Genomic DNA, 53471 nt, shown 5'->3' with positions numbered 1-53471 from the left:
GCCTTCGCCTTGCCGCCTCGTCGCTTCTTATCGTGAGGCGTGGCGACATAACCTTTATCGGCTTTGCGACGGGATTGACTGCAACTGTCGGGACATCCGGTGTTCTTGCGGAATTCATGACTCTCTTCCTTTCACACCTAAATAAATACAAATGCCGGAGGAATTTTTCCGGAAGTTCTTCAAACAATTTTTGAGGTGCACCGGGATCGTATCATCGTTCTGCAAATAACTATAGAAAAGTAATTTTGCGTTGGTAGGGGTAAGAGGCCGGAATCTTCTTGAATAAGCCGCATTTTCGGACTAATGGTATGAAACCGTTTTTGGGTCATGCTTGGGCCCTCGCGGCGTCAGGGTTCTCGGCCCGCCAAACTGATCCAAATCGCCGACACCTGGTACCGCAATGCAGGCTCCGCTTCCGGAGCCAGGCCGGAAAGAAACTTCAAGGCACGAGAATGTCTGCCCGCACCACTCATTCCATCGCGCATTTCGCGGCACCTTTCGTGCTTGGCGGCCTGGATGGCATGCAGCCGGCCGGCGACTATGACATCGACCACGACGAGGAACTGATCGACGGCATGTCGTGGCTTGCCTGGCGCCGCGTCGCCACCTTCATCCATCTGCCGGCAAGGACGGTGAAAAGCCCGACCGGCCGGCTTGTCGCCGTCGACTACGCCGAACTCGAAGCAGCGCTTCGGCACGACCAGGAGAATGCCACATGATCCGCTTCCAGCAGAGTGCGCGGCGCACGGACACGCCCTCGCATATCTTCACCGTCGGCCAGACTGTTCGCATGAAGAGCCGCACCGGCCTTGCCCAAAAGACCGCGGAGCTGTTCCAGATAAAGAGCCGGCTGCCGGTCAAGGACGGCTCGCCGCAATATCGCATTCGCAGCGATCAGGAGACCTATGAGCGGGTCACCACGGAAGACAATCTCGAACCGGTCGACAACCCGGCCAACTGAGCCGAAAGCAATCCGCAACACGTATAAGGGATCAGAAAATGGCCAAGGGTCAACAGCGCAGCAATCGCGAGACACGCAAGCCCAAGAAGGACAAGGTGGCGGCAAAACCGGCCTCGCCCTTCGGCTCGGCGGTCAAGCAGGCGGAGACCGCTGTGAAACCCAAGTCCAAAGGCTAGGGTTCGATCGCACGACAATCTGCCTGGAGGCGTGCTTGAACTTCGTCATCGAGTTCTACCGCTCGCGCGATGCCGACGAAGCGATACTCGATCGAGTGTCGCTGGAGGCACCGAACCTGCGCGCCGCCCTGCAAGGCGCCGCCACGCTGCTTCACACGCTGATGATGCCGCAGATCCCCGATCGCCTGCGCATCTCCAACGAGGACGGCGCCGAGCTCTACGTCGGCCCCGCCGATGGTGCCTATCCGGACGAACAGTGAGGCCGGTGCGCTAGCACGGCCCATCATCGACCACCCGATAATCCGCCGCGCGGGCTTCGCATTCGTTGGGGAATGTGCGCAGCTCGCCATGGCGACGAGCGCAGACCGGGCGGTATTCGCGGGTGCAGAATGTCTGCTCCTCACCGCCGCCACCACCGCCGCGGCACTCGCCCTCGCGAATGATGCGGTATCCGGCCCGTTCGGCAAGGCAGGCATTGGCGAAGGTCTGGCGGTCGCCGCCGCGCCGGGCGCAGACCGGGTCATATTGCCTGGTGCAGAATTGCAGCCCCGGCCGTGGCGGGCGCGGCCCTGGCCCCTCGTCGACCACGACGGTGCAGGCCGCAAGAATTGCCGACAGGAACAAGATGGAAAAACCCTGCCGCGAGAAGATTGCCGCAAGAAGCCGCATGAATATTCCCTCCCTCGAAACTCCCGCCCCCGCATAATCGCGCCTGCATCGGGCCGATCCTCGTCAATCTCGCCATTCTGCTGCCAAATGCAACCCCCGTTTGTAGCCTGGCGCATGCAAACCAAGGCGGGTTGCCGGCGCAAGTCCAAAACAGCACCGGCCCAGCTTGCTGGACCATGCCTGGGTTGCGTCTGGCCGATGACCGCGCGGAGAACCAGTTCTATCGGTGCGATGCGTCGGGATGCGCCTGTTGGGCCGCCCGCGGCTCTATCTTGCAAGCATCACGTTTCCGTGCGATAAATTTTGTGTTCGGGCATTTGCGACCCGGAGAGCGGAACGTTTTGGACGACCTTTCCCCGATACTGTGAATCTCTGACAGCCCCGTTTTCGGCGGGGGGTTTTACCATGCGCCAATGCATGACTGCCGAAGCAACCACCGGGACTTGCCCACGGCGCCAGGCGGCGGGCGGAACCACCAAGACTGACACGGGTGAAGGAGTTTCCCCAATGGCCCAGACCGGCACCGTTAAATTCTTCAACGCTACCAAAGGCTTCGGCTTCATTACGCCCGATGGCGGCGCCAAGGATGTATTCGTCCACATCTCGGCGATAGAGGCTTCCGGGCTGCGCACGCTCGTCGACGGTCAGAAGGTCACCTTCGATGTCGAGCCCGACCGTATGGGTAAGGGTCCGAAAGCGGTAAATCTCCGCGCCGCCTGAACGGCGGCGTGCCGCGCGTCCTTTCGGGTGTGTGAGGATGCTGCAAGGCTTTTGGTGTGAACTCGAATTTTATAAAGGCGCGGCGGTTTTCGTCGCGCCTTTTGTGTTCCGGGATGCTTGCCGGCACCCGCAAAACTTTCTCTTGCCGATGGCACTAAAATAAAGGACAAATTTCCGTCCGGGCATTTGCCGGCCCGAGACTGGACTTGTGGGATCAAAGGAGCTTCCCATGCCGCAGACCGGCACCGTCAAATTCTTCAATCACGCCAAGGGCTTCGGCTTCATCACGCCGGACGACGGGGCAAAGGATGTCTTCGTCCATATTTCGGCCGTGCAGGCGTCGGGTCTTCCCGGTCTTGAGGATGGGCAGAAAGTGACATTCGACACCGAGCCGGACAAGCGCGGCAAGGGTCCGAAAGCCGTCAACCTGTCGATCGGCTGAACCAGCCCCGGACAGAATGGACGTGGGCCGGTCTGGCCTGCGGTGTTTGCCGCATGTTTGAACCCCAGTTAAATGAACCGCTTGGTCAAATTTCGTTCAGCCCCCGTTCAGCCACGGTCGCATATTAATCTTCGTTAAAGCCGGACCGCATCCCCCCGAAAACGACCCGGGCCGGCACGAAGGAGACCGACATGAACGGAATTTTCAAGACTGCCATCCTGTCCGCCGCGATCGTTGCGACCACGCTTGCGACCTTGCCTGCGGCCAGTGCCGATGAATGGCGCCATCACCGCCGCCACCACGGCCACGGCGACGCCGTTGCAGCCGGCGTCCTTGGTCTTGCGGCCGGTGCCCTGATCGGCGGTGCGCTCGCCAGCCCGCAGCCCCGCTATTACGACCCGGCCTATGATGATGAATACTACCGGCCTGCCCCGGTGCGTCGGTATTACGTACAACCGCGAGTGGCCTATGCCGAAAGCTATGCGGAGCCGTGGACCCGCGGCTGGTATGAATACTGCTCGGACCGCTACCAGAGCTTCAACGCGCGTACCGGCACGTTCACCGGCTATGACGGCGAACAGCATTTCTGCACTGCCAACTGAGACAGTTTCCCCTCTGGAACAAAAGCGCTGCCCGGTGGGTGGCGCTTTTTGTTTTTCGCGGTTTCAGACCAGGCCGGCTTTAGACCAAATAAGGATTGCTCCGCCGCTCCTCACCAAAACGGCCGCCGGGACCATGGCCACAGATGAAGCCGATGTCGTCGCCCAACGGCAACAGCTTCTCCTTGATCGAGGCGATCAGCGCGGCGTGGTCGCCGCCCGGCAGGTCGGTGCGGCCGACCGAACCGCGGAATAGCACGTCGCCGACATGGGCGAACTTCGCCGCCCGGTTATAGTAGACGACGTGGCCGGGTGCGTGGCCCGGACAATGGAATACCTCAAACACCTGTGAGCCAAACGAAACGGTCTCGCCCTCGGCAAGGAACCGGTCGGGGACACAGTTGCGCACGGGATCGGTGATGCCGTAGCGCTTCGCCTGGTTCTCGAGATTGGCGAGCAGCGGCCGGTCGGCGGCATGCGGGCCGATGATCTCGATATCGAGCGCCTCCTTCAGTTCCATGGCCCCGCCGGCATGGTCGATATGGCCATGCGTGATCCAGATCGCGCCGGCAGTGATCGCATTGTCCTTGAGCGCCGCCAGCACCTTGTCGATGTCGCCGCCCGGATCGACGACGACGCCCTGTCTGTCGTCCATGTCGAAGAGGATGGTGCAGTTCTGTTGGAACGGCGTGACCGGCACGATGCCGGCGTTGAGCTGACCCATATTTGTCCTTTCACACTGTCGGAGCTCCGCGCGCGCCCTCGAACGCGTCAGGAAAGCTCTAACCTTGTTGAATCAGGCCCTGATGTAGAGACACACGCGGACGGCGTCCACCGCTCCCGCAAACGGCAAACGAAATGGGCGGCCGAAGCCGCCCATTTGAAAAGCCTGAAACGTCGAAAGCTTATTTCTTCATCGCGTTCATGACCGCACCGATGATGCCGGTCAGGATGGCGCCGCCGCCGGCACCGCCAACGATGTTGGGAATGTTCAACGCGCTGCCGGCCCCTGCCGCCGTGGCGGCTGCTGCCGGATCGACCGCCCCACCGCCCAGCAGGCTGCTGAGGATGGCCGCCCCGCCGACGCCGCCAACAGCGCCGCCCAGGATTTTGGGAAGCTGACCCATCGCCGCCGTCTTGATAGCCGCGCCCACCGCCTGACCACCGATGATACCCGTAATCACCTGAATAATGATCGGAAGAAGCGTGTTCATATCCATATTTCCAATCCCTCCATAGCTGCCAGCCTCCCGGGCCGACGCCATCATGAGACGCCGAATTGGACGAAAGTCAAATGCGCAAACGCTTAAATAAAAGGGGCGGCCCGAAAACCGCCCCTACTTGATAAAAAAGCTGTGACTTTCGTTATTCTGCAGCAATCGCGTGGTTGGGTTGAACGGCTGCAGAATAGTCATTCATCAGCGTCTTGGCGATCTCACCGACCTCGAATCGGTACGGGCCGATCTCCGAAACCGGCGTCACCTCGGCCGCTGTCCCGGTGAGGAAGCACTGCTGGAAGCCTTCAAGCTCTTCCGGCATGATGGCGCGCTCGATCACCTCCAAACCGCGGTCCTTGGCAAGGCCGATGACCGTGCGGCGGGTGATGCCGTCGAGGAAGCAATCGGGCTTGGGCGTATGGATCTTGCCGTCCTTGACGAAGAAGATGTTGGCGCCTGTCGCTTCCGCCACCTGGCCACGCCAGTCGAGCATCATGGCGTCGGCATAGCCCTTGGCCTCGGCGGCATGCTTGGATATGGTGCAGATCATGTAGAGGCCGGCCGCCTTCGATTTCGACGGTGCGGTGCGCGGGTCGGGGCGGCGCCATTCGGCCATGTCGAGGCGGATGCCCTTCAGCTTCTGCGCCGGGTCGAAATAACTCGGCCACTGCCAGATGGCGATGGCGCAGTTGATCCGGCTGTTCTGCGCCGAAACGCCCATTTGTTCGCTGCCGCGCCACGCGATCGGCCGGACATAGGCGTCCTGGAAACCTTGCTTCTTCAACAGCGTGCGGCAGGCGTCGTCGATCATGGCGACCGAGTAGGGTATCTTGAAGCCAAGCAGGCGCGCCGACTCATGCAGGCGTTCGGTGTGGTCGGTCAGCTTGAAAATTTCGCCGCCATAGGCGCGCTCGCCCTCGAATACCGCGCTGGCGTAGTGCAGCCCGTGGGTCAAGACGTGGATCTTGGCGGCGGCCCATTTGACGAATTCGCCGTTCATCCAGATAAAGCCGTCCAGTTGGTCGAAGGGAACGGATGCCATGGTAACCTCCCGCGGGCGGCAGCCCGCACATCATTGTGTCGTTGCGTGTTTCGCCTCGGCCGCCGCGGGCGGCCATTGTCTCAAAGCGTAGGCGGATATTTAAGGTCTGGCAAACTCAGGAAGTTCCGGAAAAAAGGGCTTCGTTTGCCTTTTCGTTCGCAATCCGCCGAAAAGCTTGCCAAAAATTACCATCGCGCGGAAAATACGTCAATAGTGCTGACATAATTTCCTGCTTCACACGGAGAAAAGATGACGAGCCACGCAGCCGCAGAGCCGATCAGGACGGCGATCACCGACGAGGATGGCATCGATTTCGCCATCATCGAGTTGTTGTTCTTCGCCTATCGCGACTTTACCTCCGATCCGGACCAGATCCTGGCCGACTACGGTTTTGGCCGTGCTCATCACCGGGTTCTGCATTTTGTCAATCGCCGGCCCGGCCTGACGGTCGCCGAGCTCCTCGACGTGCTCAAGATCACCAAGCAGAGCCTGGCGCGCGTGCTCAAGCAACTGATCGACACCGACCATATCGTGCAATTGCAGGGCCCTCGCGACCGCCGCCAGCGCGAGCTTTATCCGACGGCCAAGGGCCGTGCGCTGGCGCTGGCACTGGCGCGGCCACAGTCGCGCCGCATCCATGCTGCATTGGAGGATTCCGGAGCCACCGAACGCGCCGTTATCGAACGGTTCCTTGAGGCAATGGTCAATCCGGAACTAAGGGCGCAGATCGACATTGTGCCCGCAAAGATGTCAGGGAAAAGCCATGGAGACCATTGAGAGGGTTGATCATCCGACAGCACCGGAAGACGACGCGCCGCATCTGCTGGTGGTCGACGACGACACCCGAATCCGCAATCTTCTGAAACAGTATCTGACCGAAAACGGTTTTCGCGTCACCGTTGCCGGAAATTCCGGCGAGGCGCGGCGCAAGCTCACCGGCCTCGATTTCGATCTGATCGTGCTCGACGTCATGATGCCGGGTGAAAGCGGCGTCGATCTCACCAAGGCGCTGCGGGCGGAAAAAAACGTACCGATCCTGATGCTCACCGCACTGTCCGAAACCGACAGCCGGATCACCGGGCTCGAGGCCGGCGCCGACGACTATCTGCCAAAACCGTTCGACCCGCGCGAGCTGATCCTGCGCATCAACAATATCTTGCGCCGCGGCGGCCCCGCGACGACGCCCAAGGTCGAACAGCTGGTCTTCGGCCCCTATACCTTCCAGATCGCCAGGCGTGAGCTGAAGCGCGGCGGCGAGGCGCTCAAGCTGACGGACCGCGAGCAGGAAATCCTGGCGATCTTCGCTGCGCGTGCCGGCGAAACGATACCGCGGCATGAGCTTGTCGGCGACGAGTCCGAGGTCGGCGAGCGCACGATCGACGTCCAGATCAACCGGCTGCGCCGCAAGATCGAACGCGATCCGTCCAATCCGGTCTGGCTGCAGACCGTGCGCGGTATTGGGTATCGGCTCAGCGTGGAATAGAATGCCGCCGACAGCGGTCCTTTGCTGGGCCGCCGGTGAGCGAAAAGACGAATGGCGACCACGCAACTCGAACGGCCGGAAGATGGCGGCTTGAGCGCCCGCGCGACGCGGGCGCTGAAGGCCGTGCCGCGCGCTTGGAACCGTTTCTGGCGCCTGGTGTCGCTTTACATGCCGAAGCGGCTCTATGCCCGCTCGCTGATCATCGTCATCGCGCCAATGATCATGCTGCAGTCGGTCGTCGCCTTTGTCTTCATGGAGCGCCATTGGCAGACCGTGACGCAGCGCCTGTCGCAGGCCACGGTGCGCGACATCGCCGCCATCATCGATCTGATAGAGACCTATCCGCACGACGCCGACTACGCCAACGTCATCCGCATCGCCCAGGATCGCATGCAGTTGAAGGTCGACCTCCTGCCGCCCGACCCACTGCCGCCACCCGGGCCAAAGCCGTTCTTCTCGATCCTCGACGAGATCCTTTCGTCCGAGATCACCCGCCAGATCAACCGTCCGTTCTGGATCGATACGGTCGGCAATTCCAATATCGTCGAGGTCCGCGTCCAGCTTGAGAACAAGGTGCTGCGCGTCTTCGTGCGCCGCAGCCAAGCCTATGCGTCGAATACCCATATTTTCCTGATCTGGATGGTCGGTACCTCACTGGTGCTGCTGATGATCGCCATTCCCTTCCTGCGCAACCAGATCCGGCCGATTCTGACGCTGGCCGAGGCGGCCGAGAGCTTCGGCAAAGGCCGGCCGATGCCGCGCGATTTTCGCCCGCGCGGTGCCGAAGAAGTCCGCCGCGCCGGCTTTGCCTTCATCCAGATGCGCGAACGCATCGAACGCCAGCTCGAGCAGCGCACCGCCATGCTGAGCGGCGTCAGTCACGATCTGAGGACCATCCTCACCCGCTTCAAGCTGCAATTGGCGCTGGCCGGGACCAAGGCGGCCGACACGCAGGCACTCGACCAGGACATCGACGACATGCAGTCGATGCTGGAAGGCTACCTTGCCTTTGCACGTGGCGAAGCATCGGAAGACGCCGGCCGGTTCGACCTCGAAGCCTTCTTCGACAAGCTTCGCGAGGAAGCCGCGCTGCGCAAGCGCAAGCTGTCGACCGTGCTTGCCGGCGATCCGCATGTCCATGTGCGCCCCAATGCCTTTGCCCGGCTGCTGTCCAACGTCGTCGGCAATGCATTCCGCTATGCCAAGACGGTGGAGATCAATGCCAATCATGGACGCGGTTCGCTGCTCGTCACTATCGACGATGACGGTCCGGGCATTCCGCCCGAAAAGCGGGAGGATGTATTCAAGCCTTTCGTGCGGTTGGACGAGGCCCGCAACCTCGACGCCAGCGGCACCGGCCTTGGCCTTTCCATCGCACGCGACATTGCCCGCAGCCATGGCGGCGACATCGTCCTCGAACGCAGCCCGCTCGGCGGCCTGCGGGCGGTGATCAAGGTTCCGGCTTGACGGGAGCGAGGCCGGCCTTCATCCGCCCGTCATGAAACCATGGTGAAGAGCGCCAATGAAGCGCGCGATCCTGATTGATTCGGCCCTGCGGCCTCATTTCGACCCCGCGCCTGCCCGGGTGCGCTGGTGCGAGGCCAGAGCGGCGGCGTGGTCGCCGTTCAGGCATCGCGGCAAAGCAATCAAGCTCTCCGCCAAGGGACCGCCATGCGCATCCTGATGGTCACCGATGCCTGGCGCCCGCAAGTCAACGGCGTCGTCCACACGCTGGAGCGCCTCTCGGAGACTTTGAAATCCTTCGATGTCGAGACGGACTTCCTGACGCCGAACATCTTTCGCACCCTGCCTCTGCCGACCTATCCCGACATCAGGCTGGCGCTGACGACGCCGCACCGCGTGGCGCAGCTGATCGAGGCACGCAAGGCGGATCACATCCATATCGTCACCGAAGGACCGCTCGGCATTATGGCGCGGCGCTACTGCCGCAACGCCGGCCGTCCGTTCACGACCAGCTATCACACACGTTTTCCGGAATATCTGAGCGCGCGTCTGCCGGTGCCAGAAGCATGGGCCTATCGCTGGCTGCGCGATTTCCATAATTCAGGACAGGGCACGCTGGTCGCCACCCAGTCGCTTGCCGACGATCTTGCGGCACGCGGCTTCACCAAGCTTCGGCCATGGACGCGTGGCGTCGATACCGATCATTTTCGGCCGGATAAAAGAAAGGACCTGGGGCTTCCGGGACCGATCTTCCTCTGCGTCGGCCGCGTCGCGATCGAGAAGAACCTGCCGGCTTTCCTCGACCTGGACCTGCCCGGCAGCAAGGTGGTTGTCGGCGAAGGGCCGGAATTGGCGAAGCTGAAGGCCAGATATCCCGATACCCATTTTCTCGGCCATCGCCCGAACGACGAACTGGCCGAGATCTACGCCTCGGCCGACGTCTTCGTCTTCCCCAGCCGCACCGACACATTCGGCAACGTCATTATCGAGTCGTTGGCCAGCGGCACGCCTGTCGCAGCCTATCCCGTCACCGGGCCGATCGATATTGTGGGCGACGGCATAGGCGGCGCAGTCTCGCAAGAGCTGAGGCAAGCAGCGCTCGCCGCGCTTCTCGTCGACCGCACCGAGGCGCGGCAACGTGCTATGCGCTACAGCTGGAAGGCCTGTGCAGAAATGTTCATGGAAACGGTCGAAGGAGCACTGGGTACCACGCGAAAACTGGCCGCCTGAGCAAACCGCAGTTAGAATAACCTGCCGCCGTCCGGCACCTTGTGCTCGATCGCGCCGAGGACGACGGCGCCCTCTTCATCGGGAAAACCGAGCGTCAGCACTTCCGACATGAATGGCCCGATTTGACGCGGCGGGAAATTGACCACCGCGAACACCTGCCGGCCGATCAGGCTTTCAGGTGTATAGTATTTCGTGATCTGGGCCGAGGATTTCTTCACCCCGATCACGGGACCGAAATCGATTTTCAACTTGATCGCCGGCTTGCGCGCCTCGGGAAAAGGCTCGGCCTCGACGATCGTGCCGGCGCGGATGTCGACGCGGTCGAAATCGGCGAAGCTGATCTCGGTTTTTCTCGCGTTGCTCGAACCCATCGACGGTCAGGCGTTTCCGTAGGTTTCGAACAGCACGCCGGCCAGCGCGTCCTTGGCCGAAGTCCCCGACCAGACGACGAACTGGAAGGCCTGAAAATAGCATTCGCAGGCTTCCAGCGCCGACGACAGCAGCACCTCGACCTGCTGGCTCGACGGCTCAACCCCACCGGCCAGCAGCAGCGACTGGCGGAACATGATGGCGCCTTCCTGCTCCCAGAGGTCGAAATGCCCAAACAGCATCTGTTCGTTGATCAGCGAAAGCAGCCGCATCACCTCGAGCGCGCGCGCCTCAGGCACCTTGATGTCGAAAGCGCAGGCCAGGTGCAGCGCCTCGTAGTCCTCCATCCAGGAGAATGAAACGTGGTAGTCGGTCCAGCTTCCGGCGACCGAGATCGAGATCTCGTCATCGCCGGCCCGCTCGAAGGACCAATCGTTGTTGTGCGCCACCTGCTCGATAACATCCACCGGATGGATTTCGCGGGAGAATTCGAGTTCGAGAAGTTCCATGAAATGCTTCCTGTCGTTCTGGGAGCGCCACCACACGCTCCGCGGGAGAGGCACACTCGAACAATTCTGCCTAGAACTCGGACGGCCAGGACTTCGTCAACGCAAAGACCCCGGACCGGACCCCACCGCCCGGCGCATGACCCTGCTCCGAATCATGCAACAAATTCAGTCTATTGATCGGGAGTCGCGTGACCAGCCCAATTTTTCGCACTGCGTCATTCGCATGTGGAAAGGCGCTGTCGGAAAGATCCACGCAGTACCGGTAAGCGATTCACGACAAAGCGCTTTTTGCGATCCGGCTTTGTGGAAAAGTTTAACGAATATTTTTATTATTTTTTTGCACGCGGCTTTGCCGAAGCCGCAGGCGCTGCCTGACCGGTCATTTCGGCAAGCTTGGCCTCGAGCGCTTCGATGCGAGCAGCGAGGCGGGTGTTTTCTTCCCTGGCCTTCGCCGCCATGTCGCGAGCGGCCTCGAATTCCTCGCGCTGCACGACGTCCATGGAGTTGAGTATCCGCTCGGCCTGGCCCCTGAAGGCGGTCTCCACCTCGCGCCGCACGCCTTGCGCGGCACCGGCTGCGTCGGTCATCAGCTTGGCGAATTCATCGAGAATGCGGTTCGGTCCGGTCGCCATGGCAAATCCTCGCTTGGTCGAATTGACGTAGTGGCGCACGATGCGGAATGCAAGCATATGCTCGCCTTGACCCTGCCAAAACCCTGCCGCATGGTCCGCGCCCGAACCTGACCGGAACCGGGAGACCCTGTTGAGCGAATATTTGCTGCCGCTGGCTGCCCTGCCCTTCCCCAACATCGATCCGGTCATCGTCCGGATCGGACCGCTGGCGGTGCATTGGTACGGCGTCGGCTACATCGTCGGCATCCTGTTCGCCTGGTGGTATGCCAAGCGCCTCGTCACCAACCCGAAACTCTGGCCCGACGGCACCCTGCCGATGAAGCCCGTGGATCTCGACGACTTCATCGTCTGGGCGGCCATCGGCGTGGTGCTCGGCGGACGCACCGGCTACGTGTTGTTCTACGACCTGCCGCGTTACATCGCCAATCCGCTCGATGTCGTCGCCGTCTGGCAGGGCGGCATGTCGTTTCATGGCGGCCTGCTCGGCGTCATTCTCGCCATGACGCTGTTTTCCCGGGCGCGTGGCATCCGCACATGGTCGCTGTTCGACGTTGTTGCCGCCGGCGTGCCGGTGGGGCTTGGCCTCGTTCGCCTGGCAAACTTCATCAATTCCGAACTATGGGGCCGACCGACCGACGTTCCATGGGCATTCGAATTCCCCAATGGCGGCCCATTTGCACGCCATCCGAGCCAGATCTACGAGGCGCTGCTCGAAGGGCTGGTGTTGTTCCTTGTCCTGCGCTTTCTCACTCATTCGCGGCTCAAGCTGAAGACGCCGCGCTTCGTCGGCGGCGCCTTCATTGCCGGCTATGGCGCCTCGCGCGTCTTCGTCGAATTCTTCCGCGAGCCCGACCAGCAGCTCGGCTATCTCCTTGGCACGAGCTGGCTCACCATGGGCATGGTGCTGTCGCTGCCGATGGTGCTGGCCGGCATCTGGGCGATGGCTACAGCCAAGCCGGTGACAAAACCGCAGCCCGCATGACGCCGCTGAAGACACGCATCGCCGAGCTGATCGGTGCGGTGGGACCGATCCCCATCAGCGAATACATGGCGCTCTGCCTGTTCGATCCGCAGGACGGCTATTATACGACACGCGAGCCGTTCGGCGCCGCCGGCGACTTCGTCACCGCGCCGGAGATCAGCCAGATGTTTGGCGAGATGGTCGCCGTCTGGCTCTACCAGGCATGGCTGGCGATCGGCCGGCCGACGCCGGTCGCCATCGCCGAAATAGGCCCCGGCCGCGGCACGCTGATGAGAGATATGCTGCGCACGCTTTCGCGGCTCGATCCGACGCTTACCGCCAGCGCATCATTCGCCTTGATCGAGACCAGTCCGCGGTTGACCGAGGTCCAGAAACGGACGCTTGCCGGGACGTCGGCCACCATCGCCTGGAATGAAACCATCGACACACTACCGCAGGGGCAGCTTCTGATTGTTGGCAACGAGCTGTTTGACGCGGTGCCTATTCGCCAGTTCGTCCGCGCCGGAGCCGGCTGGCGCGAACGGATGATCGGTCTCGACGATGCGAACCGGCTGCGCTTTTTCGTCGGCGCCGGCTCGCTCGATCCGATGCTGCTGCCGGAGGGTGCCGAGAATGCGCCGCAAGGTGCGATCGTCGAGGTGGCGCCGGCCCGCGCCGCTCTGATGGCGGCCATCGCCGGGCGACTTGCCGGATTTGGCGGCGCCGGCCTGTTTCTCGACTACGGTCACCTCCAGCCCGGCATCGGCGACACCTTGCAGGCCTTGCGCAAGCACGATCATGAGGACGTGCTGGCCAATCCGGGGGAGGCCGATCTCACCGCCCATGTCGATTTCGCTGCCCTCGCGGCAACCGTTCGGGCACACAGCCTCGATGCCCACCTCTCCACGCAAGGTGAATTCCTGCTCAAAATGGGGCTTCTCGAACGAGCTGGCCGGCTCGGCGCCAATGCCGATCAGGCAGCTCGTGAAAAGATCGCGGCCGACGTCGAGCGCCTCGCCGGTCAGCAGGCCATGGGCGAGCTCTTCAAGGTGCTTGCCATCCTTCCTTCCGGCATTGCCGTTCCGCCGTTCGCAAGCGCGGATTGACTTTTCGCTGTCGCCTCTACCACTCTCCCCTCTCCGGCTGCGCCCGACATCAACTGCACTCGCCTTCAACTGCGCCCGCCTTCAACTCGCCTACCTTCAACTTGCCTACCTTCAACTCGCCGCCTTCAACGCGCTTGACGAAATCGCCCATACGGACAACAAAGCCGCCATGCTGAATCAGACCAAACCGGATCCCGTTCGGTCGCCCTTGCTGGAAACGGTGCAAGGCATCCGCCACGGCTACTTCACACGCGTCGGCGGCATTTCCAGCGGCATCTACCGGGGCCTCAACATCGGCACCGGATCGAGCGACGCCCAGACGCTGGTGCGCGAGAATCGCCGCCGCGTCGCCGAATGGATGGGCGTGGCGGCAAGCCATCTGCTGACTGCTCATCAGGTTCATTCGCCGGACGTCGTCATCGCCAGGGAACCTTTTGCCGGCGAGCGTCCCAAGGCCGACGCCATCGTCACCGACCGGCCGGGCATTGCCATCGGGGCCTCGACCGCCGATTGCGGACCGGTCCTCTTCGCTGACGCCGAGGCGTGCATTATCGGAGCCGCCCATGCCGGCTGGAAAGGCGCTTTCACGGGAGTGCTGGAAAACACCATCGCGGCAATGGAAAGCCTCGGCGCCCGGCGTGACCGCATCGTCGCAGTGCTCGGTCCTTCCATCGGCCCACAGAATTACGAAGTCGGACCGGAATTCGTCGCCCGCTTCGTCGACGCCGATGCCGGTAATGCCCGCTATTTCGCGCCCTCCGCAAATGCCGGACACGCGATGTTCGATCTCAACCGCTACACGGTCGACCGGCTGACCAAGGCTGGCGTCAATGCCGAAGGGCTCGGCCGCTGCACCTATGCCGAGGAAGAGCTTTTCTACTCCTATCGGCGCAGCACGCATCGCAACGAGCCCGACTACGGACGGCAGGTTTCGGCAATCGTTTTGGAGACTGACTGATGGCGCTGCATTTCGAACGCTCGGAATTCGACGCGCGGCGCGATCGACTGATGATCGAGATCGCCGAAAAGAAGCTCGACGCCGTCCTGCTGTTTGCGCAGGAAAGCATGTATTGGCTAACCGGCTACGACACGTTCGGCTTCTGCTTTTTCCAGTGCCTGGTGGTCAAGGCCGACGGCTCGATGGTACTGCTGACGCGTTCGGCCGATTTGCGCCAGGCACGCCACACCTCGATCATCGACAACATCGTTTTGTGGACGGATCGCAACGGCGCCAATCCGGCGGTCGACCTGCGCAATTTGCTCAACGAGCTTGACCTGCTCGGCGCCCGCATCGGCGTCGAATACGACACCCACGGCCTGACGGCATATAATGGCCGGCGCCTCGACGAGCAGTTGCAGACCTTCGGGCAGATCGCAGATGCCTCTGGCATTGTCAGCCGGCTGCGGCTGTTCAAGAGCCCGGCCGAAATCGCCAAGGCGGAAAAAGCCGCAAATCTGGCCGACGACGCGCTGGACGCAGCACTGCCGCTGATCAAGCAGGGCGGCGATGAGGCGCTGATCCTCGCCGCCATGCAAGGCGCGATCTTTGCCGGCGGCGGCGATTATCCGGCCAACGAGTTCATCATCGGCTCGGGCGTCGACGCCCTGCTCTGCCGCTACAAGGCCGGTCGCCGCAAGCTCACCAAGAACGACCAGCTGACACTCGAATGGGCCGGTGTCTTCCATCACTACCATGCGGCAATGATGCGCACGGTGTTGACCGGCAAGGTATCGAAACGCCACCAGGAATTGTTCGATGCCGCCCGCGCCGCGCTACTTGCAGTCGAGAAGGCGATGACACCTGGTAATACGTTCGGCGACGTGTTCGACGCCCATGCCCGCACGCTCGAAGCCCACAATTTGACCAAGCACCGGCTCAATGCCTGCGGTTATTCGCTCGGCGCCCGCTTCACCCCGTCCTGGATGGATATGCCGATGTTCTATCAGGGTAATCCCGAACCGATTGCGCCGAACATGACGCTGTTCGCCCATATGATCATCATGGACTCCGAAACCGAAACGGCGATGACCCTTGGCCGCACCTACCTGACGACCGAATCCCAGCCGAAGCCGCTGTCCCGCCATGATCTCGACTTGATCGTGCAGTGAATCCATAATGGAAAAAGTGTGAGGGGCGTTCGTCGCCAAGGAGTTTTCAGGCTAATGAGACGATCGCATGTGACGACCGTGTCATTGCTCGCGGCGCTGGCGCTGGCGGCTTGCACCAATGCGAAGGACGTTCTCGAACCCTCGGCCATCGCCCCGCAATCGACCCAATCCCTGCCCGGAGCCGGCGGCGCCGCAACGCCCCCCTCAACTGCGGCGCCGTCTTCCGGCACCGCGCCAACTGCAGATACAGCGCAGCCTCCGGCGGCAGCAGCCGTGCCGCCCGCCAAAAGCGCCGCTGCCATTGCGCGAACCCGGCTGCAGGTGGCGCCGATCGTCGGCGCCTCGGTAGAAGCCGCGACACCGCTGACCGCCGAGCTTCAGACACGCGCCAGGCAGCGTGGCATCACCTTGGCCGGCAGCACCGACCAGACCCCAACGCACGTGCTCAAGGGCTATTTCTCGACCATGACGGAAGGCAAGGACACCACCGTCATCTATGTCTGGGACATCTATGACCCGGCCGGCAACCGGCTGCATCGCATCAACGGCCAGCAGAAGGCGCCCTCCGTCGGTGGCGGCGAAGGCTGGGCGGCGGTCGCGCCGGCGACCATGCAGGCGATTGCCGACCAGACAATCGACCAGTTCGCCACCTGGCTTGGCGGCGGCGCCGGCTGACCTGGAGCATGATTCCGAAAAGTGGAATCCGGTTTTCGGAAAAGAGCATGCTCAGACTGAAAGATAGAAGCTATCCCGATTCTGTCGGCATCGAAGTGGACCTATCGCCGCATCGTCAAGCCGTAAGCGATTATTGAGATTAGCCGGCGGATTCCCATTCACGACGCTTGCAATACCGGCGCGGGCCGCTAAAAGCCCGACTAAGAGGCTGGAGTGCTATCGGAGTCTCTCAATCCTTCGCCAGGAACGGTGCATGAAGCTCTTCGCGGGCAATTCCAACAGGGTGCTGGCCGAATCAGTCGCCCGCTACCTCAACATTCCGCTGGGCAAGGCCAGCGTCAGGCGCTTCGCTGACCAGGAAATCTTCGTCGAGATCCAGGAGAACGTGCGAGGCGAGGACGTCTTCATCCTGCAGTCCACCTCGTTCCCGACCAACGATCATCTGATGGAACTGCTCATCATGATCGACGCCTTCATGCGCTCCTCGGCCAAGCGTATCACTGCGGTTATTCCTTATTTCGGCTATGCCAGGCAGGACCGCCGCGCCTCCGGCCGCACACCGATCTCGGCCAAGCTGGTAGCCAACATGATCACGCGGGCGGGCGTCAACCGGGTGCTGACGCTGGATCTGCATGCCGGGCAAATTCAGGGCTTCTTCGACATCCCGACCGACAATCTGTTTTCCGTGCCGGTGATGGCGCGTGACGTGAAGGCGAAATACAAGCAGCTCGCCAATGTCATGGTGGTGTCGCCGGATGTCGGCGGCGTGGTCCGCGCCCGTGCCCTCGCCAAGCGCATCGATGCCCAGTTGGCCATCGTCGACAAGCGTCGCGAGCGCCCCGGCGAATCGGAAGTCATGAACGTCATCGGTGACGTGCGCGGCAAGGATTGCCTGTTGATCGACGACATCATTGATTCGGGCGGCACGCTATGCAATGCGGCCGATGCGCTGCTTGCCGACGGCGCCACCAGTGTCACCGCCTATACTACCCATGGCGTTTTGTCCGGCGGCGCCATCGCCCGCATCGGCGCCTCGAAACTGCAGGAACTGGTCATCACCGATTCCATCCAGCCGACCCAGGCAGTGCTGGACGCCGCCAATATCCGCGTCATCTCCATCGCCGAACTGATGGGCGAGGCGATCTCCCGCACGGCAACCGAGGAATCGGTGTCGAGCCTGTTCGATTAATACATGTCGCGCAAAAGTGAGCAGCGGTTTTGCGACAACGACATGCATAAAACAAGACCCTAAAGCGCGTCGCATGAGACCGGTCGAACGCGACGCGCTTTAGGGCTGCGACTCAGGCCGAGCCGGACCGCTTATTCGCCGCACACCTTCACCAGCATCACGGGCGCCGCGCATGTAACCGCGTGGCGAGGCTCCCAGCATGCGCTTGAACATGGTGATGAACGCCGGCACGCTGTCATAGCCGAGATCGAGCGCCACCCTTGTGATCGGCTCGCCGTCGGCCAGCCGTGGCAGCGCCGCGAACAGACAGGCCTGCTGGCGCCAAGTCGACAGCGACAATCCGGTCTGGCGATGAAAGGCGCGGGTGAAAGAGCGGCGGCTCATGCCGACGATAGCGGCCCATTCATCGATCGTCGCGTGCGGTGACGGTGCCGAGACGAAGCGCCGGCACAGCGCTGCCAGCCTTGCGTCGGACGGGAACGGCAGTCCGAGTGGCCGTTGCGGCAGGTTCGGGATTTCGTGCAGCAGGAGCTTCATGATCAGCCCGCCCCGCCCCTCCAGCTCGGCGCCCTGCGGCAGCTTTTCCGATTCCACGATCAGGCTGTGCATCAGGTCGGTGATGCCGACGACGCGCAACCCGTCCGGCAGGCCGGGAATGGCCTCCGGCATCACATAGACGGAGCGCATGCTGACGTCGCCCAGCATCTCAACCGAGTGTTCGGTGCCGGCTGGGATCCACATCGCGTGGTCGGGGGGCACCATCCAGCGCCCATGCCGCGTCGTCACCAGCACGACACCGACCAGCGCGTGCAGCAACTGGCTGCGGCTGTGATGGTGCCGCGGCACGTGATAGCCGTCCGGATATTCGGTCGGCAGCGCCACCGCCGGCCCGACGGCCTGCTCCAGCCATTGCCAGCGACGCTCATGCAACAGCCCAAGATCGGTATCGCCCGCTCTGAACATTTCCCTGCCATGCGGCATCAGCTATGGCCCACTTGCGAAACTATTGGACCAAACCACGAAAGAAGTCGCATGACAAGCAACGTATAAGGCAGCCGGCCCATAAGACCGCCTGCGGGAGCGCCCGCCAAAAAGACCACGGAGCCTGCCTTGACCGATACCACAGCAACCGCCGACGCCAAGCCGGCAGCGGCCAGCCACATTTCAGCTCAGGCGACGGCCTTCACCGTCATCCTGGCGGTGAGCTTCTGCCATTGCATCAACGACATCATGCAGTCGCTGCTGTCGGCGATCTATCCGCTGCTGAAGGACAATTACGGTCTCGATTTCTGGCAGATCGGCCTTTTGACTTTCACCTTCCAGGTGACGGCATCCTTGCTGCAGCCGGTGATCGGCATGATTACCGACAAGCGGCCGATGCCGTATTCGCTGCCCTACGGCATGGCCTCTTCGTTGATCGGCCTGGTCGTGCTGGCCTATGCTGGACATTACTCGCTGCTCCTCATCGGCGCCTCGCTGATTGGCATTGGCTCGGCGATCTTCCACCCGGAATCCTCGCGCATCGCGCGCTTCGCCTCTGGTGGCAGGTTCGGCCTGGCACAGTCGCTGTTCCAGGTCGGCGGCAATTTCGGCCAGGCCATGGGGCCGCTGCTGGCAGCCTTCATCGTCGTGCCCTTCGGCCAGACCAGCATCGCCTGGTTCGCCGGCGGCTCGCTGATCGGCATCATCGTGCTGTGGCAGGTCGGCGGCTGGTACAGCCGCCTGCGTGCCGCGCAGAGCACCCGCAAGGCGGCAGGCTTCGTCTCGCCCTTCCCGCGCCGCAAGGTGATGGGAGCGCTGCTGGTGCTGACGCTGCTGGTACTGACCAAGAACGCCTATATTTCCAGCCTTGCCAGCTATTATACCTTCTATTCCATCCATAAATTCGGCGTTTCAGTCCAGATGTCGCAAGTCATGCTGTTCCTGTTCCTCGGCGCCTCGGCCCTGGGCATCCTGCTCGGCGGCCCGTTCGGCGACCGCTACGGGCAGAAGGCGATGATCTGGTTCTCGATCGTCGGCGTGCTGCCCTTCACCCTGGCCCTGCCCTATGCCAATTTCGAGTGGACGATGGTTCTCACCGTGCTGATTGGCCTGATCCTGTCCTCGGCCTTCTCGAACGTCGTCGTCTTCGCGCAGGAACTCGTGCCCGGCCGGGTCGGCATGATCGCCGGCATCTTTTTCGGCTTCGCCTTCGGCATGGGCGGCATCGCGGCCGCCGTGCTTGGCGTCGTCGCCGACATGAAAGGCATCGATTTCGTCTTCCAGGTCTGCTCGTATTTGCCGCTACTCGGGCTGCTGACGGTTTTTCTGCCTAACATGAAGGAAGCGAGGAAGGTGACCACGGTCGGGTGAAGCCCGGGTTCGGTTTCTAAGCGAATCCCCTCTTCCGACGCGCCCGTCCAGCCGCCTGCGGTTATTTGGGCCAGGCCCGGCGACGCCGATTTGGCGGCCGTCAGCCGCTTTCGTAGTTCGTTCCCTCTACACCCAGGCCTGCAGCTGCCCACTCGGGCAAGCCGCCTTCGAAACGGCGCGAGGCCCAGCCTCGTGCCCTCAGGATTGCCAAAGCGTCGGCCGACAGAACGCACTGGACCCCACGACAATAGGCGACAACGACCTTCTCTCGTGGAAGCTCCGCAAGCCGCTGCTCCAGCTCATCAGCGGGAATGTTGATCGCACCCGGCAAATGCCCCGTCGCGAATTCGTTCTGCGGCCTGACATCGAGCAGCACGACTTCGTCGTTTCGCATGCGGCGCACGAGTTCCTCGCGCGAGATGTTTTCCAGCCTGTCCGGCTGGCTAATGCTGTCGTTGATAAACTCACGGATCTGCTCGCGTCTATGGTTTGCAAGGCTTCGCAGCGCCGCGAACACGTTTTCGATTGGGACATCTGCAAGCCGGTACAGAACGCGTTTTCCGTCTCGCCGGGTCTGCACCAGGCCCGCTCGCTTGAGATGTTGAAGATGCTGCGACGTATTCGCCAATGCGATCCCCGAAAGCTGCGTCAGCTGCTCGACGGCCAGTTCGCCATCGGCAATGTGACGCAACAGAACCAGCCGGTGGGCATGCCCCAAGGTGCGGGCGAGATCCGCTACTTCGTCGAAGATCGGGTGGTGAACGTCCGTCCTTTTCATATGACTTGGCTAGCATTAATCAATCAATCAATCAATATGTTGAATGATTGATTCTAATTGGTTAATGTCTGACGGGTGAAACAGGAGAGCAAAAATGTTGGAGTTCGTTGTCCGTGCGGCCGTCATTGGTATCGGCGCGACAGCCCTGATGGACCTTTGGGGATGGTTTCTGAAGCGAATGCTCGCGATTCCATCGCTTGATTACGCCTGGGTCGGCCGCTGGATCGGACACTTTCCGCGTGGCCGTTTCGCGCACGCGAATATCGCGCAAGCTGCTCGCGTTCGCGGCGAAACCGCCATTGGATGGAGCGCACATTACGCGACCGGCATCGTATTTGCCGCGGCGCTGATTGGAGTGTGGAGCCTCGACTGGGCACGGCACCCGACAGTGCTTCCGGCCCTGTTGGTCGGCGTCTGCACCATCGTCGCCCCGTTCTTCGTGATGCAACCGGCTTTTGGGATCGGCATCGCGGCTTCGAAAGTTCCCAATCCGCGCACTGCGCGCCTGCGCAGCCTTATGACCCATCTGTCCTTTGGCGTCGGACTGTACATTGCAGCATTGCTTTCGGCACTGCCGTTTCCGGCCTGACATTGATGGGACACGGTCCGTCCCTGGGCACCTTCCGCCCCGCTTGCACCTCGCGCCGCCTTCCGCTATAGAGCCGCCACCCGCGTAGACACCCTTGGAGGCAACGCGGCGGAAGGCCGCCTTCCCGCATGATCCCGAAAAGTGGATTCCGGTTTTCGGACCAGGTCATGCGTTAGCTATGTCGGCTTTCGACGTTTACGGCCCCGGCACGTTGCCGGCCGCGAACGCTCCAGAACAACGCGAAAGGAAATGCCATGAGCCACGATACTTACGAGCTCAAGGCCGAAGCGCGCGAACAGGTCGGTAAGGGGTCCGCCCGTGCAGTTCGCCGCAACGGTAAAGTGCCTGCAGTGATTTACGGCGACAAGCAGCCTCCCCTGGCGATTGCGCTGACCTATAAGGACATCTACTACAAGATCCATGGCGGCGGGTTTCTGACCACGGTCGCCACGATCGATGTCGACGGGAACAAGATCCAGGTTCTGCCCAAGGACTTCCAGCTCGACCCGGTCAAGGATTTCCCGGTCCATGTCGATTTCCTGCGCATCGGCAAGGACACCGAAGTCAATGTCGACGTGCCCGTGCACTTCATCAATGAAGACAAGTCGCCCGGCATCAAGCGCGGCGGCGTGCTCAACATCGTGCGCCACGAGGTCGAATTCCACTGCCCGGCCAATGCGATCCCGGATTTCATCACCATCGATCTCACCGGCACCGATATTGGCGATTCGATCCATATTTCGGCCGTCACCTTGCCGGCCGGCGTCAAGCCGGTGATCTCCGACCGTGACTTCACCATCGCGACCATTGCCGGCTCCTCGGCGATGAAGCCGGAGGCCGTAGAAGAGACGACTGAAGCGGCTGCGCCCGAAGCGGCTCCTGCCGCCGAAGAGAAGTAACCCCTTCCCGCCCGGAGGCGACGATGCTTGTCTTTGCAGGCCTCGGCAATCCGGGCGCGAAATACGCCAACAACCGGCACAATGTCGGCTTCATGGCGGCGGACGCGATCGCCCGCCGCCATTCCTTTTCGCCCTGGTCGAAGAAATTCCAGGGGCTGATCGCCGAAGGCACGCTTGCCGGCGACAAGGTGATCCTGATCAAGCCGCAGACCTTCATGAACCTGTCCGGCCAATCGGTCGGCGAAGCCTTGCGCTTCTATAAGCTCGGCCCTTCGGCGCTGACTGTCTTTTATGACGAGATCGACCTTGCCGCCGGCAAGGTGCGGGTCAAGGTCGGTGGCGGCTCCGGCGGCCACAACGGTATCCGCTCGCTCGACCAGCACGTCGGCAAGGATTTTCGCCGTGTGCGCATCGGCGTCGGCCACCCCGGCGTCAAGGAAATGGTGCATGGCCATGTGCTCGGCGATTTCGCCAAGGCCGACCGCGAATGGCTGGACGTGCTGCTCGACGCAATCGCCGATGGTGCCGGATTGCTTGCCAAGGGCGACGACAATTCGTTCATGAATCGCGTGACGCTGGCGCTGCGCGACAAGCTCACGCCGACGGACGACGACGACCGCCCGCCACCCAAGGCGCCAAAGGCACAAAGCCACGTCCGTCAGGCACGGCCGCAGCAACCGGCGGCCAAGCTGCCCAAAACCGGCCCGATGGCGGCGATGCTGAAGAAGCTTTTTGGCGGCAAGGACTGAGCCATGAATATGGATGACGTCCAGCAATTGGTTCGCCGCGTAAGGCAGAAGTATGTTGATTATTTCGTCGCCGCTGCCGGCGAACTTGCTCGCAACGGCCAAGGATCGCATGCGACCGAGGTCAAGTTTTCGAACGTCGATTCCTTCTATCGAAATCTCATCGCGGTTGATTTCGTCGGCAATGACGGACAGCCAAATCCGCAGTTCATCAATAGCGATACCTATGTGAAATTCTCTCCGGATATTCACGCCGGGATCGGTGGAATGGATGTCCTCATCTCACCGTTCAAGTGGGACGAGGTTCATTTCAAATTCCCCGTAAATGAGCTTGACGGCGATCTCTTCGACGAATGGTTTCGCGGCTGGTTCGATATCGATGGCGAGCGTGAAACATCGGAGACCTTAGGAAGCATCATTCACAGTGCGCAATTGCTCGAGGGGCAACTGACGATCGATTTCGGAACCGCGGATGTCGACGCGTTCTGGCATCTTCTGCAAATACTGAGCAGGTCCGGCGTTCACGCGTTGGCGATAGGCACCGATGACATCGCGCAGCGTCTGAATTGAATTGCGCCTTGACGATCGTCGGCGCTTTCGCCCATAGCCCTGATCAAATTTCGATTTCCCGATAGGACCAGACAAAAATGGGTTTCAAATGCGGCATCGTTGGCTTGCCCAATGTCGGCAAGTCGACGCTCTTCAATGCGTTGACCAGGACGGCGGCGGCACAGGCCGCCAATTATCCGTTCTGCACCATCGAGCCGAACACCGGCGAGGTGGCGGTGCCCGACCCGCGCCTGCAGAAGATCGCCGCGATCGCCAAGTCGAAGGAGATCATCCCGACGCGCATCTCCTTCGTCGACATTGCCGGCCTGGTGCGCGGCGCCTCGAAGGGTGAAGGGCTGGGCAACCAGTTCCTCGCCAACATCCGCGAGGTCGACGCCATCGTCCATGTGCTGCGCTGTTTCGAGGATGACGACATCACCCATGTCGAGGGCCGCATCGATCCTGTCGCCGATGCCGAGACCGTCGAAACCGAATTGATGCTTGCCGACCTCGACAGCCTCGAGCGCCGCATCGTGCAGATCCGCAAGCGTGCCGCCGGCAAGGACAAGGAGGCAGCGACCGTACTTCCCATGATGGAAGCGGCGCTTGAACTACTGCAGGCCGGCAAGCCCGCCCGCATCCTGCTCAACGGCATCTCGGCTGAGGATCTGCGCATCCTGCAGGGACTGAACCTTTTGACGTCGCACCCGGTGCTTTACGTGTGCAACGTCGCCGAAGCCGATGCCGCCATCGGCAACGCCCATACCAGGGCGGTCGAGCAGATGGCGGCCGCGCAAGGTGCCCGCACCGTTGTGATTTCGGCGGCGATCGAGGCCGAGGTCGCCCAGCTCTCGGACGAAGAGGAAATGGAATTCCTGGCAACGCTCGGCCTGGACGAACCCGGCTTGAACAAGGTCATCCGCGCCGGCTACGAGCTGCTGCAGCTCATCACCTACTTTACCGTCGGGCCGAAGGAGACACGCGCCTGGACCGTGAACAAGGGCGCCAGGGCGCCGCAGGCGGCAGGCGTTATCCACACCGATTTCGAGCGCGGCTTCATCCGCGCCCAGACCATCGCCTATGACGACTTCGTCAGGCTGGGCGGCGAAGTGGCGGCTAAGGAGGCCGGCAAGGCGCGCGACGAAGGCAAGGAGTATGTCGTCCAGGACGGCGACATCATGCTGTTCAAGTTCAACACCTGACCAGGCGAGGGAGCCCAGCGGCCACCATTGCCGCCGCTCGATGCCAAACTTCAAAGCAGGGGTCGCAGTGCCTCTTGCGCTGCTTGACGGGCCGTCGTGCGGGGTCTAAGGGGCCTTTGCACCGGCCTCGCGCCTCACCTGCCCGTGTCCGTGCGATCTAACTGACGCGCCCCTCCAACGAACGCTCTTTGGCAACAGCAAGGGAGACCCGGCGATGATCAAGGCCTTCGTCGTCGACAATGATCGCCTGCGCCTGGTCGACGATCTCCTGCAGAACAGCGACACTGTGGTCTGGGTCGACCTCTTCAACCCGACAAAGGAAGAAGAGACGACAATTGAGACCTGGCTCGGCATCGCCGTTCCGACCCGCGAAGAGATGGAAGAGATCGAGATCTCGAGCCGTCTCTACGTCGAGGACGGCGCCTACTTCATGACCGCCATTCTGCCTGCGCAGACCGAGGTGGACGATCCGTTGATGTCGCCGGTTACCTTCGTGCTCGCCGGCAGCAGGCTGATCACCGTGCGGTACCACGAACCGAAGGCGTTTAAGACCTTTCCGCAGCGCGCCGAGAAGGTGGCGACCGGTTGCACCAGCGGCGACACCATCCTGATCGGACTACTGGAGGCGATCGTCGACCGCCTCGCCGACATTCTGGAGCGCGCCGGCCGCGACGTCGAGGCGATCTCGCGCGACATCTTCGAGGCACGCTCGACCAAGGTTTCCAAGCGCAACCGCGACTTCCAGGAGCTGTTGAAAGGCATTGGCCGCAAGGAGGATCTCGCCTCCTCGGTCCGCGACAGCCTGATCTCGCTGCAGCGCCTTGCCGGCTTCCTCGCCCATGCCTCCACGCAGACCAGGATGAGCAAGGATACCCGCGCCCGCATCAAGACCTTGTCGCGCGATGTGCTGTCGCTCGCCGACCACGCCACGTTCCTGTCGCAGAAGATCAGCTTCCTGCTCGACGCGACGCTCGGCATGATCTCGATCGAGCAGAACGCCATCATCAAGATCTTCTCCGTCGCCGCTGTCATCTTCCTGCCGCCGACGCTTGTCGCTTCAATCTACGGCATGAATTTCGACATCATCCCCGAGCTCAAATGGCACTTTGGTTATCCCTTCGCCATCGGCATGATGGTGCTTTCGGCAATCCTGCCCTTCTGGTATTTCCGCCGCCGCGGCTGGCTGTAGGGTCATCAATACCTCCGCTGCGGCTTGGGCGCCGCAGGCTGGCGCACTAGAAATTGCTTGACCAAATGCCGCGCTGCCTGCATCCGGGACCCCGACCCGCAGCGATCGTACAATCCTGAACAGGATTTCCAGACCATGACCGCAAAGACCTGGGCTTATGAGGATTTTGTCGAGGGCGCTTCGCTCGACCTCGGCACCAAGCTGGTAAGCGCCGCCGAAATCATAGAATTCGCCGGCGAGTTCGATGCCCAGGCGATGCATCTCGACGAGGCTGCGGGTAAGGCCAGCATCCTCGGCGGGCTGGCGGCTTCGGGTTGGCACACCTGCGCCATGTTCATGCGCATGCTGTGCGATGCCTTCCTGCTCGACTCGACCTCCCAAGGCGCGCCAGGCGTCGACCAGGTCAAATGGAAACGGCCGGTCCTGGCCGGCGACCTGTTGAGCGGCAGCACCACCGTCCTTGCCAAGCGCCTGTCTAGATCGAAGCCCCGGCTTGGCCTGGTGACCATGCGCAGCGAGTTGTTCAACCAGCGCGGCGAAGGTGTTTTCGAGCTCGAAAACGCCGTCATGTTCCTCACCCGCGAGGGCAGTGCGTGAGCCTCGACGAATTCTTCTGCATCGGTATCACCGTCACGCTCGGTTCGCATCGATTCGAACCGGAGGCGATCAAGGCGTTCGCCCGCAAATACGATCCGCAAGTTTTCCACATCGATGAAGAGGCGGCGAGGAACAGCATATTCGGCGGGCTCTGCGCCTCGGGCTGGCACACCGCCGCCACCTGGATGAAATTGAACCTCCAGGCTGGCATAGAGGCAGAGGTCGCCCGCTGGCCCGGCCCCGGGCCGGTGCCGGAATTCGGCCCCTCGCCCGGCTTCAAGAACCTCAAATGGCCCAAACCTGTCTATGCCGGGGAAACCGTGACTTTCACCCGCACGGCGCTGGCCCACCGCCCCATTGCCTCGCGACCGGGCTGGCGGCTGCTGACGCTCCGCTCAGAGGCCTTCGATTCGACGGGCGACAAGGTGATCGAATTCGAAAGTGCCGTGCTGGTGAAGGTGGGGTGAGCGGAATTCTTCCCTTCTGCCACGGGGGAGAAGGAAGAAACGCTCAATGCCCCTCAAACCCGATCAGCGTCCTCACCGGCACGCCGAGCCCCTCTAACCTCTCGCGGCCGCCAAGGTCCGGCAGGTCGATGACGAAGCAGGCGGCGAGAATGTCGGCGCCGATCTGCCGCAATAGCTTGACGGCCGCCTCCGCCGTGCCGCCGGTGGCGATCAAATCGTCGACGAGGATTACCTTCTCGCCCGGAGAAACACCGTCCTTGTGCATCTCCATCTCGTCCAGCCCGTATTCCAGGCTGTAGGCGACGCGCACCGTCTCGTAAGGCAACTTGCCCTTCTTGCGGATCGGCACGAAGCCGGCTGAGAGCTGGTGGGCGATGGCGCCGCCGAGGATGAAGCCGCGCGCCTCGATGCCGGCGATCTTGTCGATCTTCAGGCCGGCATAGGGATGCACCAGTTCGTCGATCGCGCGGCGGAAGGCCCGCGCATTGCCGAGCAGCGTGGTGATGTCGCGAAACAGGATGCCCGGCTTGGGATAATCCGGAATGGTGCGGATCGCGGCAAGCAGCGTCTCTTCGAGCGAGGACTTCATCAAGCGGCTCTCCGGGCCATTCAGATTCGGCTAAAGACGTGAAAGGAATTGGCCAATCGTAACCCGGTGCAGCCAAGTCCGGCTACCGCCATGTGACGCCTGACGGAAAATTGTCCGGCAAAGGGCCTTGTTCAGCGCCGGCTGCGATGAATCGACATGCCTGCAATGAAAAGGGCGCCTTTCGACGCCCTCGCATTCCCTTATATCGCAGGGCTCAGTGCGCCACGCCGGCCCACACCTTGCGCTTGGTCAGGTAGACCAGTGCGCCGAACAGCAGCAGGAAGACCAGTACGCGAAAGCCGGTCTTCTTGCGGTCCTCGAGGTGCGGTTCTGCCGCCCACATCAGGAAGGCCGACACGTCGCGAGAATACTGGTCGACCGTCTGCGGCGCCCCGTCATCATAGGTAACCTGGCCGTCGGAGAGCGGCTTCGGCATCTTCAGCGACACGCCGGACAGGAAGTACGGATTGTAGTGCGTGCCTTCTGGTATGACCATGCCCGCCGGCGGCTGTTGGTCGTAGCCGGTCAGCAGCGAGTGGATGTAGTCGGGGCCGCCCTGGGCATATTGCGTAAAGATGTCGAACACGAAGCGCGGGAAGCCGCGCTCGACGCCGCGCGCCTTGGCCAGCAGCGACATGTCGGGCGGTGCTGCACCGCCATTGGCCGCCGCCGCCGCTTCCTCGTTGGGGAACGGCGGCGGAAAATGGTCGGACGGCTTGCCGGGACGATCGAACATGTCGCCGGCATCGTTCGGGCCGTCATGGATCGTATATTCGGCCGCCAGCGTCTTGATCTGCGCATCCGAATAGCCAAGGCCTTCCAGCGTACGGAACGCCACCAAATTCATCGAATGGCAGGCCGAGCAGACTTCCTTGTAGACCTTGAGCCCGCGCTGCAGCTGGGCCTTGTCGTAGGTGCCGAATGGCCCGGCGAAGCTCCAGTCCATTTCCTTCGGTTCGTCAATCGGGAAATGCGTCGGCGCCGCCTCATTGTGCGCTTCTTCCTGGGCGCTCGCTCCAGTGCCTGTGGCCCCAATGCCCGCGGCCACAAGGCCAAGCAGCGCCAACGAGGCGAGAATCTTCTTCATGCCATATCCCCTTGAGATTCTCTGACGCGCGGTCATCGTCCCGAGCATGATCTTGTCCGAAAACCGGTTTCCACTTTTCGGGATCATGCTCAGCCTTTGGTTTCCGGCGCGGCCGTGGCGCCGGCAGGATGTCCACCGCCACCCTTGTTCTTCTCGAGCACCGCCTCGGTGATCGAATTCGGCAGCCGCCGCGGCGTCTCGATCAGCCCAAGCACCGGCAGCGCTACCAGGAAGAAGGCGAAGTAGAACAGCGTCGCCATCTGCGCCATGAACACATAGCTGCCCTCGGCCGGCTGCGAGCCAAGCCAGCCGAGCAGGATGGCGTCGGCCATGAACAGCCAGAAGAACAGCTTGTACCAGGGCCGGTAGACAGCCGAGCGCACCTTCGAGGTGTCGAGCCACGGCACCAGGAACAGCATTACAATCGCGCCGAACATGCAGAGCACGCCGCCGAGTTTGGAGTTGATGGGCCCGATATTGAAGGTGATGGCGCGCAGGATCGCGTAGAACGGCAGGAAGTACCATTCCGGCACGATGTGGGCCGGCGTCTTCAGCGGGTTGGCCACGGTGTAATTGTCCGGATGGCCGAGATAGTTCGGCAGGTAGAACACGAAATAGGCGAAGACGAACAGGAACACGATCATGCCGAACCCGTCCTTGATGGTCGCGTAAGGCGTGAAGGCGAGCGTGTCGGTCTTCGATTTGACTTCGATGCCGGTCGGATTGTTCTGGCCGACGACGTGAAGCGCCCAGATGTGCAGCACGACGACGCCGGCGATCATGAACGGCAGCAGGTAATGCAGCGCAAAGAAGCGGTTCAACGTCGGATTGTCGACCGCGAAGCCGCCGAGGAGAAGCTGCTGGATCCAGTCGCCAACCAGCGGTATGGCGGTGAAGAAGCCGGTGATGACGGTGGCGCCCCAGAAGCTCATCTGGCCCCAAGGCAGCACATAGCCCATGAACCCGGTCGCCATCATCAGCAGGTAGATGATGCAGCCGAGGATCCACAGCAGCTCGCGCGGCGCCTTGTAGGAGCCGTAGTAGAGGCCACGGAAGATATGGATGTAGACGGCGACGAAGAAGAACGACGCGCCGTTCGAATGCAGGTAGCGCAGCAGCCAGCCCGAATTCACGTCGCGCATGATCTTCTCGACCGAATCGAAGGCGAGAGTGCTGTCGGCCGCGTAGTGCATGGCCAGCACGATACCCGTCAGGATCTGCGCCGCCAGCATGAGCGCGAGGATGCCGCCGAAGGTCCAGGCATAATTCAAATTGCGCGGCACCGGATAGGCGATGAAGCTGTCATAGACCAGCCGCGGCAGGGGCATGCGCGAATCGAACCAGCGTCCGATGCCGGTCTTGGGCGTATAGGTCGAGTGTCCCTCGCTCATCGAAATATCCCTTGCCTCAGCCGATACGGATCTTGGTGTCGGAAATAAACTGGAACACCGGTACCGCCATGTTCTCGGGTGCCGGCCCCTTCCGGATGCGGCCGGCGGTGTCGTATACGGAACCGTGGCACGGGCAGAACCAGCCGCCGAAATCGCCTTCCTGGCCGAGCGGGATGCAGCCGAGATGGGTGCAGACCTGGACCATCACCATCCACGCTTCCTTGCCCGGCGTGGTGCGGTTGGCGTCGGTCGCCGGCGCGTCGGCCGGCAAATTGGCATTGCGGGCAATTGGATCCTTGAGCTCGGCGAGATTGACCGCCTCGCCGTCCTTCATCTCTTGCTCAGTGCGGTTGCGCACGACCACCGGCTTGCCCCGCCACTTCACAACGAGCGACATTCCTGGCGTCAGCGAAGAGACGTCGACCTCAACCGAGGCAAGGGCCAGCGTCGAGGCATCCGGACGCATCTGATCGATGAACGGCCAAGCGACGGCGCCCGCGCCGACCACCGCGGCCATGCCGGTGGCGACGTAGAGAAAATCACGACGGTTGGGATCCTGGGTGTCGGTTGCGCTCACGGGTGCCTGATCCTTTCGCCTCTTCCATGCCGGCGGCCGAGCCTTGTTCCCGCTCAATCGCGCCGGCCCGACAGCGCATGGCGAACAGGCTAGCGAATTCCTCCGGCATTTGGGACTTGGGTTTATGCGTGAAGCCTGTTTTTGTCCAGACGGGTGAAGGCACAAGGGCAGATTGTCGCGGGGACGTAATTTGCCCGATGGAATGATTGGAAAATCGCAGGAAAACCAAACGACTGCGTTCGCCTCGACAGCGGGCGCTGGCGCGGTTTATCCTCGCCCTATGGCGCATGTTATAGACCGCGACAAATGGGCCGAAGCGCCCGACCACTGGCAGGGCGAGTTGCAGTGCGGCGCCTACGGCTCCAACAGCTGCCTGATCTTCAACTACCTGCCTGAGATCGGCGGCGGCCCCAGGCTGCACAGCCATCCCTATTGCGAGATTTTTATCATCCGGACCGGGACCGGCCTGTTCACCGTCGGCGACCGGCAGATCGAGGCCACATCCGGCCAGATCCTGATCGTACCGCCGGACACGCCACACAAATTCACCAATCTCGGGCCAGGCCCGCTGGAAACCACCGACATACACGAGAACGGCAGCTTCATCACCGAGTGGCTGGAATAACGCCTCCCAAACCGATTCCGGTTCGGATCATACGCTGGCGCCGAGCCTGGCCAGCACGGCCTTGGGAATATTGTATTCCCGGATCACCGCGTCGTGCTTGCGCAGGCCGCAGAGTTCGCGCTGGATGAAATAGCCGTGCACCGCTTCGGCTGCGTCCTTGAGCAGCTGGGCTCGATCGTCGCTGTCGCCATTCTCGCGCAGCCTCGTCAGTGTTTCCTCGACGCGCCGGCCGGCGCGGCCGAGCGCTGCCGCCTTTTCGCCGAGGATTTCGTGGCCAAGCAGATCCAACGCGCTCTCCTGCGCGCCGGACCGTCCGAAATTCGATGGCATTCTCACCGCCATGGCTCACTCCGGTTTATGGAAAACTACTCCGCCGGCCGGGTCTCGGCCAACGCGCTCTCTTCGTTGAACAGGAAGCCGCCGGACTGCCGTTTCCACAGCCGTGCATAGAGCCCGTCGAGCGCAACCAGTTCGTCATGCGTGCCTTGTTCGACGATGCGGCCCTCGTCGAGCACCACCAGCCGGTCGAGTGCCGCGATGGTCGACAGCCGGTGCGCGATGGCGATGACTGTCTTGCCTTCCATCAGCCTTGCCAGATTCTCCTGGATTGCCGCCTCGATGTCGGAATCGAGCGCCGAGGTCGCCTCATCGAGCACCAGGATCGGTGCGTCCTTGAGGAAGACGCGGGCGATCGCCACGCGCTGGCGCTGGCCGCCCGAGAGCTTGACGCCGCGCTCGCCGACAAAGGCTTCATAGCCAGTACGATCGCGACTGTCGCGCAGGCCGAGGATGAACTCCTGCGCCTCGGCCTTCTCCGCTGCCGCGATCACCTCGGCGTCGGTTGCTTCCGACATGCCGAGCTTGATGTTGTCGCGCAAGGAACGGTGGAAAAGTGCCGTATCCTGGCTGACGACGCCGATATTAGCGCGCAGCGAATTCTGCGTGACCCTGGAGACGTCCTGCCCGTCAATGGTGATCTTGCCGCTCTCGAGATCGTAGAGGCGCAGGATCAGGTTGACCAGCGTCGTCTTGCCTGCGCCGGACGGCCCGACCAGTCCGACCTTTTCACCCGGCCGCACCACGAGGTCGATGCCGTTGAGCACGCCGGACCCCTTGCCGTAATGGAACTCGACGTTTCTGACGTCGATGCGCCCACCGCCAACGAGAAGCTCTTTCGCGTCGGGCGCATCGGTCAGGCCGAGCGGCTTCGAGATCAGCGCCTTCGAGTTTTCCAGCACGCCGAGGTTCCGCAAAATACTGTTGAGCTGCATCATCAGCCGGCCGAGCAGCATGTTCAGCCGCAGCACCAAGGACAGCGTGAAGGCGACGGCGCCGACGGTGATCGAGCCTTCGACCCAGAGATAGACGGCAAAGCAGGCGATCGCCGTGATCATGATCCCCGACAGCATGGTCAGCGCCATGCGCACGCCGGTCAGCCGGCGGGTGAACGGGCGCAGCGCGTCGAGATAGATGTCGAAGCCGTTCCTGATATAGCGGTCGTCGCCATCGGCCGAGAACAGCTTCAGCGTCTGCACGTTCGAATAGGAATCGACGATGCGGCCGGTGATCATCGAGCCGGCTTCGGCGGTGGCCTCGGCATGCTTGCGGATCGCCGGCAAATAGCGTCTGGCCAGCAGGCCGAAGGCTGAGATCCAGATCACCACCAGCACCGCCAGCCTGAGATCGAGCCCGGCGACCAGCGCCAGCGTCGTCACCGTATAGACGACCATGAACCAGACGACCTCGATGAAGCTTTCCATCAGATCGCCGGTCGCCTGCCCCGCCTGCCAGACCTTGGTCGCGATACGTCCGGCAAAATCGTTCTGGAAGAAGGCGTAGGACTGGCGCGACACATGGCGATGCGCCTGCCAGCGCACCAGATTATAGAAACCCGGCGTGATCGTCTGCTCGTCGACCAGCGCCGACAGGCCGACGACGATGGTGCGGATGACCAGCACCACGGCGATCATGAAGACAAGTTCGGGGCCGGCGGCAGTCCACAAGGCATGCCAGCTACGTTCGCCAGGAAGCTGGTCGAGGATGTCGACCAGCCGCCCGACGAAGTAGAACAGTCCGGCCTCGACCAACGGCGCGATGCCGCCGATCACCAGCATGGCGAAGAAAGCGATCTTCGCCTGCCCGACATAGTGCCAGAGGAAACCCCTGACGCCGGCAGGTGGCCGAAGGTCCGCGGGCTCCCGGAACGGATAGACCCAGTTCTCGAACCAGCGGTAGATGGCAGTCATCATTCGGCGGCTTCACCCTTGGCGAGTGCATCGTTGGCGGCTGCATCGTTGGCAGAGGGGCCGTCGTCGAGCAGGAAGCCGCCCGACTGGCGCTGCCAGAGCTGGGCGTAGAGCCCGCCGCTGGCAACGAGTTCCTCATGCGAACCTTCTTCGATGACGCGGCCCTTGTCCATGACGACGAGCCGGTCCATGGCGGCGATCGTCGACAGCCGGTGCGCGATGGCGATGACGGTCTTGCCTTGCATCAGTTTGTAGAGGTTCTCCTGGATGGCCGCCTCGGCCTCGGAATCGAGCGCGGACGTCGCCTCGTCGAGAATGAGGATCGGCGCGTCCTTCAGCATAACGCGGGCAATGGCAATGCGTTGCCGCTGGCCGCCGGACAATTTGACGCCGCGATCGCCGACATGCGCGTCGAAATTCTTGCGGCCACCGGCGTCCGAAAGCCCTGATATGAAATCAAGCGCTTCGGCGCGGCGTGCCGCCTCGACCAGCATCTCGTCACTGGCGTCCGGCCGGCCATAGAGGATGTTCTCGCGCACCGAACGATGCAGCAGCGAGGTGTCCTGCGTGACCATGCCGATCTGGGCGCGCAGCGAGTCCTGCGTCACCGCCGCGATGTCCTGGCCGTCGATCAGGATCTTGCCGCTTTCAAGGTCGTAGAAGCGCAACAGAAGATTGACCAGCGTCGACTTGCCGGCACCCGAACGGCCGACGATGCCGACCTTCTCGCCCGGCTTCACCGTCAGCGACAGGCTTTCGATCACGCCCTTCTGCTTGCCGTAGTGGAAGCGGATGTCCTCAAAACGGATCTCGCCCTTGGTCACGGCAATATCCTTGGCCCCAGGCCTGTCTTCGACGAGGCGGGGCAGCGAGATCGAGCTGATGCCGTCTTGCACCGTGCCGATATTCTCGAACAGCGTGGACATCTCCCACATGATCCATTGCGACATGCCCCACAGCCGAAGCACGAGGCCGATGACTAGGGCGACGGCGCCGATCGTCACGGCCTGGCCGAGCCACAGCCACAGCGAGATCGCCGTGACCGAAAACAACAGCAGCGAATTCAGGATGTAGAGCAGGCCGTAGAGCTGCGTCACCAGCCGCATCGACCGATAGACGGTATCGAGAAAGCCGGCCATGCCTTCCCGGGCGAAGGACGCTTCGCGCCGCGCATGCGAGAACAGCTTGACCGTCTGGATGTTGGAGTAGCTGTCGACGACACGGCCGGTCATGGTCGAGCGCGCATTGGCCTGCTCCTCACCGACCTTGCCCAGCCGCGGGATAAAATAGCGCAAGAGCAGCACATAGCCGGCAAGCCAGACGGCAAGCGGCGCCCCCAGCCGCCAGTCTGCCGAGCCGACGATGAACAGCATGCCGAGAAAATAGACGACGATATAATTGAGCACGTCGATGAGCTTGATGACGCATTCGCGCACCGCGAGCGCAGTCTGCATCAGCTTGGTCGCGATGCGTCCGGCGAACTCGTCCTGATAGAAGCTCATCGACTGCTTGAGCAGATAGCGATGCACCTGCCAGCGGATACGCATCGGATAGTTGCCCATCAGCGTCTGCTGGTTGAGGAGCGAATGGAACCAGACCGTCGCCGGCAGCGCGAAAACCACGATGAAGGCCATGCCGGCCAGCTTCAAGCCTTCGGTCTGCAGGAACGTCTCGCGATTCTGCGCCGACAGCCAGTCGACGATCCGGCCCATGAAGCCGAACATCCACACCTCAGCCAGCGCGATGGCCGTCACCAGCACCGCATCGAGAGCGATGTAGGGCCACGCGCCGCGCGTATAATGCACGCAGAAGGCGATCAGCGTCCTCGGCGGCTCGACCGGTTCCGCAGCCGGAAACGGATCGAGCCTTTTTTCAAACCAGCTAAACATAGTGATGCTCACAATATTGTTTCCGCTCACGCGGCACGGGAACGGACGACGTGCCCAGACCGCCTGGCGTCAAGGACCGGCGATACGGAATCGTCCGCCTCGCCGGTCCTGCTTCGCGCTATATAGGTTGTCGCGGGCCTTTCGCCGACAGTTTCGTTTGACGATGCTGACGACGTTTTGACGATCCGGATTTTCGCGCCGGTTTTTGCACTAGGCCGGATGAGCCTGATGATCCGGCGCACCAGCGACGGCCGGCTATAGTCCGGAACGGCATGCGAGAAATCGACGTCCGGCAGCATGCCGCGATGCGGACGCTGGCGGGTCTCGGCGTGAACCGCCGACGAGTAGGTCTCGCCGATTAAAAGCGCCCAAGTCGCGGTTTTGCGCTCGTGCAGGCTTCTTGAGCCGGGTATTCTACAGGGATCGAACATCGGTCCGTCCTCCAGTTGAAGATGCAGATAGAAGGGTGAACCAACCCGGACCGTGGGCACGCGCCGCGCGGCAAGGGTGATATCGGTCGAAGCACGTTCAGGTGGGGCGTTCAGCCCCTTCGACAGCTTGAAAAACATCGCCGGATTCCTTCGAAGGCCGAAAAAGGTTTCGGCGGGAATCGGTGCGATTGAAGTCTAGAAGTTCAGGAGAATCGTCGTACCGAAACCGCCGTCGGGCTGGTAAGCCCACGAGAGGGGTGGTGGATGTGCATGGCCATCATGAATTACCCCTTCATCGGTTCGGGTTGACAATGCTGGCCGTATAACCGACTTCGCAGAAAATGACCACCCGCCAGTCCAGGAATTTCCAAAACCGCGAGAGCTCTGTGGCTGATCTGCCACTTATTAGAAAGACGCGGAAATGAACGACCGTCTCCGCATTGCGCTCTACCAGCCGGATATCGCCGGCAATACCGGGACTATCCTGCGCTTCGCCGCTTGCCTCGGCCTTGGGGTCGACATCATCGAACCGACCGGCTTCCCGCTCTCCGACCGGGCGCTGAAACGGGCCGGCATGGACTATCTCGAAATGGCGGCGCTGACCCGGCATGTCGACTGGCACGCCTTCGAGGACTGGCGTAAAGGCGAAGCGCGGCGGCTGGTGCTGCTGTCGACCAAAGCCGCGAGCGCCTATACGGATTTCGTCTTCACCGGCGCCGACGTTCTTCTGTTCGGCCGCGAATCCGCAGGCGTTCCGGATCATGTCCACGAGGCGGCGGATGCGCGACTGACCATCCCGATGCAGGGCACCGCGCGCAGCATCAACGTCGCGCTTTCCGTCGCCATGGTGGCTGGCGAGGCGATGCGGCAGCTTGGATAGGATTTGCAGACCGTCAGCGCGCGCGGCGAGTACGGCCGCTTTCTGGTCGACGACTGCGCCCTCTCTTGTCATTCTAACCCAGGCGCACATCGCCTTCTCCTGCGGTTTGCCTATCCAGAATTTCTTCGTTACAAGCTCAACTTAACTTGAGGTCAAGCGGAAAATCGGAGATGGCTGCGGCAACGGAATTGACAGTCGGCCAGGTGGCGATGCGCAGCGGCGTCGCGGTGTCGGCGCTGCATTTCTACGAAGCGCGCGGGCTGATCCGCAGCCACCGTACCGCCGGTAATCAGCGGCGCTACGGCCGCGACGTGCTGAGGCGTGTGGCGATCATAAAGGTGGCGCAGGAGGTCGGCATTTCGTTGGCCGAGATCGGCACAGCACTTCGATCACTGCCTGAAGGCCGAACGCCGACGCGCGAGGACTGGAATCTGCTGTCGACGGCCTGGCGCGACGAGCTCGACCAGAAGATTGCCCAGCTCAAGAAGCTGCGCGACGGGCTGACCGACTGCATCGGCTGCGGCTGCATGTCGATTGACAAATGCCCGCTGCGGAACAAGGGCGACCGGCTGAGCACCCGGGGGCCGGGAGCGAGACGGCTGTTGATCGAGCGTTAATCCGCCCCCGGCAGCCGCCTGATGGTGAATTCGATGACGTCGCCCGGCCGCTCAAACCAGCTCTCGATCTCGGTCCAATAGGCCTGCTTGGGAAAGCGCTCGAACCATTCCTTCGCCTTGAGACGAGCGTCGGAGCGCGGCAGCACGAAGGTCTCGCGCAGAAATCCGTCGCGCGGCATGCGCGCGTTCTCGGCGCGTGAACGGTCGAGCCTCTTCTTCAGGCCATCCAGCGGCGGTCTTGCCGGGGTGCGCACGAAAGGACTCCATTCACACTTGACCCTTGCACCTAAGAGATTAGGGATCGCGGCCGGAAAAGACGAGTCATTTGTCGGGGTACGCCCCGCAACCGGAGACAGGATTTGCAACGACCCGAGATACCGGCGGGGCTGCCAGCCGACATCGAACAGAAGAAGACGAAGGCACGGCTGTGGTTCGAGACGTTGCGCGAGCGCATCTGCGCCAGCTTCGAGCAGATCGAGCAGGACCTGCAGGGGCCGCAGGCCAGCTGGTCGCCCGGTCGCTTCGAAAAGACGCCGTGGCAACGCGATGCCGGCAAGGGCGGCGGCGGCATCATGTCGATGATGCACGGCCGCGTCTTCGAGAAGGTCGGCGTCCACACCTCGACCGTCCATGGCGAGTTCTCGCCCGAATTCAGGAAGCAGATGCCGGGCGCCGAAGAGGACCCGTCCTTCTGGGCGAGCGGCATTTCGCTGATCGCCCATCCGTGGAACCCCAACGTGCCGGCCGTGCATATGAACACGCGCATGGTCGTCACCTCGCGCCAGTGGTTCGGCGGCGGCGCCGACCTGACACCGGTGCTCGACCGCCGCCGCAGCCAGGACGACCCCGACACGATCGCCTTCCACAGGGCGATGCAATTTGCCTGCGAGAAGAACGCGGCGATCGCCGACTACGCGAAATTCAAGGCCTGGTGCGACGAGTACTTTTACCTGCCGCACCGCGACGAGCCACGCGGCACCGGCGGTATCTTCTACGACTGGCTGCATTCGGGCGAGGACAAAGGCGGCTGGGACGCCGATTTCAACTTCGTCCAGGATGTCGGGCGATCCTTTCTCGTCGTCTACGGGCATCTGGTGCGCGCCAACTTCAACGACAACTGGACCGATGGCGACCGTGACGAGCAGCTCATCCGCCGCGGCCGCTATGTCGAATTCAACTTGCTTCACGATCGCGGCACCATCTTCGGGCTGAAGACCGGCGGCAATGTCGCCTCGATCCTGTCCAGCCTGCCGCCAGAGGTGAAATGGCCGTAAAATCTCGGTGAGCGCGACGTGAGCCGCAATCGGGTCCAAATCCCGAGAATTTGACGGCGAATGTGGCGCAAGGCGCGCCAGAAAATATCTTTTTCGTCTAATATACTATTGAAAATATTGGGCTATTTGTCGCGTCGGGCCGGGAAACGCCGGCGGTTCTTACCCCCCGAGAGCTGCGACCCGACGTGACCGGACGGCCCATGATTAAGTGGGGTACCTCTCCCAAGCAGGTGCCCGCATTTTCCAGGAGAGCATGCCATGCGCAAGCTTATTATGACCGCAGCCGCTGCTGCCGTTCTCGCCTCTGGTACCGCCGCATTCGCCGCGGTCAAGCACACCACCGGCACGATCAAAAGCTTTGATGGAACGGCGATGAGCCTAGTTCTGGATAACGGAGCCACCTTTACGTTGCCCCAGACCTTCAAGGATCCTGGCCTGAAGGTCGGCGAAAAGGTCCGCGTCACGTGGGATATGAGCGGCAAGGACAAAATTGCCGAGGCAGTCAAGATCGTGAAGTGATGGCCTGCCCGCTGGAGCAAGACAACGTCTTGCCTCGGAGGTAGCGTAGAGGGCGGAGCAGCGATGCTCCGCCTTTTCGCAAACCCGTACACTAGAACGCCGCTTGTCGGCTTGGACGCGCGGCGCTCTAAGGCAACCAAAACCGTTCGATCGTGTTATGCTTAGCTGGCCAGCGTATAACCCGAATGCCGGAACCCGGTTTCGAGATCATGCGCGAGATCAAAGGTCTGGAGCTTCCGCGTCAGTGCGCTGCGCGGCGCTCCAAGGAGGAAATGAGGAGAAGCCGATGAAGGAATTCCATTGCGGGTCGCTCGTACCCGGCTGCGAGTGGCACACACGCGCCGAGGAGGAGGCAGAGGTCATGCGTCGTGCCGTCGAGCATCTGCGCGAGACGCATGGCGAGACGGTGATCCGCGAGACGATGATCGAGGCGATCCGCTCGCGCATCGAAAAGGTCCGCGACGCAGCGTGATGGTTAGGATTGGAGTGCCTCTGCGGCGCGCTTGAGCAGCGCGCCGCGATCAAGCGCAAAACCGGACTCGACCCATTCCTTTTCAAGATTCTTCAACGTTGCACCAAGCTTCGGCCCCGGTGAGGCGCCAAGTGTCGTCAGATCGGCGCCCTTGATCGGAAAAACAGGGCTTTGCCATTTTGCGGCGAAGGCAAGCAGGCGCGAGAAGCCGCCGGCTTCGAGCAGTGCGTCATTGTCTTCGACCGCGCGGGCTCGAGCGGAAGCGAGCGACAGCCGCAACCGATCGACAAAGCCTTGGCGGTCGCCAGAATAGAGCTTTTTCGCCAACTCTCCTTCGGTTGTTTTCGGATCGATGGCAGCTGTCATCGCCCAGTACCGCAGGCGGCTTGCCTCGCTCACGGAAAGCCTCAATCTCTCGGCAAGCGTTTTCATGCGCGCGGCATCCGGCGGCACGATGGCTTCCAGCCTGAGCAGCGGGTCCGGCGCCCAGGCCAGATCCTTCTCGGTCTTGGTCAGCCCGTGGATGGCATCAATGCCCCATTTCTCGCTTTCCGGCAAAACGCCGGTCAGAACGCCGGCCTGGCGCATCCACAGCAGCGCCCGCGACGGATCTGGCGCTGACAGCAATTTCTTCAACTCCCACCAGACGCGCTCGACCGAGAGCTGGTCGAGCCCCTGCTTCAGCCGGGCGCAAGCCTTCAACCCTTCGGCATCCGGCCTGCCGTCCCCATACCAGGCGAAAAAGCGGAAGAAACGCAGGATGCGCAGATAATCCTCGCGGATGCGCGCTTCCGGATCGCCGATGAAGCGCAGCCGCCGCGCTTCGATATCGGCGATACCGCCGACCAGATCGACGACAGTTCCGTCAGCTTCGGCGTAGAGTGCATTGATGGTGAAATCGCGCCGCTCCGCGTCGGCTTTCCAGTCGCGGCCGAACGACACTTTGGCGCGGCGGCCGTCGGTTTCGATATCGGCACGAAGCGTGGTGATTTCATAGGCCTTGCCGTGGGCGACCGCGGTGACGGTGCCATGCTCGATGCCGGTCGGCACCGTCTTGAAGCCTGCCGCCTCGGCGCGCCGGATGGTTTCCTCGGGCACTGTGGTGGTGGCGATGTCGATGTCGGCAACCGGCTGTCCGATAAGCGCATTGCGCACGGCACCGCCGGCGACACGCGCCTCCTCGCCACCGTCGGTCAGCGCGGCGAGGAGGCGCTGCAAGTGGCTTTCGTCGAGCCAGCCGGCCTTGCCCGCGATCGACACCGGATCGCTCACGAATAGAGCCTTTCATAAAGCGTTCGGATGATGCCCGCAGTAACGCCCCAGATGCGCTGGCCGCCATAGGGCATCTCGTAAAAGAACCATTCGAGGTCGTTCCACATGCGGCTGTCCCTGGTGTGGTTGGCGGGGTCCATCAGAAAGCCCAGCGGCACCTCGAAGACGGCATCGACTTCGTCGGAATTCAGCGTCAGGCTGAAACCGGGCCGCACAATCCCGAGCACCGGGGCGATGCGATAGCCGCTGCCGGAGACGTAGTCCGGCATGCGGCCGAGGATCTCGATATGATCCCCATCGAGACCGATCTCCTCGAACGTCTCGCGCAATGCCGCCGCTTCCGGGCTCACATCGGTTGGATCGATGGTTCCGCCGGGGAAAGCCACCTGCCCCGAATGGTTGCGCAGCTTTTCCGCCCGCCGGGTCAAAAGGACCGTGGCCTCGTGGCCATGGTCGACCACCGGGATCAGCACGGCGGCATCGCGCAGCGCCTTGGCCAGTTTCAGCCTGGGATGACCCGGATTGAAGCGGTGGTCGCCAAAATCGTCACCGGCATGCGCCTGCGGCTGCGCCACGACGCGCTGGCGAAACTCGGCGGCGGAAAATGGCACCGGCGTCACCTGATCCATCATAGGCGGTCCATCATGCGCTCAGCCGTTTCAGTTTCTCAGCCGGCATGATCGGATAGACCTCGCCTTTGGAACGGACGGCAAACATCGTCTTGCCGCCGATGTCGATCTCTTCGCCGTGCTCGACCAGCTCGTACATCACTGGCCGCGCCACCAGCGCTTCCAGCCGCCCGCGCACCAGCACATAGGGCTTCAGGCCACCTGTCTCGTCCTCGTCGACGAATCGCAGCGGATGCTCCGCCCCAGCCTCGACCACATCGCCGACATTGGTACGAAAGGTGATGATTTGCCCGTCGCCGGCGCCCGACACATCCATCTCGACGGCGATGAAGGGCGCGTCGGCGACGCGGATGCCGACCTTTTCCACCGGCGTCACCAGATAGGTCTTGCCGTCGTCGTCCTTGCGCAGCACCGAGGAGAAAAGCTGCACCAGCGGCATCCGGCCGATCGGCGTTCCCAGATAGAACCAGGTGCCGTCCTGCTTGATCTCCATGTCGAGATCGCCGCAAAATGCCGGATTCCAGCGTTCCACCGGCGCCGGCCCCTTGCCGGCGCGCGTCGCGCGCGAGACCAGCGCCTCTAGCCCACGCGCCTCGGTCGCGGCCGTCAGGCTCTCTTCACGATGCTCGGCGGCTTCTGTCATGGTCACGAAATAGTCACTGTTGTTCCGCTTGTCAGCCTAAGTCTGTGATTTAAGTTCTTTGCAGGCGCCATGCGAGGCCGAATCGCGGCATTCTGCGGCCCCCAAGGTGCCAAGCGGTATTTCCAACCAGAAGGATCGATGCTGCATGAGCGTTATGATCAAGGAAAGCCCGATCAGCGAAAAGGACATGGTGGCGCAGGCCGAGAAGGCGCTGGCTGACATTTCGAGGGTCCGCGACGGCGTCGGCCGGGTCATCTTCGGCCAGGAAAGCGTCGTCGAGCGCACGCTCGTCGCATTGCTGGCAGGCGGCCATGCACTGCTGGTCGGGGTGCCCGGCCTTGCCAAGACCAAGCTGGTCGAAACGCTGGGCATCGTGCTCGGCCTCGATTCGCGCCGCATCCAGTTCACGCCCGACCTGATGCCATCCGACATTCTCGGCTCAGAGGTGATGGAGCAGGATGAATTCGGCAAGCGTTCGTTCCGCTTCATTTCCGGACCGATCTTCGCGCAACTGCTGATGGCCGACGAGATCAACCGCGCCTCGCCGCGCACCCAGTCGGCGCTGCTGCAGTCGATGCAGGAATACCACGTCACCATTGCCGGCGTGCGCCATGACCTGCCGGCGCCGTTCCATGTTCTGGCGACGCAGAACCCGCTGGAGCAGGAGGGCACCTATCCGCTGCCCGAGGCTCAGCTCGACCGTTTCCTGATGCAGGTCGACATCCTTTACCCCGAGATCGAGGCGGAGCGCCGCATCCTGCTGGAAACCACCGGCATCGAGGATGCCAAGGCCGAAAACGTGCTGCAGCCGACGCGGCTGAAGGACATCCAGACGCTCATCCGCCGCATGCCGGTGCCTGAAAGCGTCGTCGAGGCGATCCTCAAGCTGGTGCGCTCGGCGCGTCCCGGCCAGGGCAACGCCGATACCGACAAGCACGTCGCCTGGGGCCCGGGCCCGCGCGCCAGTCAGGCGCTGACGCTGTGCGCCCGCGCCCGCGCCCTCTATGACGGCCGGCTGGCGCCGTCGGTCGACGATGTCCGCGCACTGGCCGAGCCGGTGCTGCAGCACCGCATGGCGCTGACCTTCGCCGCCCGCGCCGAGGGCACCACGGTACGCGACGTCGTGGCGAAGCTCGCGAAAGGGATTTGATGGCGCGCATCGGTGAAGCGCAGGCACCGACAGCGACGCGCGATGCGCTCGCCAGAGGCCGGTTGCGGGCTTCCCTGGTGCCGGACCTGCTGGTCGAGGCGCGCCGCATCGTCAACACGGTGATTGCCGGCTGGCATGGCCGTCGCAAGCGCGGCATCGGCGAGAATTTCTGGCAGTTCCGGCCCTATGTCGAAGGCGATTCCTCGCGCATCGACTGGCGCCGCTCGGCGCGCGACGACCACACCTATGTCCGCGACCGCGAATGGGAGGCCGCCCATACGGTGTGGCTGTGGGCCGACCCCTCGCCTTCCATGCTCTACAAATCGACCGGAGCCAGCGTTTCCAAGGAGTCGCGCGCTCTGGTGCTGGCGCTGGCCATGGCCGAGCTTTTGTCGCGCAGCGGCGAGCGCATTGCCTGGCCGGGCCTGACCGACCCGTTCACCGCCCGCAATGGCGCCGAGCGCATCGCGGCGCAACTGATGCACGCCGCCGACCTGCCGGCAAAGCCCGACCTGTCCGGCATCCGCCGCTTCTGCGACATCGTGATCGTCAGCGATTTCCTCGACCCGGTTGAGGACACCATAGCCTGGCTGGACGTGCTCGCCCGCCACGGCGTGCGCGCCCATCTGATCGAGGTCGCCGATCCGGCCGAGGAAAGCTTCCCCTATGCGGGGCGCACCGAATTCACCGATCCTGAGACCGGCGACAAGCTGACCGCCGGCCGCGCCGAAATGCTGGGCGAAGAATATCGCCTGCTTTATGCCGCCCGCCGCCAGGAACTGGCCGCGTGGTGCAAACGGCTTGGCTGGAGCTTTACCGTCAATCATACCGACCGCCTTGCCTCCGAGGCGCTGGTGCGCATCCACATGGCGATGACCGCCGAGGGCGCCTTTGCCGGGAGGGCTCGCGCATGAGTTGGCTGCCGCTCTCCTTCGGGGCGCCGATGGTGCTGTGGGGCCTGCTGGCGCTGCCGGTGATCTGGTGGCTTCTGCGGCTGACCCCGCCCAGGCCGCAAACCGAGGTGTTTCCGCCGCTCAGGATTCTCGCCCGCGTGCTGAGGCGCGAAGAAACGCCGCAGCAGAGCCCGTGGTGGCTGACGTTGCTCAGGCTGCTGATGGCCGCGCTTATCGTGGCAGCACTTGCCGAGCCCGTCTTCAACCCGCGCGAAAAGCTGCCGGCCGAGGGCGCTGCCCTGGCGCTGGTGATCGACAATGACTGGGCAAGTGCCGCCGACTGGGGTAAGCGCGTCGCCACCGCCGAGCGGCTGATCGCCGATGCCAATTCGAACGGTGTGCCGGTGCTCATCGCTTTCACCGCCGAGAAGCCGAATGCCGAGATCGGTCCCTTCGATGCCGCTGCCGCGCTCAACCGGCTGCGCGCGGCAAAGCCGCGCCCGATCCCGACCGACCGCCCCGCCGTCTATGCCCGCGTCGCATCAGCCCTGGAGTCGCTGCCGGGCACCAGCGTTGCCGTGCTCGCCGATGGCCTGGCGGCGCAAGGCGACGAAGCCGCCTTCAACACGCTGTTGTCGAAGAACGCGGCACGCGTCGTCTGGGCCGTCTCCGACCGGCTGTCGCTGACCGGCCTGACCGGCGCCGATAACCAGGTCGACGGCTTCGCCCTGACCGCCATCCGCGCACCGGGCGATCCAGCACCTGCACAGGTGACGGCCGGCGCCTTCGACGACAAGGGCCGCCGCATCGCCGACGCGACGCTGACCTTTGCCCCGGGCGTAACCACCGCCACCGCCACGATGGCGGTGCCGTTCGAACTCCGCAACGACTTCGCCTACATCGCGCTCGATGGCGAACGCCAGGCCGGTGCCGTCCGCGTGCTCGATGAGAGCTCGAAACGCCGCCGCGTCGGGCTGCTGTCGCAGGCCGAGGCCGACCAGGCCCAACCGCTGCTGTCGCCGCTCTACTACATCCGCCGCGCCCTGCAGCCCTTCGCCGATCTCGTCGAGCCGTCCAGCGTCGATCTCGCCGATGCCATCCCGCAACTGCTCGATCAGAAACCGGCGATGATCGTCATGGCTGATGTCGGCACCATTCCGGAACAGGCCCGGGAAAGGCTGGTCGACTGGGTCGACAAGGGCGGCACGCTGGTGCGTTTTGCCGGTTCGCGGCTCGCCGCTGCCGGCAATGACGACGACCTGCTGCCGGTCCGGCTCCGCACAGGCGAGCGCTCGCTGGGCGGCGCGCTGTCATGGACGGCGCCGCAGCCGGTCACCGAATTCCCGAAAACCGGCCCCTTCGCCGACCTCGCGCCGCCCACCGAGGTCACCGTCACCAGGCAGGTGCTGGCCGAACCGACGCCCGATATTGTCGAGCGCACCTGGGCCACCCTTGCCGACGGTACGCCGCTGGTGACCGGGATGAAGAAGGACAAGGGTACGCTCGTGCTGTTCCACGTCACCCCCGAGGCGACATGGTCCAACCTGCCGATCTCCGGCAGCTTCGTCGAGATGCTGCGGCGCATCGTGCAACTGTCGCGCAACCAGGGAGCGGCGGTCGCCAATGCCGAAGCCGCCGCCACGTCGCTGGCACCCTATCGCATGATCGCCGCCGACGGCACGCTGGTGCCGCCGACGCCGGATGCCAGGCCGCTGGTGCCCGGCGCCGGCCCGCTGCCGGTGACGCTGGAAAACCCGCCCGGCCTCTACGGCTCCGAGACGGGGGTATTCGCTCACAATCTGCTCGGTGGCGACAGCGCATTCACGCCCCTGGCCCGGCCTGAGATCACCCTGCCGGTCACCACCGTCCAGTATGCCTTCGACGAGCAGCGCAACCTCAAAGGTCCGCTGGTCACGGCGGCCTTGGTGCTGATGGTGCTCGACACGCTTGCCGTATTCTGGATGGGCGGCCTGTTGTCGCGCCGGCCGCGCCGTCCCGGTGCTGCGGCGACGGCAGCCATCCTGCTGATTGCGCTCGGCGCCTTGATTGGCCACGCGGACGTCGCGCGTGCCGACGACGCCAAACCGGGAGATATGGAGGCGATCGGGGACATTTCAAAGACCCGGATCGCCTATGTGCTGACCGGCGAGCCGGGTGTCGACTCGATCAGCCGCGCCGGGCTCGAAGGCCTGACCCGCTTTCTCATCGAAAAAACCGCGCTCGAACCCGGAGCACCGGCCGGCGTCGACATCTCGAAGGACGAACTGTCCTTCTACCCGCTGATCTACTGGCCGATCGATCCCGCCGCCCCGATGCCGAGCGAGGCCGCCATCGCCCGTATCGACGCCTACATGCAGCAGGGCGGAACGGTCTTGTTCGACACCCGCGACCAGTTCGCCAACGGCATTGGTGCGGATTCGACCAGCCCCGCAACGGAGCGGCTGCGCGACATCCTCGGCAACCTCAACGTGCCACCGCTGGAACCGGTGCCGTCGGACCACGTGCTGACCAAATCCTTCTATATCCTTCCAGAGTTTCCCGGCCGCTTTGCCGGCAGCCCGCTTTGGGTCGAGGCATCGCTCGAAGCCAGCAACACGGAGAACCGCCCGGTGCGCACCGGCGACGGCGTGTCCCCGATCATGATCACCGCCAATGATTTCGCCGGCGCCTGGGCGGTCGACGAGAATGGCGACCCGCTATTGCCGACCGTGCCGTCGGATCCGATGCAGCGCATCTATGCGCTGCGCGCCGGCGTCAACATCATGATGTACATGCTGACCGGCAACTACAAATCCGACCAGGTGCACGTCCCGGTGCTGCTCGAACGGCTGGGGCAATAGACCATGAATTGGTCGCTCGCCTTCGAACCGCTCATCACTTGGCCGCTGCTCGCCGTGGTTCTGGTGCCGCTGCTGCTGCTGGCGCTGGTCGGCCTTTGGTTTCGCCAGCGCGGCGCGGTCTTCCGCTTGGCAGCCCTGATTGCGCTGGCTGCGGCGTTGCTCAATCCGGTATTCCTCGATGAAGAGCGCGAGCCGCTGAAAAGTATCGTCGCCGTCGTCGTCGATCGCAGCCAGAGCCAGGATATAGGCGACCGCACCAAGCAGACCGACGCGGCCTTGGCCGGGCTTCAGCAGCGTCTCGGCCGCTTCAAGCAGTTCGACGTCCGTGTCGTCGAAGCCGGCAAGTCCGAAGCCGCCGACGAGCGCACCGAGACGCGGTTGTTTTCCTCGCTCGAAAATGCTTTCCGAGACGTGCCGCCGTCGCGCATTGGCGGCGCCATCATGATCACCGACGGCGAGGTGCATGACGCGCCGCTTGGCGCACCCGACTTCAATGCCCCTCTGCATGCGCTGATTACCGGCAACGACCATGAAAAGGACCGTCGCATCCGCTTCGAGAATGCGCCGCGCTTCGGCCTCGTCGGCAAGCCGCTCGACATGACCTATCGCGTCATCGCCACCAACAACGAAACCGGCCCGGTCGATGTCCGCGTATCGGTCAACGGCGAGCAGGTATCGGTCGAGCACGCCAACATCGGCCAGGCGATGCCGCTGCAGGTGACCATTCCCAGCGCCGGGCGCAACATCGTCGAACTCGCCATCGACCACGAACCGGGCGAACTCACCGATACCAACAACCGCGCCATCGCGCTGATCGACGGCATCCGCGAAAATCTGCGCGTGCTGCTCGTGTCCGGCGAACCACATGCCGGCGAGCGCACCTGGCGCAATTTGCTGAAATCCGACGCTTCGGTCGACCTCGTGCACTTCACCATCCTGCGCCCACCGGAAAAGCAGGACGGCACGCCGATCAACGAGTTGTCGCTGATCGCCTTCCCGACACGCGAGCTGTTCGTCGAGAAGATCAAGGATTTCGACCTGATCATCTTCGACCGCTATCAGCACCGCGACGTGCTGCCGATCCTCTATTACGACTACATTTCCGAATATGTCGAAAAAGGCGGCGCGCTGCTAATCGCGGCAGGCCCCGAATATGCCGGCGAAAGCTCGATCGCCCGCACGCCGCTGATGTCGGCGCTGCCGGCAATGCCGACCGGCGAGGTCATCGACAAGGCCTTCTACCCACGTCTCACCGATACCGGCCAGCGCCATCCGGTCACGCGCGGGCTCGACGGCTCCGCAACCGAGCCGCCGCACTGGAGCCGCTGGTTCCGCACCATCGGCGTCGAGAACCCCGAGGGCGAGGTGGTGATGAAGGGCGCCGACAACCGGCCGCTGCTGCTGCTCGACCGCAAGGGCGAAGGCCGCGTCGGCATGCTTTTGTCCGATCAGGGCTGGCTATGGGCGCGCGGCTTCGAGGGCGGCGGCCCGCATGTCCAGCTCTACCGACGCATCGCCCACTGGCTGATGAAGGAGCCCGAACTCGAGGAGGAGCGGCTGACCGCCGACGGCCGCGGCATGGTGCTTGAAATTCGCCGCCAGACGATGAGCGACGACCCCGGCCCGGCGCAGGTCATCACGCCGTCCGGCAAGGCACTGATCGTCAGGCTCGAGAAATCCGAGCCAGGCGTCTTCCTCGGCAGCGTCGAGACCAGCGAAATCGGTCTCTATCAGGTCGGCAATGGCGACCTGACGGCATTGGCCCATGTCGGGCCTGTCAACGCGCCGGAATTCACCGACGTCGTCTCCACCGAGAACCGGCTGAAACCGCCGGCTGAGGCAACCGGCGGCAGCGTTCGCCGGCTGGCGCCGGCCTCGGCGATTGGCAATCTCACCAGCACTGTCACGCTGCCCTCCATCGTCCCGGTTCGTGCCTCGGGCGCTGCCTCCGGCAACGACTGGATCGGCCTGCGCACCACCGACGACAGCGTGCTCAAGGCCGTCTCGCGCGTGCCGCTGTTCGGCGGCTTCCTCGGCCTCGGCCTGCTGCTTCTGGCGATGGGCTCGATGTGGTACCGCGAAGGACGGTAGTTCCCTTCTCTCTCCCTGCAAACGGGGCGAGGGAGGAGCTCTATTCCTCCGGCTCCGTCGTGAACATCAGCGGGTAGCCCTTAGCCTTGCCGGCATCGGTTGCCCGCGCCGCCTTGGTCTCGGCGACATCCCTGGTGAAGACGGCGACGACACAGACGCCGCGCCGGTGAGCGGTGATCATAACCCTATGTGCCTGGTCTTCACTGAGCTTGAACTCGGCCTTGAGCACCGTCACGACGAATTCGCGCGGCGTGAAGTCGTCATTGACCAGGATGACCTTGTAGAGCTTCGGCCGTTCGACCTTCGGCTTCGTGCTGGTACGGGGTTTTGTCGTGATTTCAGGCATTGGACCGGCAATTGCGTACGACAGCTTTGCGGTCATTTTGACATGGGCAAAAGCGGTCGTCCATTCAACCGCGCGCGATCGGCCGTAGTGTCTGCACGCCAACAAAGATGACCGCTCCAGGCAAATCGCAACTGGAGCGGTCTTCTCATACGGCAGAAGATGTCGCTTGATCAGGCCTTCGGAGCTGCCTTGACCGCGTGCTTCTTGTGCTTCTTGACGGTCTTCTTGGCAGCGACCTTCTTCACGGCCTTGGCCGGCGCAGCGGTCGTCGTTGTCGTCGCAGCCGGGGTGGTGGTCGCGGCATTGGCGCTGCTGGCGCCGAGAACCGGCATCGAGAGGGCCAGCGCGATGGCGAGACCGAGGGCGGAGAGGAGGGACTTTTTCATGGCTTCACTTCCTTTTTGTGCAGATCGGATTGAGTGTCACTGAACGGGATCGATCGGTGTCACTCCAAGCAGCTTCAAAGCGTTCGCGAGCATCCGGATTCCCTGTGCCTGTTTCTTGTTGGCGCAGAACCGGTTTCCCTTTCTTTGAAGTGCTTTCGCCGCGGTGACCTGCGTTGCCGCGGCATGGGTTTCGAGGGCTTCGTCAAACTGGCGGTTCAGATCGATGCAACGCTCGCTGCGGGTGGTCGCCACCTTTGCATCGGCCGCCTTTGAATTGGCCGCCTTTGCATCGGCCAGCTTTGCATCGGCATGTTCGACCGCAGCCGTGACGAGCGAAATGGAAAGCAACGCACCCATCAGACTGATCGAGAACCTTTGCATTGGTCTGTCCGTAATCCCGTAACGCGTGTCGCAGCCGATGACCCGACCGCCACGGCACCACTTATGCCTTTGATTTTTTTCGGCAGTTTTTCCGGATTGTAGAATTTTGTTTCTGGATTGTTTCTGGGCGGCCGGATCAAGCCGCCGATCTCCACTGGCCAACTTATGGCCTGAATTCTATCGTCTGGCTGACGGCCGAAGCACCGCTTGGGCGATCCACAAATGACAGGTTTCCTGTGAAATCCGACCCCCACATACTGATCGTCGACGACGACAAGGGCATTCGCGACCTGCTTCAGGAATTTTTCCAGAAGCGAGGGCTGCATACATCGGTCGCCGCCGACGGCACCGAGATGGAGACCGTGCTGCGCCGCGCCCAGGTCGACCTGATCGTTCTGGACGTCATGCTGCCCGGCAAGAGCGGCCTGGAGCTCTGCCGCGAGTTGCGCGCCAATTATTCGACACCGATCATCATGCTGACCGCGGTCACCGAGACCACCGACCGCGTCGTCGGCCTGGAGATGGGCGCCGACGACTACGTGCCGAAACCCTTCGATCCGCGCGAGCTGCTCGCACGCATTCGTGCCGTCTTGAGGCGTAATGGCACCGCCGAACCACGACGTGCCGCTTCGCGGCAGATCTACCATTTCGCCGGCTGGACGATGGACTGTTCGCGCCGCCGGTTGATGGCGCCCGGCGACGTCAGGATCGAGCTGACGATGGCCGAATTCAATCTGCTGCAGACCTTCGTCAAGAGCGCGCAGCGCGTACTGAGCCGCGAGCAGCTCATCGAGCTGTCCGGCGGCGACAGCGGCTACAGCTTCGACCGCAGCGTCGACATTCTGGTCAGCCGGCTGCGGCGCAAGATGGAGGACGACCCGAAAACGCCGAAGCTGATCCTGACGGTGCGCAGCGGCGGCTATCAGTTCCTGCCTGAGACGACCTCCGAATGAGACGCATTCTGCCGCAAACGCTGCCGGCCTGGGTGCTGCTCATCGTCATCGCCGGCCTGCTGATCAGCCAGATCGCGACCCTCTACATCGTTTCGCGCGACCGTGCCGCCGCCAATGACGTCGTCGATCTCTACCGGCTCAACGACCGCGCCTTCTCGCTGGTACAGCTGATGCATGATGCCACGCCGGAACAGCGCAAGGCGACGGCCTCCGGCCTGTTCAACGCCACTTACGCGCTCACCGTCTCCGGCACGCCCGCCGTCACTTCGTCGATAGCCGGCGACGACGAGCTGGCCGAATTGGAGGACATATTGGTCGGCCGGCTATCGAAGTTCGGCATCACCGACGCGCGGGTCCGCCGCGACCCGGCAACGCACGAAGCCGACGCTCCCGGTGGGACGGTCGCCGGTCCCGATGTTGGCCAGGTCGAGCGCGACCTGCTGGTGCTGGCCGCCGATTTCGCCCAGAGCGACAAGCTGACCGCTTCGCTTCGCTTTGCCGACGGCCAATGGCTGAACTTCACCGAACCGAACACGCCGGCCGGGCCGATACTGAGCTTCGATAGCCTGCCGCTCTATGCCTTGATCGCCGGGCTGGTGGTGGCTTCCTCGATCTGGTCGCTGCGCCGGCTGACGGCGCCCTACCGGATGATGGAGACCGCGGTGAAGCGGATCGGCGAGGACCTGAAGAGCCCGCCGATCGCCGAGAGCGGCAGCCGCGAGGTGCGTACCGCGGCGAAGGCGGTCAATGCCATGCAGGCAAGGCTGCGCGCCTATGTCGAGGACCGCGAGCACCTCGCTGCGGCGCTCGCGCACGACCTGCGCACGCCACTGACCAGGATGCGGCTGCGCCTCGAACTGCTCAGGAATTCGACCATTCGCGCCGCACTGGGGTACGACCTCGCCGACATCGAAGGCATTGCCAGCTCGGTCATCGACTTCGCCACTTTCGAGGTGACCGAGGAGAAGAGCGAGAGGATCGATTTCTGGTCGCTCGTCGAATCGGTCGCCGACGGCTACAAAGAGGTTTCGTTCGACAATGACGATGCGCGCTCGCGCGGCCTGATCTGCATAGCGCGCCCAGTCGCGCTCCGGCGCTGCGTCACCAATCTCGTCCAGAACGCGGTGACCTATGGCAAGAAGGCGCATCTCAACCTGCGCCAATCGGACAGGATCATCGCGCTGGCGATCCGCGACGAGGGGCCGGGCATACCGCAGGCCGAGCTCGACGCCGTGTTCGGCTCGTTCGTACGCCTGGACCAGTCGCGCAACCGCCAGACCGGCGGCCTCGGCCTCGGCCTGACCATAGCCCGCAATATCGCCCGCGGCGCCGGCGGCGAAGTCAGCCTGTCCAACCATCCCGATGGCGGCCTGTTGACGGAGCTGCGCCTGCCGCTGGCGGTTTAGCTTGCGGTATCGGGCTAAGCTGGCGTTCCTTCGCGCCCCCCTCTGTCCTGCCGGACATCTCCCCCACAGGTGGGAGATTGGCTGTCGTCGCCGATTTCGCCAACTACAAACGTTGGAGTGTGAGAGCCGTCTGCGAAACCGCCGATCTCCCCCAAGTGGGCAGGGGAATCGCATATGGCGATTTTGGGGTTGAGTTTAGGCTGAGAAAGGATTCTTTGGAGAGGCAGTTGAGCGAAGGAGCGACTGCCATTTCCTGCCTTGAGAGCTACTTTGGCGCGGTGCCTGATCCACGCGCGCCCAACGCCACGCACCGGCTTGGCGACTTGATCGTGATGATGATCGCAGCAAGCCTGTGCGGCGCCAGCAATGCGACGGAATTTGCCCTGTTCGCGCAGGAGCGCAAGCAGGCGCTGTCGCGGCTGATCGACTATGACGCAGCCCCCAGCCACGACACCTTCTCGCGGCTGCTGCGCCTGCTCGACCCGGAGGCCTTCGGTCGCGCCTTTGCTGCCTTTGCCGCAGCTTTCGCCCGAGCCAGCCGAGAGACGCCCGAGGTGGTGTCGCTTGACGGCAAGGCTTTGCGGCGGGCCTATGAGAAGGGCTTGGCAGCCAGTCCGCCGTTGACGGTGTCGGCCTTCGCCGCCGAGACCCGGCTGTGCCTGGCGGCAGTCTCGCCAAGCGATGGTGAGAACGAAGTCGAGGCCGCGCTCAAGGTCGTCGAACTCATTGATCTTACGGGCCGATTGGTCACCGCCGATGCGCTCCACTGCCACACCCGCATGGCTGCGGCCATTACCCAAAGAGGTGGCGATTACCTGCTTGCGCTGAAGGGCAACCGTCGTCATTGGCTGCGCCGTGCCAACCTGCAACTGGCCGACGCCACCCCTTCCATTGCCGAGCGCACCGAGACCAGCCACGGCCGCAACGAGTGGCGGCAGGCCGAGATCGTGGCGGCGGCCGAGC

64 protein-coding genes (1 of these 64 running past the window's edge) are annotated in these 53471 nt (G+C 62.9%); 39 read left to right on the top strand and 25 right to left on the bottom strand.

The annotated features are described in order from the left end of the window. Positions 1-118: the 5' portion of a hypothetical protein gene (locus tag NKI22_RS14830; RefSeq protein ID WP_023719172.1), read on the bottom strand. It extends 65 nt beyond the left edge of the window; the window shows 118 of its 183 coding nt (coding positions 1-118); the start codon lies at positions 116-118; the stop codon falls past the left edge of the window. 334 nt (positions 119-452) lie between these two features. On the opposite strand from NKI22_RS14830, the gene NKI22_RS14825 reads away from it, so the two are divergent. The 4 genes from NKI22_RS14825 to NKI22_RS14810 are packed head-to-tail and all read left to right on the top strand — an operon-like array spanning position 453 to position 1397. Next, positions 453-719 (top strand): hypothetical protein, encoded by a 267-nt coding sequence (locus NKI22_RS14825; protein ID WP_352815424.1) that lies wholly within the window; start codon positions 453-455, stop codon positions 717-719. After that, positions 716-961: a hypothetical protein gene (locus NKI22_RS14820; protein WP_023719174.1), complete on the top strand. Its 246-nt coding sequence runs from the start codon at positions 716-718 to the stop codon at positions 959-961. Before NKI22_RS14825 ends, NKI22_RS14820 begins: the two co-directional genes overlap by 4 nt. 38 nt (positions 962-999) lie before the next feature. Beyond that, positions 1000-1137: a hypothetical protein gene (locus NKI22_RS14815; RefSeq protein ID WP_023719175.1), complete on the top strand. Its 138-nt coding sequence runs from the start codon at positions 1000-1002 to the stop codon at positions 1135-1137. 35 nt (positions 1138-1172) lie between these two features. After that, the gene (locus NKI22_RS14810) at positions 1173-1397 is read left to right on the top strand and encodes a hypothetical protein (protein WP_292661267.1); all 225 of its coding nucleotides are present in this window, start codon (positions 1173-1175) and stop codon (positions 1395-1397) included. A gap of 10 nt (positions 1398-1407) precedes the next feature. Here the strand turns inward: NKI22_RS14810 and NKI22_RS14805 are convergent, their stop codons facing one another. Further along, a complete protein-coding gene (locus NKI22_RS14805) occupies positions 1408-1806 on the bottom strand; it encodes a Kazal-type serine protease inhibitor family protein (RefSeq protein ID WP_352850635.1) in 399 nt (132 codons plus the stop codon). 507 nt (positions 1807-2313) lie between these two features. Here NKI22_RS14805 and NKI22_RS14800 point away from each other — a divergent pair. From NKI22_RS14800 to NKI22_RS14790, 3 genes are all read left to right on the top strand, one after another. Beyond that, positions 2314-2526, top strand: coding sequence for a cold-shock protein (locus NKI22_RS14800; protein ID WP_006202520.1), 213 nt, complete (start codon positions 2314-2316; stop codon positions 2524-2526). Between the two features lie 229 nt (positions 2527-2755). Further along, a complete protein-coding gene (locus tag NKI22_RS14795; RefSeq protein WP_006202521.1) occupies positions 2756-2968 on the top strand; it encodes a cold-shock protein in 213 nt (70 codons plus the stop codon). 191 nt (positions 2969-3159) lie between these two features. Beyond that, complete coding sequence (locus NKI22_RS14790; protein ID WP_352815419.1) at positions 3160-3570, top strand: BA14K family protein; 411 nt, start codon at positions 3160-3162, stop codon at positions 3568-3570. 79 nt (positions 3571-3649) lie between these two features. On the opposite strand, the gene NKI22_RS14785 is transcribed toward NKI22_RS14790, so the two are convergent. The 3 genes from NKI22_RS14785 to NKI22_RS14775 all read right to left on the bottom strand — a co-directional run bounded on the left by NKI22_RS14785 (position 3650) and on the right by NKI22_RS14775 (position 5826). Continuing rightward, positions 3650-4291, bottom strand: coding sequence for an MBL fold metallo-hydrolase (locus tag NKI22_RS14785; protein WP_352496093.1), 642 nt, complete (start codon positions 4289-4291; stop codon positions 3650-3652). Between the two features lie 181 nt (positions 4292-4472). Beyond that, entirely contained in the window at positions 4473-4787 is a 315-nt protein-coding gene (locus tag NKI22_RS14780) for a hypothetical protein (RefSeq protein ID WP_023719180.1), read from the bottom strand. 145 nt (positions 4788-4932) lie between these two features. Continuing rightward, on the bottom strand, positions 4933-5826 hold the full coding sequence (locus NKI22_RS14775) for a branched-chain amino acid aminotransferase (RefSeq protein WP_352815417.1): 894 nt from the start codon (positions 5824-5826) through the stop codon (positions 4933-4935). Positions 5827-6075: 249 nt separating this feature from the next. On the opposite strand from NKI22_RS14775, the gene NKI22_RS14770 reads away from it, so the two are divergent. The 4 genes from NKI22_RS14770 (at position 6076) to NKI22_RS14755 (ending at position 10003) form a co-directional block, all read left to right on the top strand. Continuing rightward, a complete protein-coding gene (locus tag NKI22_RS14770; RefSeq protein WP_352483087.1) occupies positions 6076-6603 on the top strand; it encodes a MarR family winged helix-turn-helix transcriptional regulator in 528 nt (175 codons plus the stop codon). Next, complete coding sequence (locus NKI22_RS14765; RefSeq protein ID WP_023719183.1) at positions 6590-7309, top strand: response regulator; 720 nt, start codon at positions 6590-6592, stop codon at positions 7307-7309. The genes NKI22_RS14770 and NKI22_RS14765 overlap by 14 nt, the downstream gene beginning before the upstream one ends. Positions 7310-7360: 51 nt before the next feature. After that, complete coding sequence (locus tag NKI22_RS14760) at positions 7361-8776, top strand: ATP-binding protein (RefSeq protein ID WP_023719184.1); 1416 nt, start codon at positions 7361-7363, stop codon at positions 8774-8776. A 204-nt stretch (positions 8777-8980) separates the two neighbouring features. Further along, complete coding sequence (locus tag NKI22_RS14755; RefSeq protein ID WP_023719185.1) at positions 8981-10003, top strand: glycosyltransferase family 4 protein; 1023 nt, start codon at positions 8981-8983, stop codon at positions 10001-10003. 11 nt (positions 10004-10014) lie between these two features. Here NKI22_RS14755 and NKI22_RS14750 read toward each other — a convergent pair whose 3' ends face one another. The 3 genes from NKI22_RS14750 to NKI22_RS14740 all read right to left on the bottom strand — a co-directional run bounded on the left by NKI22_RS14750 (position 10015) and on the right by NKI22_RS14740 (position 11513). After that, the gene (locus NKI22_RS14750; RefSeq protein WP_352483084.1) at positions 10015-10374 is read right to left on the bottom strand and encodes a tRNA-binding protein; all 360 of its coding nucleotides are present in this window, start codon (positions 10372-10374) and stop codon (positions 10015-10017) included. Positions 10375-10380: 6 nt separating this feature from the next. Further along, on the bottom strand, positions 10381-10881 hold the full coding sequence (locus tag NKI22_RS14745) for a type III secretion system chaperone family protein (RefSeq protein WP_023678420.1): 501 nt from the start codon (positions 10879-10881) through the stop codon (positions 10381-10383). Positions 10882-11210: 329 nt separating this feature from the next. After that, positions 11211-11513, bottom strand: coding sequence for an accessory factor UbiK family protein (locus tag NKI22_RS14740; RefSeq protein WP_023719187.1), 303 nt, complete (start codon positions 11511-11513; stop codon positions 11211-11213). 130 nt (positions 11514-11643) lie between these two features. On the opposite strand from NKI22_RS14740, the gene lgt reads away from it, so the two are divergent. From lgt to NKI22_RS14710, 6 genes are all read left to right on the top strand, one after another. Beyond that, positions 11644-12495, top strand: coding sequence for a prolipoprotein diacylglyceryl transferase (lgt, locus tag NKI22_RS14735; RefSeq protein ID WP_352483082.1), 852 nt, complete (start codon positions 11644-11646; stop codon positions 12493-12495). Further along, positions 12492-13580 carry a class I SAM-dependent methyltransferase gene (locus tag NKI22_RS14730; RefSeq protein WP_352815415.1) on the top strand — a complete coding sequence of 363 codons (1089 nt, stop codon included), beginning with the start codon at positions 12492-12494 and terminating at the stop codon, positions 13578-13580. Before lgt ends, NKI22_RS14730 begins: the two co-directional genes overlap by 4 nt. Positions 13581-13749: 169 nt before the next feature. Next, positions 13750-14538: a peptidoglycan editing factor PgeF gene (pgeF, locus tag NKI22_RS14725; RefSeq protein ID WP_352640780.1), complete on the top strand. Its 789-nt coding sequence runs from the start codon at positions 13750-13752 to the stop codon at positions 14536-14538. Beyond that, the gene (locus tag NKI22_RS14720; RefSeq protein ID WP_023678425.1) at positions 14538-15689 is read left to right on the top strand and encodes a M24 family metallopeptidase; all 1152 of its coding nucleotides are present in this window, start codon (positions 14538-14540) and stop codon (positions 15687-15689) included. Before pgeF ends, NKI22_RS14720 begins: the two co-directional genes overlap by 1 nt. A gap of 54 nt (positions 15690-15743) precedes the next feature. Next, the gene (locus NKI22_RS14715; RefSeq protein ID WP_352591747.1) at positions 15744-16364 is read left to right on the top strand and encodes a hypothetical protein; all 621 of its coding nucleotides are present in this window, start codon (positions 15744-15746) and stop codon (positions 16362-16364) included. A gap of 253 nt (positions 16365-16617) precedes the next feature. Then, positions 16618-17553 (top strand): ribose-phosphate pyrophosphokinase, encoded by a 936-nt coding sequence (locus tag NKI22_RS14710; protein WP_023678427.1) that lies wholly within the window; start codon positions 16618-16620, stop codon positions 17551-17553. 99 nt (positions 17554-17652) lie between these two features. Here the strand turns inward: NKI22_RS14710 and NKI22_RS14705 are convergent, their stop codons facing one another. After that, positions 17653-18534, bottom strand: a complete 882-nt coding sequence (locus NKI22_RS14705; RefSeq protein ID WP_023719192.1) for an AraC family transcriptional regulator — start codon at positions 18532-18534, stop codon at positions 17653-17655. A gap of 129 nt (positions 18535-18663) precedes the next feature. Between NKI22_RS14705 and NKI22_RS14700 the strand changes: the two genes are divergently transcribed. Beyond that, positions 18664-19905: an MFS transporter gene (locus NKI22_RS14700; RefSeq protein WP_352496090.1), complete on the top strand. Its 1242-nt coding sequence runs from the start codon at positions 18664-18666 to the stop codon at positions 19903-19905. Between the two features lie 100 nt (positions 19906-20005). On the opposite strand, the gene NKI22_RS14695 is transcribed toward NKI22_RS14700, so the two are convergent. Then, positions 20006-20683 (bottom strand): ArsR/SmtB family transcription factor, encoded by a 678-nt coding sequence (locus NKI22_RS14695; RefSeq protein ID WP_352850628.1) that lies wholly within the window; start codon positions 20681-20683, stop codon positions 20006-20008. A 94-nt stretch (positions 20684-20777) separates the two neighbouring features. On the opposite strand from NKI22_RS14695, the gene NKI22_RS14690 reads away from it, so the two are divergent. From NKI22_RS14690 to NKI22_RS14655, 8 genes are all read left to right on the top strand, one after another. Then, positions 20778-21272, top strand: a complete 495-nt coding sequence (locus tag NKI22_RS14690; protein ID WP_023719195.1) for a DUF2938 domain-containing protein — start codon at positions 20778-20780, stop codon at positions 21270-21272. A gap of 254 nt (positions 21273-21526) precedes the next feature. Next, complete coding sequence (locus NKI22_RS14685; RefSeq protein ID WP_023719196.1) at positions 21527-22171, top strand: 50S ribosomal protein L25/general stress protein Ctc; 645 nt, start codon at positions 21527-21529, stop codon at positions 22169-22171. Between the two features lie 23 nt (positions 22172-22194). Next, the gene (gene pth, locus NKI22_RS14680) at positions 22195-22920 is read left to right on the top strand and encodes an aminoacyl-tRNA hydrolase (RefSeq protein WP_023719197.1); all 726 of its coding nucleotides are present in this window, start codon (positions 22195-22197) and stop codon (positions 22918-22920) included. Positions 22921-22923: 3 nt separating this feature from the next. Next, positions 22924-23487: a hypothetical protein gene (locus tag NKI22_RS14675; protein ID WP_023719198.1), complete on the top strand. Its 564-nt coding sequence runs from the start codon at positions 22924-22926 to the stop codon at positions 23485-23487. A gap of 77 nt (positions 23488-23564) precedes the next feature. After that, entirely contained in the window at positions 23565-24668 is a 1104-nt protein-coding gene (gene ychF / locus NKI22_RS14670) for a redox-regulated ATPase YchF (RefSeq protein ID WP_352958537.1), read from the top strand. Between the two features lie 214 nt (positions 24669-24882). Continuing rightward, the gene (corA, locus tag NKI22_RS14665; RefSeq protein WP_023719200.1) at positions 24883-25857 is read left to right on the top strand and encodes a magnesium/cobalt transporter CorA; all 975 of its coding nucleotides are present in this window, start codon (positions 24883-24885) and stop codon (positions 25855-25857) included. A 135-nt stretch (positions 25858-25992) separates the two neighbouring features. Beyond that, positions 25993-26454, top strand: coding sequence for a MaoC family dehydratase (locus NKI22_RS14660; RefSeq protein ID WP_023719201.1), 462 nt, complete (start codon positions 25993-25995; stop codon positions 26452-26454). After that, complete coding sequence (locus NKI22_RS14655) at positions 26451-26921, top strand: MaoC family dehydratase (RefSeq protein ID WP_023719202.1); 471 nt, start codon at positions 26451-26453, stop codon at positions 26919-26921. Before NKI22_RS14660 ends, NKI22_RS14655 begins: the two co-directional genes overlap by 4 nt. Positions 26922-26964: 43 nt before the next feature. Here the strand turns inward: NKI22_RS14655 and NKI22_RS14650 are convergent, their stop codons facing one another. The 4 genes from NKI22_RS14650 to petA all read right to left on the bottom strand — a co-directional run bounded on the left by NKI22_RS14650 (position 26965) and on the right by petA (position 30565). Beyond that, positions 26965-27510, bottom strand: coding sequence for an adenine phosphoribosyltransferase (locus tag NKI22_RS14650; protein WP_023719203.1), 546 nt, complete (start codon positions 27508-27510; stop codon positions 26965-26967). Positions 27511-27724: 214 nt separating this feature from the next. Next, entirely contained in the window at positions 27725-28597 is an 873-nt protein-coding gene (locus tag NKI22_RS14645) for a cytochrome c1 (RefSeq protein ID WP_023719204.1), read from the bottom strand. 89 nt (positions 28598-28686) lie between these two features. After that, positions 28687-29988 carry a cytochrome b gene (locus NKI22_RS14640; RefSeq protein ID WP_352516104.1) on the bottom strand — a complete coding sequence of 434 codons (1302 nt, stop codon included), beginning with the start codon at positions 29986-29988 and terminating at the stop codon, positions 28687-28689. Between the two features lie 16 nt (positions 29989-30004). Next, positions 30005-30565 (bottom strand): ubiquinol-cytochrome c reductase iron-sulfur subunit, encoded by a 561-nt coding sequence (gene petA, locus NKI22_RS14635; protein ID WP_023719206.1) that lies wholly within the window; start codon positions 30563-30565, stop codon positions 30005-30007. Between the two features lie 280 nt (positions 30566-30845). Between petA and NKI22_RS14630 the strand changes: the two genes are divergently transcribed. Continuing rightward, positions 30846-31190, top strand: a complete 345-nt coding sequence (locus NKI22_RS14630) for a cupin domain-containing protein (RefSeq protein ID WP_023719207.1) — start codon at positions 30846-30848, stop codon at positions 31188-31190. Positions 31191-31217: 27 nt separating this feature from the next. On the opposite strand, the gene NKI22_RS14625 is transcribed toward NKI22_RS14630, so the two are convergent. The 4 genes from NKI22_RS14625 to NKI22_RS14610 are packed head-to-tail and all read right to left on the bottom strand — an operon-like array spanning position 31218 to position 35894. Then, positions 31218-31532, bottom strand: coding sequence for a DUF6665 family protein (locus NKI22_RS14625; protein ID WP_023719208.1), 315 nt, complete (start codon positions 31530-31532; stop codon positions 31218-31220). 23 nt (positions 31533-31555) lie between these two features. Next, positions 31556-33439, bottom strand: coding sequence for an ABC transporter ATP-binding protein (locus NKI22_RS14620; RefSeq protein ID WP_352546823.1), 1884 nt, complete (start codon positions 33437-33439; stop codon positions 31556-31558). After that, a complete protein-coding gene (locus tag NKI22_RS14615) occupies positions 33436-35325 on the bottom strand; it encodes an ABC transporter ATP-binding protein (protein ID WP_352815412.1) in 1890 nt (629 codons plus the stop codon). The genes NKI22_RS14620 and NKI22_RS14615 overlap by 4 nt, the downstream gene beginning before the upstream one ends. Before the next feature lie 26 nt (positions 35326-35351). Continuing rightward, positions 35352-35894, bottom strand: coding sequence for a hypothetical protein (locus tag NKI22_RS14610; protein ID WP_352958534.1), 543 nt, complete (start codon positions 35892-35894; stop codon positions 35352-35354). Between the two features lie 283 nt (positions 35895-36177). On the opposite strand from NKI22_RS14610, the gene NKI22_RS14605 reads away from it, so the two are divergent. Beyond that, positions 36178-36636 carry a tRNA (cytidine(34)-2'-O)-methyltransferase gene (locus tag NKI22_RS14605; protein WP_023719212.1) on the top strand — a complete coding sequence of 153 codons (459 nt, stop codon included), beginning with the start codon at positions 36178-36180 and terminating at the stop codon, positions 36634-36636. A 170-nt stretch (positions 36637-36806) separates the two neighbouring features. Next, positions 36807-37253, top strand: coding sequence for a redox-sensitive transcriptional activator SoxR (soxR, locus tag NKI22_RS14600; protein ID WP_023719213.1), 447 nt, complete (start codon positions 36807-36809; stop codon positions 37251-37253). Here soxR and NKI22_RS14595 read toward each other — a convergent pair. Continuing rightward, complete coding sequence (locus tag NKI22_RS14595) at positions 37250-37507, bottom strand: hypothetical protein (protein WP_352787754.1); 258 nt, start codon at positions 37505-37507, stop codon at positions 37250-37252. The genes soxR and NKI22_RS14595 overlap by 4 nt on opposite strands. 105 nt (positions 37508-37612) lie before the next feature. On the opposite strand from NKI22_RS14595, the gene hemF reads away from it, so the two are divergent. The 3 genes from hemF to NKI22_RS14580 all read left to right on the top strand — a co-directional run bounded on the left by hemF (position 37613) and on the right by NKI22_RS14580 (position 39518). Further along, a complete protein-coding gene (gene hemF / locus NKI22_RS14590; RefSeq protein WP_352815408.1) occupies positions 37613-38527 on the top strand; it encodes an oxygen-dependent coproporphyrinogen oxidase in 915 nt (304 codons plus the stop codon). 258 nt (positions 38528-38785) lie between these two features. Next, on the top strand, positions 38786-39046 hold the full coding sequence (locus NKI22_RS14585; protein WP_023679489.1) for a DUF1344 domain-containing protein: 261 nt from the start codon (positions 38786-38788) through the stop codon (positions 39044-39046). 286 nt (positions 39047-39332) lie between these two features. After that, a complete protein-coding gene (locus NKI22_RS14580; RefSeq protein ID WP_023679490.1) occupies positions 39333-39518 on the top strand; it encodes a DUF1059 domain-containing protein in 186 nt (61 codons plus the stop codon). Between the two features lie 3 nt (positions 39519-39521). Here the strand turns inward: NKI22_RS14580 and NKI22_RS14575 are convergent, their stop codons facing one another. From NKI22_RS14575 to NKI22_RS14565, 3 genes are read right to left on the bottom strand one after another with little or no spacing between them, the layout of a single operon-like run. After that, a complete protein-coding gene (locus NKI22_RS14575) occupies positions 39522-40790 on the bottom strand; it encodes a CCA tRNA nucleotidyltransferase (protein WP_352482077.1) in 1269 nt (422 codons plus the stop codon). Further along, positions 40787-41419, bottom strand: a complete 633-nt coding sequence (locus tag NKI22_RS14570; RefSeq protein ID WP_023719217.1) for a CoA pyrophosphatase — start codon at positions 41417-41419, stop codon at positions 40787-40789. Before NKI22_RS14570 ends, NKI22_RS14575 begins: the two co-directional genes overlap by 4 nt. Positions 41420-41432: 13 nt before the next feature. Then, positions 41433-42062: a DUF1285 domain-containing protein gene (locus NKI22_RS14565; protein ID WP_023719218.1), complete on the bottom strand. Its 630-nt coding sequence runs from the start codon at positions 42060-42062 to the stop codon at positions 41433-41435. 145 nt (positions 42063-42207) lie between these two features. Here NKI22_RS14565 and NKI22_RS14560 point away from each other — a divergent pair, with 145 nt between their 5' ends. The 4 genes from NKI22_RS14560 to NKI22_RS14545 are packed head-to-tail and all read left to right on the top strand — an operon-like array spanning position 42208 to position 49036. After that, a complete protein-coding gene (locus NKI22_RS14560) occupies positions 42208-43212 on the top strand; it encodes an AAA family ATPase (RefSeq protein ID WP_023719219.1) in 1005 nt (334 codons plus the stop codon). Continuing rightward, positions 43212-44126 (top strand): DUF58 domain-containing protein, encoded by a 915-nt coding sequence (locus tag NKI22_RS14555; protein WP_352546818.1) that lies wholly within the window; start codon positions 43212-43214, stop codon positions 44124-44126. Before NKI22_RS14560 ends, NKI22_RS14555 begins: the two co-directional genes overlap by 1 nt. Next, on the top strand, positions 44123-46945 hold the full coding sequence (locus NKI22_RS14550; protein WP_352815406.1) for a DUF4159 domain-containing protein: 2823 nt from the start codon (positions 44123-44125) through the stop codon (positions 46943-46945). The genes NKI22_RS14555 and NKI22_RS14550 overlap by 4 nt, the downstream gene beginning before the upstream one ends. Positions 46946-46948: 3 nt before the next feature. Further along, complete coding sequence (locus NKI22_RS14545) at positions 46949-49036, top strand: hypothetical protein (RefSeq protein ID WP_352815404.1); 2088 nt, start codon at positions 46949-46951, stop codon at positions 49034-49036. Positions 49037-49076: 40 nt separating this feature from the next. On the opposite strand, the gene clpS is transcribed toward NKI22_RS14545, so the two are convergent. From clpS to NKI22_RS14530, 3 genes are all read right to left on the bottom strand, one after another. After that, the gene (gene clpS / locus NKI22_RS14540; protein ID WP_023719223.1) at positions 49077-49382 is read right to left on the bottom strand and encodes an ATP-dependent Clp protease adapter ClpS; all 306 of its coding nucleotides are present in this window, start codon (positions 49380-49382) and stop codon (positions 49077-49079) included. Between the two features lie 170 nt (positions 49383-49552). Next, positions 49553-49768 (bottom strand): hypothetical protein, encoded by a 216-nt coding sequence (locus tag NKI22_RS14535; protein ID WP_023719224.1) that lies wholly within the window; start codon positions 49766-49768, stop codon positions 49553-49555. Positions 49769-49804: 36 nt separating this feature from the next. Continuing rightward, entirely contained in the window at positions 49805-50149 is a 345-nt protein-coding gene (locus tag NKI22_RS14530) for a hypothetical protein (protein ID WP_023719225.1), read from the bottom strand. 236 nt (positions 50150-50385) lie between these two features. Between NKI22_RS14530 and NKI22_RS14525 the strand changes: the two genes are divergently transcribed. From NKI22_RS14525 to NKI22_RS14515, 3 genes are all read left to right on the top strand, one after another. Further along, on the top strand, positions 50386-51102 hold the full coding sequence (locus tag NKI22_RS14525) for a response regulator (RefSeq protein ID WP_023719226.1): 717 nt from the start codon (positions 50386-50388) through the stop codon (positions 51100-51102). Further along, on the top strand, positions 51099-52508 hold the full coding sequence (locus tag NKI22_RS14520) for an ATP-binding protein (RefSeq protein WP_352815402.1): 1410 nt from the start codon (positions 51099-51101) through the stop codon (positions 52506-52508). The genes NKI22_RS14525 and NKI22_RS14520 overlap by 4 nt, the downstream gene beginning before the upstream one ends. A gap of 77 nt (positions 52509-52585) precedes the next feature. Further along, positions 52586-53471 (top strand): ISAs1 family transposase (locus NKI22_RS14515; RefSeq protein WP_352958532.1); only part of this gene is annotated, 886 nt, incomplete at its 3' end.

It is taken from the genome of Mesorhizobium sp. M0778, assembly GCF_040320105.1.
GTDB lineage: Bacteria > Pseudomonadota > Alphaproteobacteria > Rhizobiales > Rhizobiaceae > Mesorhizobium.
Note: the sequence above shows the minus strand (reverse complement) of the source record. Positions and strands in the feature narration are given on the sequence as shown.

Bases quoted from the DNA above. Each gene is read 5' to 3' on its own strand.
- NKI22_RS14650 (WP_023719203.1), bottom strand. From the start codon at position 27,510: ATGAAGTCCTCGCTCGAAGAGACGCTGCTTGCCGCGATCCGCACCATT.
- NKI22_RS14620 (WP_352546823.1), bottom strand. From the start codon at position 33,439: ATGATGACTGCCATCTACCGCTGGTTCGAGAACTGGGTCTATCCGTTC.
- NKI22_RS14790 (WP_352815419.1), top strand. From the start codon at position 3,160: ATGAACGGAATTTTCAAGACTGCCATCCTGTCCGCCGCGATCGTTGCG.
- NKI22_RS14645 (WP_023719204.1), bottom strand. From the start codon at position 28,597: ATGAAGAAGATTCTCGCCTCGTTGGCGCTGCTTGGCCTTGTGGCCGCG.
- NKI22_RS14675 (WP_023719198.1), top strand. From the start codon at position 22,924: ATGAATATGGATGACGTCCAGCAATTGGTTCGCCGCGTAAGGCAGAAG.
- NKI22_RS14545 (WP_352815404.1), top strand. From the start codon at position 46,949: ATGAATTGGTCGCTCGCCTTCGAACCGCTCATCACTTGGCCGCTGCTC.
- NKI22_RS14605 (WP_023719212.1), top strand. From the start codon at position 36,178: ATGAACGACCGTCTCCGCATTGCGCTCTACCAGCCGGATATCGCCGGC.
- ychF (WP_352958537.1), top strand. From the start codon at position 23,565: ATGGGTTTCAAATGCGGCATCGTTGGCTTGCCCAATGTCGGCAAGTCG.
- pth (WP_023719197.1), top strand. From the start codon at position 22,195: ATGCTTGTCTTTGCAGGCCTCGGCAATCCGGGCGCGAAATACGCCAAC.
- clpS (WP_023719223.1), bottom strand. From the start codon at position 49,382: ATGCCTGAAATCACGACAAAACCCCGTACCAGCACGAAGCCGAAGGTC.
- NKI22_RS14785 (WP_352496093.1), bottom strand. From the start codon at position 4,291: ATGGGTCAGCTCAACGCCGGCATCGTGCCGGTCACGCCGTTCCAACAG.
- NKI22_RS14765 (WP_023719183.1), top strand. From the start codon at position 6,590: ATGGAGACCATTGAGAGGGTTGATCATCCGACAGCACCGGAAGACGAC.
- NKI22_RS14795 (WP_006202521.1), top strand. From the start codon at position 2,756: ATGCCGCAGACCGGCACCGTCAAATTCTTCAATCACGCCAAGGGCTTC.
- NKI22_RS14530 (WP_023719225.1), bottom strand. From the start codon at position 50,149: ATGCAAAGGTTCTCGATCAGTCTGATGGGTGCGTTGCTTTCCATTTCG.
- pgeF (WP_352640780.1), top strand. From the start codon at position 13,750: ATGCTGAATCAGACCAAACCGGATCCCGTTCGGTCGCCCTTGCTGGAA.
- NKI22_RS14770 (WP_352483087.1), top strand. From the start codon at position 6,076: ATGACGAGCCACGCAGCCGCAGAGCCGATCAGGACGGCGATCACCGAC.
- NKI22_RS14695 (WP_352850628.1), bottom strand. From the start codon at position 20,683: ATGAAAAGGACGGACGTTCACCACCCGATCTTCGACGAAGTAGCGGAT.
- NKI22_RS14820 (WP_023719174.1), top strand. From the start codon at position 716: ATGATCCGCTTCCAGCAGAGTGCGCGGCGCACGGACACGCCCTCGCAT.
- NKI22_RS14520 (WP_352815402.1), top strand. From the start codon at position 51,099: ATGAGACGCATTCTGCCGCAAACGCTGCCGGCCTGGGTGCTGCTCATC.
- NKI22_RS14805 (WP_352850635.1), bottom strand. From the start codon at position 1,806: ATGCGGCTTCTTGCGGCAATCTTCTCGCGGCAGGGTTTTTCCATCTTG.
- NKI22_RS14560 (WP_023719219.1), top strand. From the start codon at position 42,208: ATGAGCGTTATGATCAAGGAAAGCCCGATCAGCGAAAAGGACATGGTG.
- NKI22_RS14630 (WP_023719207.1), top strand. From the start codon at position 30,846: ATGGCGCATGTTATAGACCGCGACAAATGGGCCGAAGCGCCCGACCAC.
- NKI22_RS14615 (WP_352815412.1), bottom strand. From the start codon at position 35,325: ATGTTTAGCTGGTTTGAAAAAAGGCTCGATCCGTTTCCGGCTGCGGAA.
- NKI22_RS14825 (WP_352815424.1), top strand. From the start codon at position 453: ATGTCTGCCCGCACCACTCATTCCATCGCGCATTTCGCGGCACCTTTC.
- soxR (WP_023719213.1), top strand. From the start codon at position 36,807: ATGGCTGCGGCAACGGAATTGACAGTCGGCCAGGTGGCGATGCGCAGC.
- NKI22_RS14555 (WP_352546818.1), top strand. From the start codon at position 43,212: ATGGCGCGCATCGGTGAAGCGCAGGCACCGACAGCGACGCGCGATGCG.
- NKI22_RS14720 (WP_023678425.1), top strand. From the start codon at position 14,538: ATGGCGCTGCATTTCGAACGCTCGGAATTCGACGCGCGGCGCGATCGA.
- NKI22_RS14640 (WP_352516104.1), bottom strand. From the start codon at position 29,988: ATGAGCGAGGGACACTCGACCTATACGCCCAAGACCGGCATCGGACGC.
- NKI22_RS14550 (WP_352815406.1), top strand. From the start codon at position 44,123: ATGAGTTGGCTGCCGCTCTCCTTCGGGGCGCCGATGGTGCTGTGGGGC.
- NKI22_RS14685 (WP_023719196.1), top strand. From the start codon at position 21,527: ATGAGCCACGATACTTACGAGCTCAAGGCCGAAGCGCGCGAACAGGTC.
- NKI22_RS14745 (WP_023678420.1), bottom strand. From the start codon at position 10,881: ATGGAACTTCTCGAACTCGAATTCTCCCGCGAAATCCATCCGGTGGAT.
- NKI22_RS14710 (WP_023678427.1), top strand. From the start codon at position 16,618: ATGAAGCTCTTCGCGGGCAATTCCAACAGGGTGCTGGCCGAATCAGTC.
- NKI22_RS14660 (WP_023719201.1), top strand. From the start codon at position 25,993: ATGACCGCAAAGACCTGGGCTTATGAGGATTTTGTCGAGGGCGCTTCG.
- NKI22_RS14780 (WP_023719180.1), bottom strand. From the start codon at position 4,787: ATGGATATGAACACGCTTCTTCCGATCATTATTCAGGTGATTACGGGT.
- NKI22_RS14705 (WP_023719192.1), bottom strand. From the start codon at position 18,534: ATGCCGCATGGCAGGGAAATGTTCAGAGCGGGCGATACCGATCTTGGG.
- NKI22_RS14800 (WP_006202520.1), top strand. From the start codon at position 2,314: ATGGCCCAGACCGGCACCGTTAAATTCTTCAACGCTACCAAAGGCTTC.
- NKI22_RS14775 (WP_352815417.1), bottom strand. From the start codon at position 5,826: ATGGCATCCGTTCCCTTCGACCAACTGGACGGCTTTATCTGGATGAAC.
- NKI22_RS14610 (WP_352958534.1), bottom strand. From the start codon at position 35,894: ATGTTTTTCAAGCTGTCGAAGGGGCTGAACGCCCCACCTGAACGTGCT.
- NKI22_RS14580 (WP_023679490.1), top strand. From the start codon at position 39,333: ATGAAGGAATTCCATTGCGGGTCGCTCGTACCCGGCTGCGAGTGGCAC.
- NKI22_RS14740 (WP_023719187.1), bottom strand. From the start codon at position 11,513: ATGGCGACCGGACCGAACCGCATTCTCGATGAATTCGCCAAGCTGATG.
- NKI22_RS14535 (WP_023719224.1), bottom strand. From the start codon at position 49,768: ATGAAAAAGTCCCTCCTCTCCGCCCTCGGTCTCGCCATCGCGCTGGCC.
- NKI22_RS14570 (WP_023719217.1), bottom strand. From the start codon at position 41,419: ATGGATCAGGTGACGCCGGTGCCATTTTCCGCCGCCGAGTTTCGCCAG.
- NKI22_RS14625 (WP_023719208.1), bottom strand. From the start codon at position 31,532: ATGGCGGTGAGAATGCCATCGAATTTCGGACGGTCCGGCGCGCAGGAG.
- NKI22_RS14690 (WP_023719195.1), top strand. From the start codon at position 20,778: ATGTTGGAGTTCGTTGTCCGTGCGGCCGTCATTGGTATCGGCGCGACA.
- NKI22_RS14730 (WP_352815415.1), top strand. From the start codon at position 12,492: ATGACGCCGCTGAAGACACGCATCGCCGAGCTGATCGGTGCGGTGGGA.
- NKI22_RS14760 (WP_023719184.1), top strand. From the start codon at position 7,361: ATGGCGACCACGCAACTCGAACGGCCGGAAGATGGCGGCTTGAGCGCC.
- NKI22_RS14815 (WP_023719175.1), top strand. From the start codon at position 1,000: ATGGCCAAGGGTCAACAGCGCAGCAATCGCGAGACACGCAAGCCCAAG.
- corA (WP_023719200.1), top strand. From the start codon at position 24,883: ATGATCAAGGCCTTCGTCGTCGACAATGATCGCCTGCGCCTGGTCGAC.
- NKI22_RS14585 (WP_023679489.1), top strand. From the start codon at position 38,786: ATGCGCAAGCTTATTATGACCGCAGCCGCTGCTGCCGTTCTCGCCTCT.
- NKI22_RS14565 (WP_023719218.1), bottom strand. From the start codon at position 42,062: ATGACAGAAGCCGCCGAGCATCGTGAAGAGAGCCTGACGGCCGCGACC.
- NKI22_RS14715 (WP_352591747.1), top strand. From the start codon at position 15,744: ATGAGACGATCGCATGTGACGACCGTGTCATTGCTCGCGGCGCTGGCG.
- NKI22_RS14750 (WP_352483084.1), bottom strand. From the start codon at position 10,374: ATGGGTTCGAGCAACGCGAGAAAAACCGAGATCAGCTTCGCCGATTTC.
- NKI22_RS14755 (WP_023719185.1), top strand. From the start codon at position 8,981: ATGCGCATCCTGATGGTCACCGATGCCTGGCGCCCGCAAGTCAACGGC.